The 57,671-nt window shown below is 73.0% G+C and carries 46 protein-coding genes (2 of these 46 only partly in view); 16 read left to right on the plus strand and 30 right to left on the minus strand.

Features of this window, described 5'->3' with window-relative positions:
- The 5 genes from pcaH to LCN96_RS14540 all read left to right on the plus strand — a co-directional run.
- Positions 1–172: the final stretch of a protocatechuate 3,4-dioxygenase subunit beta gene (gene pcaH / locus LCN96_RS14520; RefSeq protein ID WP_225273141.1), read on the plus strand. 569 nt of this gene lie to the left of the window's left edge; 172 of the gene's 741 nt are visible here — the last part of the coding sequence; its start codon lies beyond the left edge, outside the window; the stop codon is at positions 170–172.
- A complete protein-coding gene (gene pcaG, locus LCN96_RS14525; RefSeq protein ID WP_225273142.1) occupies positions 169–693 on the plus strand; it encodes a protocatechuate 3,4-dioxygenase subunit alpha in 525 nt (174 codons plus the stop codon). The genes pcaH and pcaG overlap by 4 nt, the downstream gene beginning before the upstream one ends.
- Positions 680–2,092, plus strand: a complete 1,413-nt coding sequence (gene pcaB / locus LCN96_RS14530; protein ID WP_225273143.1) for a 3-carboxy-cis,cis-muconate cycloisomerase — start codon at positions 680–682, stop codon at positions 2,090–2,092. The genes pcaG and pcaB overlap by 14 nt, the downstream gene beginning before the upstream one ends.
- Complete coding sequence (gene pcaDC, locus LCN96_RS14535) at positions 2,092–3,186, plus strand: bifunctional 3-oxoadipate enol-lactonase/4-carboxymuconolactone decarboxylase PcaDC (protein ID WP_225273144.1); 1,095 nt, start codon at positions 2,092–2,094, stop codon at positions 3,184–3,186. Before pcaB ends, pcaDC begins: the two co-directional genes overlap by 1 nt.
- Before the next feature lie 158 nt (positions 3,187–3,344).
- Complete coding sequence (locus tag LCN96_RS14540) at positions 3,345–4,004, plus strand: TetR/AcrR family transcriptional regulator (RefSeq protein WP_225273145.1); 660 nt, start codon at positions 3,345–3,347, stop codon at positions 4,002–4,004.
- Here the strand turns inward: LCN96_RS14540 and LCN96_RS14545 are convergent.
- Together LCN96_RS14545 and LCN96_RS14550 are read right to left on the minus strand one after the other, a co-directional pair.
- A complete protein-coding gene (locus LCN96_RS14545; RefSeq protein WP_225273146.1) occupies positions 4,001–5,119 on the minus strand; it encodes an acyltransferase family protein in 1,119 nt (372 codons plus the stop codon). The genes LCN96_RS14540 and LCN96_RS14545 overlap by 4 nt on opposite strands.
- Before the next feature lie 43 nt (positions 5,120–5,162).
- A complete protein-coding gene (locus LCN96_RS14550; RefSeq protein WP_225273147.1) occupies positions 5,163–5,735 on the minus strand; it encodes a TetR family transcriptional regulator in 573 nt (190 codons plus the stop codon).
- A gap of 51 nt (positions 5,736–5,786) precedes the next feature.
- Here LCN96_RS14550 and LCN96_RS14555 point away from each other — a divergent pair, with 51 nt between their 5' ends.
- The 4 genes from LCN96_RS14555 (at position 5,787) to LCN96_RS14570 (ending at position 10,012) form a co-directional block, all read left to right on the plus strand.
- Positions 5,787–6,686, plus strand: a complete 900-nt coding sequence (locus LCN96_RS14555; protein WP_225273148.1) for an SDR family NAD(P)-dependent oxidoreductase — start codon at positions 5,787–5,789, stop codon at positions 6,684–6,686.
- Positions 6,687–6,810: 124 nt separating this feature from the next.
- A complete protein-coding gene (locus LCN96_RS14560; RefSeq protein WP_225273149.1) occupies positions 6,811–7,356 on the plus strand; it encodes a hypothetical protein in 546 nt (181 codons plus the stop codon).
- A gap of 88 nt (positions 7,357–7,444) precedes the next feature.
- On the plus strand, positions 7,445–8,275 hold the full coding sequence (locus LCN96_RS14565) for a hypothetical protein (RefSeq protein ID WP_225273150.1): 831 nt from the start codon (positions 7,445–7,447) through the stop codon (positions 8,273–8,275).
- 153 nt (positions 8,276–8,428) lie between these two features.
- Positions 8,429–10,012 carry an ABC-F family ATP-binding cassette domain-containing protein gene (locus LCN96_RS14570; RefSeq protein ID WP_225273151.1) on the plus strand — a complete coding sequence of 528 codons (1,584 nt, stop codon included), beginning with the start codon at positions 8,429–8,431 and terminating at the stop codon, positions 10,010–10,012.
- 9 nt (positions 10,013–10,021) lie between these two features.
- Here LCN96_RS14570 and LCN96_RS14575 read toward each other — a convergent pair whose 3' ends face one another.
- From LCN96_RS14575 to LCN96_RS14620, 10 genes are all read right to left on the minus strand, one after another.
- Positions 10,022–10,897 (minus strand): carbohydrate ABC transporter permease, encoded by an 876-nt coding sequence (locus tag LCN96_RS14575; RefSeq protein ID WP_225273152.1) that lies wholly within the window; start codon positions 10,895–10,897, stop codon positions 10,022–10,024.
- Complete coding sequence (locus LCN96_RS14580; RefSeq protein WP_225273153.1) at positions 10,894–11,820, minus strand: carbohydrate ABC transporter permease; 927 nt, start codon at positions 11,818–11,820, stop codon at positions 10,894–10,896. The genes LCN96_RS14575 and LCN96_RS14580 overlap by 4 nt, the downstream gene beginning before the upstream one ends.
- 54 nt (positions 11,821–11,874) lie before the next feature.
- Complete coding sequence (locus LCN96_RS14585) at positions 11,875–13,182, minus strand: ABC transporter substrate-binding protein (RefSeq protein WP_225273154.1); 1,308 nt, start codon at positions 13,180–13,182, stop codon at positions 11,875–11,877.
- A gap of 18 nt (positions 13,183–13,200) precedes the next feature.
- Complete coding sequence (locus tag LCN96_RS14590) at positions 13,201–15,405, minus strand: glycoside hydrolase family 36 protein (protein ID WP_225273155.1); 2,205 nt, start codon at positions 15,403–15,405, stop codon at positions 13,201–13,203.
- Between the two features lie 304 nt (positions 15,406–15,709).
- Positions 15,710–16,783, minus strand: coding sequence for a LacI family DNA-binding transcriptional regulator (locus LCN96_RS14595; RefSeq protein ID WP_311132289.1), 1,074 nt, complete (start codon positions 16,781–16,783; stop codon positions 15,710–15,712).
- A gap of 29 nt (positions 16,784–16,812) precedes the next feature.
- Positions 16,813–18,330: an acyl-CoA synthetase gene (locus LCN96_RS14600; protein ID WP_225273157.1), complete on the minus strand. Its 1,518-nt coding sequence runs from the start codon at positions 18,328–18,330 to the stop codon at positions 16,813–16,815.
- Between the two features lie 10 nt (positions 18,331–18,340).
- Complete coding sequence (locus tag LCN96_RS14605) at positions 18,341–19,645, minus strand: MFS transporter (RefSeq protein WP_225273158.1); 1,305 nt, start codon at positions 19,643–19,645, stop codon at positions 18,341–18,343.
- Positions 19,646–19,681: 36 nt separating this feature from the next.
- Complete coding sequence (locus tag LCN96_RS14610; protein WP_225273159.1) at positions 19,682–20,140, minus strand: MaoC family dehydratase; 459 nt, start codon at positions 20,138–20,140, stop codon at positions 19,682–19,684.
- Positions 20,137–21,009, minus strand: coding sequence for an amidohydrolase family protein (locus LCN96_RS14615; RefSeq protein WP_225273160.1), 873 nt, complete (start codon positions 21,007–21,009; stop codon positions 20,137–20,139). Before LCN96_RS14615 ends, LCN96_RS14610 begins: the two co-directional genes overlap by 4 nt.
- Positions 21,006–21,890 (minus strand): SDR family oxidoreductase, encoded by an 885-nt coding sequence (locus tag LCN96_RS14620; RefSeq protein WP_318528352.1) that lies wholly within the window; start codon positions 21,888–21,890, stop codon positions 21,006–21,008. The genes LCN96_RS14615 and LCN96_RS14620 overlap by 4 nt, the downstream gene beginning before the upstream one ends.
- A gap of 110 nt (positions 21,891–22,000) precedes the next feature.
- Here LCN96_RS14620 and LCN96_RS14625 point away from each other — a divergent pair, with 110 nt between their 5' ends.
- Both LCN96_RS14625 and LCN96_RS56555 read left to right on the plus strand, forming a co-directional pair.
- Entirely contained in the window at positions 22,001–22,843 is an 843-nt protein-coding gene (locus LCN96_RS14625; RefSeq protein WP_225273162.1) for a PaaX family transcriptional regulator, read from the plus strand.
- Between the two features lie 317 nt (positions 22,844–23,160).
- The gene (locus LCN96_RS56555) at positions 23,161–23,550 is read left to right on the plus strand and encodes a bacterial proteasome activator family protein (protein ID WP_263657481.1); all 390 of its coding nucleotides are present in this window, start codon (positions 23,161–23,163) and stop codon (positions 23,548–23,550) included.
- Between the two features lie 15 nt (positions 23,551–23,565).
- Here the strand turns inward: LCN96_RS56555 and LCN96_RS14635 are convergent, their stop codons facing one another.
- Positions 23,566–24,738: a serine hydrolase domain-containing protein gene (locus tag LCN96_RS14635; protein ID WP_225273164.1), complete on the minus strand. Its 1,173-nt coding sequence runs from the start codon at positions 24,736–24,738 to the stop codon at positions 23,566–23,568.
- Positions 24,739–24,930: 192 nt separating this feature from the next.
- Between LCN96_RS14635 and LCN96_RS14640 the strand changes: the two genes are divergently transcribed.
- Entirely contained in the window at positions 24,931–25,233 is a 303-nt protein-coding gene (locus LCN96_RS14640; protein ID WP_225273165.1) for a substrate-binding domain-containing protein, read from the plus strand.
- On the opposite strand, the gene LCN96_RS14645 is transcribed toward LCN96_RS14640, so the two are convergent.
- The 5 genes from LCN96_RS14645 to LCN96_RS14665 all read right to left on the minus strand — a co-directional run bounded on the left by LCN96_RS14645 (position 25,220) and on the right by LCN96_RS14665 (position 30,493).
- Entirely contained in the window at positions 25,220–25,801 is a 582-nt protein-coding gene (locus LCN96_RS14645; RefSeq protein WP_225273166.1) for a GTP-binding protein, read from the minus strand. The two genes, LCN96_RS14640 and LCN96_RS14645, sit on opposite strands and share 14 nt — an antisense overlap.
- Entirely contained in the window at positions 25,782–26,132 is a 351-nt protein-coding gene (locus LCN96_RS14650; RefSeq protein ID WP_225273167.1) for a DUF742 domain-containing protein, read from the minus strand. Before LCN96_RS14650 ends, LCN96_RS14645 begins: the two co-directional genes overlap by 20 nt.
- Positions 26,129–26,554 (minus strand): roadblock/LC7 domain-containing protein, encoded by a 426-nt coding sequence (locus LCN96_RS14655; RefSeq protein WP_225273168.1) that lies wholly within the window; start codon positions 26,552–26,554, stop codon positions 26,129–26,131. Before LCN96_RS14655 ends, LCN96_RS14650 begins: the two co-directional genes overlap by 4 nt.
- Positions 26,547–29,090 (minus strand): sensor histidine kinase, encoded by a 2,544-nt coding sequence (locus tag LCN96_RS14660; RefSeq protein WP_225273169.1) that lies wholly within the window; start codon positions 29,088–29,090, stop codon positions 26,547–26,549. Before LCN96_RS14660 ends, LCN96_RS14655 begins: the two co-directional genes overlap by 8 nt.
- Positions 29,091–29,317: 227 nt before the next feature.
- The gene (locus tag LCN96_RS14665; RefSeq protein ID WP_225273170.1) at positions 29,318–30,493 is read right to left on the minus strand and encodes an acyl-CoA dehydrogenase family protein; all 1,176 of its coding nucleotides are present in this window, start codon (positions 30,491–30,493) and stop codon (positions 29,318–29,320) included.
- A gap of 115 nt (positions 30,494–30,608) precedes the next feature.
- Here LCN96_RS14665 and LCN96_RS14670 point away from each other — a divergent pair, with 115 nt between their 5' ends.
- Positions 30,609–31,796, plus strand: a complete 1,188-nt coding sequence (locus tag LCN96_RS14670) for an aminotransferase class I/II-fold pyridoxal phosphate-dependent enzyme (RefSeq protein WP_225273171.1) — start codon at positions 30,609–30,611, stop codon at positions 31,794–31,796.
- Here the strand turns inward: LCN96_RS14670 and LCN96_RS14675 are convergent.
- The 11 genes from LCN96_RS14675 to LCN96_RS14725 all read right to left on the minus strand — a co-directional run bounded on the left by LCN96_RS14675 (position 31,793) and on the right by LCN96_RS14725 (position 51,288).
- Positions 31,793–33,586 (minus strand): hypothetical protein, encoded by a 1,794-nt coding sequence (locus tag LCN96_RS14675; protein ID WP_225273172.1) that lies wholly within the window; start codon positions 33,584–33,586, stop codon positions 31,793–31,795. The genes LCN96_RS14670 and LCN96_RS14675 overlap by 4 nt on opposite strands.
- Positions 33,586–34,590, minus strand: a complete 1,005-nt coding sequence (locus LCN96_RS14680; protein WP_225273173.1) for a hypothetical protein — start codon at positions 34,588–34,590, stop codon at positions 33,586–33,588. The genes LCN96_RS14675 and LCN96_RS14680 overlap by 1 nt, the downstream gene beginning before the upstream one ends.
- Positions 34,587–35,567: a protein kinase family protein gene (locus LCN96_RS14685; protein WP_225273174.1), complete on the minus strand. Its 981-nt coding sequence runs from the start codon at positions 35,565–35,567 to the stop codon at positions 34,587–34,589. Before LCN96_RS14685 ends, LCN96_RS14680 begins: the two co-directional genes overlap by 4 nt.
- Positions 35,557–37,392, minus strand: a complete 1,836-nt coding sequence (locus LCN96_RS14690) for a hypothetical protein (RefSeq protein WP_225273175.1) — start codon at positions 37,390–37,392, stop codon at positions 35,557–35,559. The genes LCN96_RS14685 and LCN96_RS14690 overlap by 11 nt, the downstream gene beginning before the upstream one ends.
- A gap of 2 nt (positions 37,393–37,394) precedes the next feature.
- Positions 37,395–40,508: a tubulin-like doman-containing protein gene (locus LCN96_RS14695; RefSeq protein WP_225273176.1), complete on the minus strand. Its 3,114-nt coding sequence runs from the start codon at positions 40,506–40,508 to the stop codon at positions 37,395–37,397.
- 7 nt (positions 40,509–40,515) lie between these two features.
- Positions 40,516–42,696 (minus strand): vWA domain-containing protein, encoded by a 2,181-nt coding sequence (locus LCN96_RS14700; protein WP_225273177.1) that lies wholly within the window; start codon positions 42,694–42,696, stop codon positions 40,516–40,518.
- Positions 42,697–43,001: 305 nt separating this feature from the next.
- Positions 43,002–45,641: an MGH1-like glycoside hydrolase domain-containing protein gene (locus LCN96_RS14705; protein ID WP_225273178.1), complete on the minus strand. Its 2,640-nt coding sequence runs from the start codon at positions 45,639–45,641 to the stop codon at positions 43,002–43,004.
- A 149-nt stretch (positions 45,642–45,790) separates the two neighbouring features.
- Complete coding sequence (locus LCN96_RS14710; protein ID WP_225273179.1) at positions 45,791–47,425, minus strand: glycosyltransferase family 2 protein; 1,635 nt, start codon at positions 47,423–47,425, stop codon at positions 45,791–45,793.
- A 123-nt stretch (positions 47,426–47,548) separates the two neighbouring features.
- Complete coding sequence (locus LCN96_RS14715; protein ID WP_225273180.1) at positions 47,549–48,253, minus strand: TetR/AcrR family transcriptional regulator; 705 nt, start codon at positions 48,251–48,253, stop codon at positions 47,549–47,551.
- 111 nt (positions 48,254–48,364) lie between these two features.
- Complete coding sequence (locus LCN96_RS14720) at positions 48,365–49,312, minus strand: pectate lyase family protein (RefSeq protein ID WP_225273181.1); 948 nt, start codon at positions 49,310–49,312, stop codon at positions 48,365–48,367.
- 287 nt (positions 49,313–49,599) lie between these two features.
- Complete coding sequence (locus LCN96_RS14725; RefSeq protein ID WP_225273182.1) at positions 49,600–51,288, minus strand: HAL/PAL/TAL family ammonia-lyase; 1,689 nt, start codon at positions 51,286–51,288, stop codon at positions 49,600–49,602.
- Between the two features lie 241 nt (positions 51,289–51,529).
- Between LCN96_RS14725 and LCN96_RS14730 the strand changes: the two genes are divergently transcribed.
- Entirely contained in the window at positions 51,530–51,883 is a 354-nt protein-coding gene (locus LCN96_RS14730) for an arsenate reductase family protein (RefSeq protein ID WP_225273183.1), read from the plus strand.
- A gap of 131 nt (positions 51,884–52,014) precedes the next feature.
- On the opposite strand, the gene LCN96_RS14735 is transcribed toward LCN96_RS14730, so the two are convergent.
- On the minus strand, positions 52,015–53,556 hold the full coding sequence (locus LCN96_RS14735) for an MDR family MFS transporter (RefSeq protein WP_225275982.1): 1,542 nt from the start codon (positions 53,554–53,556) through the stop codon (positions 52,015–52,017).
- Between the two features lie 151 nt (positions 53,557–53,707).
- Between LCN96_RS14735 and LCN96_RS14740 the strand changes: the two genes are divergently transcribed.
- Together LCN96_RS14740 and LCN96_RS14745 are read left to right on the plus strand one after the other, a co-directional pair.
- Positions 53,708–54,322 carry a TetR/AcrR family transcriptional regulator gene (locus LCN96_RS14740; RefSeq protein ID WP_225273184.1) on the plus strand — a complete coding sequence of 205 codons (615 nt, stop codon included), beginning with the start codon at positions 53,708–53,710 and terminating at the stop codon, positions 54,320–54,322.
- Between the two features lie 394 nt (positions 54,323–54,716).
- Positions 54,717–57,671, plus strand: the 5' portion of a protein-coding gene (locus LCN96_RS14745; RefSeq protein WP_225273185.1) for an AfsR/SARP family transcriptional regulator. 330 nt of this gene lie beyond the right edge of the window; only the first 2,955 of its 3,285 coding nucleotides appear in the window; its start codon is at positions 54,717–54,719; the stop codon falls past the right edge of the window.

Consider the following 57,671-nt stretch of genomic DNA (forward strand, 5'->3'; position numbering starts at 1 on the left):
CCCGCTGTTCCCGTACGACCCGATCATGCAGTCGGTCACCGACGAGCGCGCCAGGCAGCGGCTGGTCGCCGCCTACGTGCACGACCTGTCCGAGCCCGAGTACTCGCTCGGCTACCAGTGGGACATCGTGCTCGACGGGCCCACCGCGACCTGGATGGAGGAAGGCCGTTGAACCCCACCCCTTCGCAGACCGTCGGCCCGTTCTACGGGTACGCGCTGCCGTTCCCCGGAGGCGGCGACCTCGCGTCCGGCGGGATCGCCGTGCACGGCTACGTCTACGACGGCGCCGGAGAGCCGGTGCCCGACGCGCTGCTGGAGTTCTGGCAGACCGACGCGAACGGCTCCGTCGCCGCGGCGCCCGGCACCATGCGCCGCGACCCGACCAACGGGGCCATCCTCGGGCGCGACGGCGTGCGCTTCACCGGGTTCGGGCGGGTGGCCACCGACTACGACGGGCACTGGGCGCTGCGCACGGTCGTGCCGGGGAACGGGTACATCAGCGTGTGCGTGTTCGCCCGTGGGTTGCTGCACCATCTGTATACGCGCATCTACCTGGGGCAGGACAGCTTCCTCGACTCGCTCCCGCCGGAGCGGCGGCAGACGCTGGTGGCGGTGGAGGAGCGTGAGGGGGTTCATCGGTTCGACATCCATCTGCAGGGTGAGAAGGAGACGGTCTTCCTTGACTTCGGCTGATCCCGGGCCGCGGTCCGGCGGCGCGGCGGCCACCGGCGGCGCGTCGGCCGCTGGTGCGGGTGCCGGGAGCGCGAGGGCCGGCGGCGACCGACCGGCTTCGCGTGCGGAGGCCGATCTCGGGTTGCTGTCGCCGATGCGGGGCGCGGCCGAGGACACCGGTGACGTCGCCGTGCTGCAGGCCATGCTGGACGCCGAGGCCGCCCTGACCCGCGCCCAGGCGGCCCTCGGCCTCGTCCCGGCCGAGGCGGCGCAGGCGGTGTCGGCCGCCGCCCGCGCCGACGCGTTCGACCTGCCCGGCCTGGTGAAGCGGGCCCGCTCGGGCGGCAACCCGGTGATCCCGCTGGTGCAGGACCTGCGCAGGGCGGCCGGGCCGGCGTACGGCGAGTACGTCCACCGGGGCGCCACCAGCCAGGACATCGTGGACACCGCCCTCATGCTGGTCGCCCGCCGCACGCTGGGCCCCGTCCTGGCCGACCTGGACCGGGTGATCACCGGGCTCACGGCGCCGGCCGCACGGCACCGCGACACCCCGATGGCCGCCCGGACACTCACGCAGCAGGCCGTGCCCACGACGTTCGGGCTCAAGGCGGCGGGCTGGCGCCTGCTGGCCACCGACGCCCGCACCCGCCTCGCCGCCGCCCACCACGCCCTCCCGGCCCAGCTCGGCGGCGCCGCCGGCACCCTGGCCGCCTTCCAGCCACCCCCGGACGCGCCTGCCGGGGACGCGCAGGACGGGGGCGTCGCGGTGGCGTTGCGGCTGCCCGGGCGGTTCGCGGCCGAGCTGGGCCTGGCCGAGCCGGTGCTGCCGTGGCACGTCCTGCGTACGCCCATCGCCGACCTCGCCGGAGCGCTGGCGTTCACGGCCGGAGCGCTCGGCAAGGTGGCGGCCGATGTGCTGGTGCTGTCGCGCACCGAGATCGGCGAGCTGTCCGAGGGCGTCGGCGGCGGTTCGTCGTCGATGCCGCACAAGCACAACCCGGTCAGGGCCACGATGATCGCCGCCGCCGCCCGTCAGGTGCCGCAGCTCGCCGCGATCCTGTACGGCTCGCTCGCCGCCGAGGACGAACGCCCGTCCGGCGCCTGGCACGCGGAGTGGCAGCCGCTGCGCGAGGCCCTGCGCCTGGTGGCCGGTGCCGCCCGCGACGCCGCCGAGCTGGTCGCGGACCTGCGCGTGCACCCCGACCGCATGCGCGCCAACCTCGCCGTCACCGGCGACCCAGGCCCCGCCCCTGCCCTCGTGGACCGCGCCCTCACCGCCGCCCCGCCGCAAGCGACCGCCGCGCCCGAAGCGAGCACCCCGCCGCAAGCGACCGCCCAGCCCGAGGGACACGAGCCCGGACCACCACCCCCCACCACCGGTCCGGCTCACCACCAAGACCAAGACGAGGCACCCCACTGATGCTCCTGCACCACCGCCTGGACGGCCCGGAACACGGCGACCCCCTCATCCTCGCCCCCTCCCTGGGCACCTCCACCACCCTCTGGCACGCCCAGCTCCCCGCCCTGGCCCGCACGTTCAGAGTCCTCACCTTCGACCTCCCCGGCCACGGCGACTCACCTACCCCCCAGGTCACCACCATGGACGACCTGGCCACCCTGGTCCTCGACCTGGCCACCGCCCAGGGCTGGGACACCTTCCACTACGCGGGCGTCTCGATCGGCGGCGCGATCGGCGCCACGCTGGCCGTCCGCCACCCCGGCCGCCTGCGGTCGCTGGCCCTGATCTGCTCCAGCGCCAGGTTCGGCGAGCCGGCGTCCTGGCACGAGCGCGCGGAGCTGGTGCGGGCGCAGGGCACCGCGCCGCTGCTGGAGGCCACCGCCCGCCGCTGGTTCGCCGGCGCCCCGCACCAGGCCCTGCTGGACGACCTCGCCGCCACCGACCGGGCCGGGTACGCCGCGTGCTGCGACGCCCTGGCGGCCTACGACCTGCGCGCGGACCTGCCGAAGATCACCGTCCCGACCCTGGTGGTGGCGGGCAGGGAGGACCCCGCGACCCCTCCGGCCCACGCCAGGGAGCTGGCCGACGGCATCCCGGGCGCCACGCTCGTCGAGCTGCCCGGCGCCGCCCACCTGGCCCCCGCCGACCAGCCGGAGCGCGTGACCCAGGCGCTGCTCGCGCACCTGCCCGCCCTGCCCGGCACGCAGGTGCGCCGCGAGGTGCTCGGCGACGCCCACGTGGACCGGGCCATGGCCCGCACCACGCCCTTCACCAGGGACTTCCAGGACCTCATCACCCGCTACGCCTGGGGCGAGATCTGGACGCGCCCGGGCCTCGACCGCCGCACCCGCAGCTGCATCACGCTCACCGCGCTCGTCGCCCACGGGCACCTCGAAGAGCTGGCCATGCACGTACGCGCCGCGCTCCGCAACGGCCTCACCCCGGACGAGATCGGCGAGGTCCTGCTGCAGAGCGCCATCTACTGCGGGGTCCCCGCGGCCAACGCCGCCTTCGCCGTCGCCCAGCGCGTGCTCACCGAGGAGAACCACTCATGACCATCACCCGAGACCTGCTGATCGACGGCAAGTCCGTGCCCGCCCGTTCCGCCGCACCACCGGGGACACCGGCGTGGATCACGCCGGCGGCGCGGCAGGCCCGCCATCCGTTCTGAGCCCGACGTCGTGCGGGCCGCGGGCGCGCCTATGATGAGCCAATGACCTCGCCCCCCGCCACCACCGACCGCCAGCGGGACGCCGACCGTACCAAGGCGGAGATCCTCGAGGTCGCGCAGCGCGAGTTCGCCCGCTACGGCTACGCGGGGGCGCGCGTGGACGAGATCGCGGCCCGCATGCGCACGACCAAGCGCATGATCTACTACTACTTCGGCAGCAAGGAGCGGCTCTACATCGCCGTGCTGGAGAAGGCGTACGCCGAGGTGCGCGAGGTCGAGCGCACGGTCGACGTCGAGCACCTCGCGCCCGTGGCGGCGATCCGCACGCTGGCCGAGCTGACGTTCGACCACCATGACGCGCACCGCGAGTTCATCCAGCTCGTCGCGATCGAGAACATCCATCAGGCCGAGCACATCCGCAAGTCCGAGGTCCTGGGCAACCTCGGCACGCCGGTGCTCGACCTGATCTCGCGCATCCTCGACGCGGGGCAGGAGTCGGGCGACTTCGTCACCGAGGCCGACGCCATCGACGTGCACATGATGATCAGCGCGTTCTGCTTCTTCCGGGTGGCGAACCAGCACACGTTCGGAGCGCTGTTCGGGCGCGACATGACGGCGGCCGAGCACCGGGCCAGGCAGCGCCGGATGGTCGGCGAGATGATCGTCGGCTACCTGTGCGGCAAAGGCGCGCCCGGCGCCTAACGCGGGGTCCGGCTGATCAGGCGCCTGCCCAGCCGCTGGCCCGGCTTCTCGATCAGCTGGTATGTCAGCGCGCTGAGCGGGATCAGGGCCAGGAGGAAGAGCGGCAGGTCCGGCACCAGGTGCAGCAGGATCGGGTGCAGCAGGTAGACGGAGAAGCTGACCAGCCCGAGCCACGGCAGCCAGCGCGGGAACGACCGGCCGCGCAGCGCGTACGCCAGCGCGAACGCGCCGAACGCCGCCACGACCGCCGCCCCCCAGGCCGGGTCGTCCTTGGCGGGGATCCCGCAGACCGCCACCACCGCCGCCGTGGTCCCGGCGGCCCGCCACGAGATCGTGCCCTGCTCCGCGCGGTAGAGCGCCGTCCCGGTGAACATCACGGCCAGGATGATCACCCCTTGCCAGGTGCCGCCCCGGCTGCCCAGCACCACCAGCGCCAGCCCCAGCCCGCCGCCCGCGACCGCCGCCACCGTCCGCGCTCCCTCGGAGGCCAGGACGGTGACCGCGATCGCCGCGACCACCGCCAGCCCCAGTAGCGCGGCCGCCAGGTCGGCCCGGCCGCCGATCGTCGCCCTGGGCAGGAGCAGGCCGAGGGGTACCGCCGCGAGGGCCAGGGTGAGGGCGATGCCCGCCGACCGGTGAGCCTGCCGGGTCGCGAACAGGGCCACGCTGATCAGGTAGAACGCCATCTCGTACGAGAGCGTCCAAGTCACGTTGATCAGCGCGGGCAGGTTGAGCAGCTCCTGCAGCATGCTCACGTTGCCGAGCGCGACCAGCGGCCAGGGGCGCTCGCCGAGGCCCGGCGAGGCGGGCAGCACGCCTGCCGCGGTGAGGAGCAGGGCCAGGCAGGAGGCCGCGAGCAGGAGCGGGAGCAGGCGGAAGGCACGGCCGGTCCAGAACGCGCGCAGGTCGCCGCGGCGCTCCAGGGAGGCGGGGATGATGTAGCCGCTGACCAGGAAGAACACGAGCACGCCCCAGGACCCGAGGTCGATGCGGCGGTCGAGCTCGGCCCAGACGCCCGGGACGAACGTCCAGCCGGCGTGGTGCAGGGTGACGGCCAGCGCTGCCGGTCCCCGCAGGGCGTCCAGCCAGGCCAGCCGGGCGGGGGCCGCGAACATCTGCCGCAGTCTAGGGCATGAAGGACAGATGTCGGCCCGCAGGTCAGCCGGGGGCGACCGCCGGGCGCAGGTGGGCGAAGGCGGTGTCGACCAGCTTCATGTGATCGCCGTCCGCGCCCGTGCGGAGCCACTCCCGGGAGGCGCAGTCGATGGCGGCTCCGGCGGCGGCGGTGAGCAGGTCGGCGGTGAACGCGTCCAGGCCGGTGCGGGCGGCCAGCGCTGCGGCGATGCGCCCGCGTACCTCCTCGCGCCGTTGCTGGGAACGGGCCCGCAGCGAGGGCGTGCGCTCGATCAGCCGCAGCGTGGCCCGGCTCTCGGCGTCGATGCGCGCGACCCACTCCCGCAGCACCGCGTGCAGCGACTCCCACGGCGGCTCGCCCGCAGGCCGGGCGGCGAGCTGCTCGGCGATGTCGTCGCCCATGACCTGGACCCCGCCGAACACGGCATCCTCCTTGGCCGGGAAGTACCGGAAGAAGCTGCGCTTGGACACCCCCGCCGCCCGGGCGATGTCGTCCACCGTCACCTCGTCGAAGCCCCGCTCCGTGAACAGCTCCAGCGCCACCGCCGCCAGCTCCGCCTGCACGGCCCGCCGCGCCCGCTCTCTCAACCCCGCCATGCCCCCGAGTGTATAGCGAGGCATATAGTGTCGTTCATGGCATCGAGTGACATGAATGACAGCGTAGTCCTCATCACGGGCAGCACCGGCGGGATCGGCATGGGAACCGCCCGTGCCCTGGCAGGGCGCGGGGCGTCGGTGATCCTCTCCGGGCTCGACCCGGAGCGCGGGCAACGCGCCGCACGCGACATCAGGAGCAGCGCCGGGCACGACCGGGTGCACGCCGTCGCCGCCGACGTCACGCGGCTCGACGGGATGCGCCGCCTGGCCGCCGCCGTCGCCGGCCGCCACGACCGGCTCGACGTGCTGGTGAACAACGTCGGCGTGAACCGGCCCGCCCGCGAGCTGACCACCGACGGCGTGGAGACGATGTTCGCCGCGCACGTGCTGGCCCCGTTCACGCTCACCCACCTCCTGCTGCCGCTGCTGGAACGCGCCCCCGCCGCCCGCGTGGTCAACCTCACCGGCGGCCTGCCCGGCGGTCCCATCGACCGCGACGACCTCCAGGGCGAACGCCGCTACCTCGGCTGGCTGTTCAGCCACTACAACCACACCAAGACCATGACCATGGCGCTGACCTGCCGCCTGGCGGACCGGCTGCGCGGCTCCGGCGTGACGGCGAACGTGGTCTACCCCGGCCACGGTTACACGCCGCTGAACCGGGCCACGCCGATCCGGGCGTTCCCGATCGCCTACCGGCCGATCGCGCCGCTGGTCCTGAAGGTCGTCGCGCCACTGTTCCTGTCCGACCTCACCCGGTCCGCCCGCTCCAGCGTGTACGCGGCCACGAGCCCCGAGCTGGACGGCGTGAGCGGCGCCTACCTCGACGACCGGTGCCGCCGCAAACCGCTGCCCGCCTCCGCCCTCGACCCGGCGGCTCAGCAGGCCGTCTGGGACCTGTGCGTCAGGCTGAGCGCCCCCGTGCTGCGGGCCCCGGCTCCCGGCGACTAGAGCGCCATCGCCTTGCCTCACTGATCGGGGCCGGCGCCGGTAGCCCTGCGGCATATGAGGTTTCGGACAAGAGTCCCTTTACCCTATCTTTACCGTGACCCTTACGTCGCGAAGGAGATCTTCGGTGAAGAGGCTTCTCGAAGGAACCGCCATGCGCACCGGCGTCGTGGCCGCGGTCGCGCTGGCGGGTGGGCTGCTGACCTCGTCCCCGGCCGGAGCCGCCACCACGGCGTCCGGCACCGTCGCCACGTCGGTGACCCTGACGGCCGAGTCGGCCGCGCTGGCCCGCCCGCGCAACGGCACGATCCTCTACGACCGCATCAGCGGCGGCCAGGGGAGGCTGAAGATCAAGAACGGCCTCTCGCAGGACGGCGTCGTCGCCCTGGTCAGAGGCAAGACCAAGGCCATCAGCATCTACGTGCGCGCCAAGTCCACGGCCACGATCAACGACGTCCGTGACGGCACATACCGGATCTACTTCACCACCGGCACCCGCTTCAACCGGTCGAAGGGCAGGTTCACGCGCAACGCCGTCTACCAGCGCTTCAACGACAAGCTGACCTACCGGACCACTGCCACCAGGATCCCCGGCTGGTCGCTGACCCTCAACCCGGTCAGGGGCGGCAACGCCGGCACCAGCTCGGTCAACCCCAAGGACTTCCCCGCCTGACCTGGTGCCGCAGGCCGGTCCGGCTTGACGGACGATCTTTGATGCACCAGATTGTTCGCGTCTGTCCGGACCGTTCCCAAGGAATTCCATGAAGCGAACCATCGTCGGTGTCGCCGTGGTCGCGGGCGTGGTGCAGCTCACCGCCATGCCCGCGCAGGCCGCATCCGCATCCGACCCGGTCAAGGCGCTCCAGGCCGAGTTAGCGCCGGGCCGAGCCGTCAACCTTCAGGCGACGGCGAAGATCACCTACCCGGGCGACCGGGTCGTCACCTCCGCCGTGGACGGCACGTTCGGGTTCGGCTCGCGCGGCCCGGTGGCCTCCGACCTGGGCCAGACCGTGCAGTACAGCGACAAGCTGCTGCGCGAGATGAAGAGGTCCAGCCCCAAGGAGACCGAGGGCCTGCTGGCGGGCCCCGTCCGGCTGATCTCCTCGGGCACCGTGAGCTACGTCAGCGGCCCCGTGGTCGACCAGCCGCTGATGACCGCGGGCGCCGGCCACGTGCGCTACAGCGGCGTGAAGCAGCCGCCGAGCAACCTGCTCGTCGAGGTGCTCGACCCGGCCACGCTCAAGGCGCTCGTCGCCGCCCGCACGTCCTGGAAGGACGGCATTCTCAAGGGCAGCATCAAGCCGGCCAAGCTCGCCGCCGTCTCCGCCCCGTTCGCCTCCCGCTACGGGACGCGCTTCAAGACGGGCAAGATCTCCTACGTGCTGTACTTCGGCGACGGGGGCCTGGTGCGGCGGGTGTCGGTCAAGGCCACCCTGCCCGTGTCGAAGACCACGGTGCGGGTCGAGTCGGACACCCGGTTCGCGGACTGGGGCCGCGAGGTCACCGTGAACCTGCCGCTGCGCGGCGACACGATCGACCGCTCCGAGGTCAAGGACGACGTGCCCGCCGGCGTTCCCGGCATCTGGAACTGACGACGGTACCGCGCGCCGGCCGACATTAATCGGTGGCAGGCCGGCGCGACGCCCTCCTACACTGGGCCCCATGTCTACGCCCCGGACTTCTTAGCCAGGACACCCGCTTCCACGCCACCCTTGTGTCCTTGAGCTGTTCCGGAGCGTATTCCCATGCTTACCTTCCGCGGCCTCGACCTGCGCGTCGGCGCCCGTCTCCTCCTGTCCGGCGCCACCGCCCACGTCGCCCCCGGCGACCGGATCGGCCTGGTCGGCCGTAACGGCGCAGGCAAGACCACCCTCATGAAGACCCTCGCCGGGCGGCTCCAGCCCGCCGCCGGCGACATCGTCCGCACCGGCTCCGTCGGCTACCTGCCGCAGGACCCGGCCGCCGCCGATCCCGGCCGCGCGGTGCTCGACCGCGTCCTGTCCGCCCGCGGCCTGGACGTGGCGCTGCGCGACCTGCGGGCCGCCGAGACCGCGCTCGCCGAGTCGGGCGACGAGCGGTCCATGAGCCGGTACGCCAGGGCCGAGGCCGAGTTCCAGGCCCGCGGCGGGTACGCGGCAGAGGCGGCGGCCGCCCGCGTCGCCGCCGGGCTCGGCCTGCCCGACCGCGCGCTCGACCAGCCGCTGGGTAACCTGTCCGGCGGGCAGCGGCGGCGCGTGGAGCTGGCCAGGGTGCTGTTCGCCGAGCCGGAGGTCATGCTGCTCGACGAGCCGACCAACCACCTCGACGGCGACTCCGTGGCCTGGCTGCGCTCGTTCCTGCTCGGGCACCCGGGCGGGCTCGTCCTGATCAGCCACGACACCGGGCTGCTCGCCGACGTGGCCAACCGCGTCTGGCACGTCGAGGACGGCGCGCTGGAGGTGCACAACACCGGCTGGCGCACCTACCTGGCCGACCGCGACGCGGACGACCGGCGCAGGGCCAGGCTGCGGGCCGCCGCCGAGCGCAAGGCCGCGGCGCTGCACGCGCAGGCCGACCGCATGCGCTCCCGGGCCTCGACCGCCGTCCGGGCCCGCGACATGGCCCGCCGCGCCGACCGCATGCTCGCCGGCACCCGCCCGGTCCGCCGCACCGGCAAGGTGGCCCGCATCCGGCTGCCCGAGCCCGCCCCCAGCGGGCGCATGCCGCTCGGCGCGATCAGTTTGACCAAGTCCTACGGCGGCCTGCCCGTGCTGACCGGCGTGGACCTGGCCATCGACCGGGGCAGCAGGCTCGTGGTGCTCGGGCTCAACGGCGCGGGCAAGACCACGCTGCTGCGGCTGCTGGCCGGGCACGAGCGGCCCGACTCCGGGCGGGTCGTGCCCGGGCACGGGCTGCGGCTCGGCTACTTCGCCCAGGAGCACGACACCCTCGACCCGGCCACCACCGTCGGCGGGCACCTGGCCGCCGCCGCCCCGCAGCTCACCGACGGCGAGGCCAGGGCGGTGCTCGGGTCGTTCCTGTTCGGTGGCGACGACGTGGACAAGCCGGTCGGGGTGCTGTCCGGCGGGGAGAAGACCAGGCTGGCGCTGGCCGGGCTGGTCAGCTCCCGGGCCAACGTGCTGCTGCTCGACGAGCCGACCAACAACCTCGACCCGGCCTCCAAGGCGGAGGTGCTGGCGGCGGTGGAGGCGTACGAGGGGGCGATGGTCATGGTCACCCACGACCAGGAGGCCGTCGAGGCCCTGCGCCCCGAGCGGGTGCTGCTGCTGCCCGACGGGGTCGAGGACCTGTGGCACGACGGCTACGCCGACCTGGTCACCCTGGCCTGAGGGACGCCCCTATTTCACGGCGCCGCCGGTGATGCCGGAGATGATCCTGCGCTGCGCGACCGCGAAGACGGCGAGCAGCGGCAGGCTCATCAGGATGACGTAGGCGAAGATGAGGTGCCAGTTGTTGAGGTAGAGCCCGGCGTTGGCCACCTGGAACAGGTTCAGCGGCAACGTGTCCAGCCGCCCGCCCACGACGAAGAACGCGTAGAAGACGTCGTTCCACACGTACAGGCAGATGAGGATGGTCGCGGTGGCCAGCACCGGCCGCAGCAGCGGCAGGATCACCGAGAAGAACACCCGCACGGGCCCGGCGCCGTCCATGCGGGCGGCCTCCTCCAGCGACAGCGGCACCGTGCGGACGAAGCCGGTGACGAAGAAGATCACGGTGGACAGGTAGATGCCGACGTAGACGCCGATCATGCCGGCCGGGCTGCCCGCCAGCCCGAGCTGGCGTAGGAGGAGCACGATGGTGACCACCGCGGGCGGCAGCACGATCCCGCTGATGGCCAGCGCGTACAGCACCGCGTTCAGCCGCGAGGCGCGGCGGGCCAGGATCCACGAGGCCATCGAGCCGAACGTGAGCACCAGCAGCACCGACGGCAGCACGACGAGCAGGCTGCCCAGGAACGCCAGGGGCACCTCGCCCTGCTGCCAGACCTGCGCCAGGTTCTCCCACAACCGCCACCGCGCGGGCGGCGACAGGTTCGGCGACAGAGCCTCGCCCTGCGACTTGGCGGCCGTGACGACGACCAGCCACAGCGGCACCCCCATGACGGGGACGACCAGCGCGACGACCGCGAACGGCCGCAGCCGCGCGGCCGGCCCCCGCCCCGCCGGGGACGGCGCCCGGCGGCGGGCGGTGGAACCAAAGGCGGGGACGGTCACAGGATCTCCTCCCTCTTGCGCAGCACGCGGATGACGGGGAAGGCCAGCAGCGCGACCATCAGGAACAACACCAGGCTCATGGCCGTGGCCTGGGCGAACAGCCCCTGGCCGAACGTGCGGTAGATGAAGATGTTGAGGATCTCGGTGCTGCGGGCCGGGCCGCCGCCGGTCAGCGCCTGCACGATGTCGAAGCCGTTCATCGAGCCGAGCAGCGCCGTGGCCACGTTGAAGGTGACGGCCGGGGCCAGCAGCGGGAAGCGGATCGACCAGAACGCCTGCCACGGCGTGGCGCCGTCGATGCGGGCGGCCTCGGTCACGTCCTCGGGGATCGTCTTGAGCCCCGCAAGGTAGATCAGCATCGACAGGCCCATCCACTTCCAGGCGTGGATGACCGCGGCCAGCACCAGCGTCCACGTCGTGCTGCCCAGCCAGGCGATCTCCACCTGCTGCCCGGTCAGCGCCGAGAGCAGGTCGTTGAGGCTGCCGTCCGGCTTGAGCAGGGCCTGGAAGACGTAACCGACGGCCAGCGCGGACATCAGCACCGGGATGAGGAACGCCAGGCGGGCGGCCCGGTTGAGCCAGGTGTCCTTTTCCAGCAGCACGGCCAGGCCGAAGCCGAACACGTTCTGGAACAGGGCCACCAGCGCGGCGTAGATCACCGTGATGCGCAGCGCGCTGAAGAGCGTGCCGTCCGACAGCAGGTAGGTGAAGTTGTCGAAGCCCGCGGGACGAATCTCGCTCTTGAAGCTCGACCAGTCGGTGAAGGCGTAGACGAAGTTGAACAGGGTCGGCAGGAAGAAGAAGACGAACAGGATCGCGAACGCGGGCAGGAGGAACCACATGGGGTGCGTCCGGCCGCGCGCGACGGCGGTGGCGGGCGCCCGCGGGGCGGCTCTCACGGGGCGGGTGAGCGTCTGCTGCACGTGGTGACTCCTCGGGGTGTGCGCCGGAAGCCGGCAGGATTCAGAGGCCGGCGCTCAGAAGCCGGTGGCGCCGGCGGCCTTGGCGAGCTGGGCGAACTGCTTCTGCGTCGCGGCCGCCACCTGCTCGGGCGTCAGGCTGCCGGTGATCATGTCGGCCAGGTTCAGGTACAGGTCCGGGTTGGCCACGGCGAGCGCCTGCATCGACCCGACCGCCTGCCCGAGCGAGGCGTGCACGTCCAGCAGCGCCTGCGGCACGCCGTCAGGCGTCGGCACGTCCGTACGCAGCGACACCGTCTTGCGGTCGGCCACGAAACCGGCGTAACCCGGCCCCATCCAGTACGCCAGGAGCTGCCGGGCGGCCTGCTCCCGCTTGGCGTCGCCGGTGCGGAAGGCCACCAGCGCGTTCGACTGGTCGGGAATGAACGTGCCCACGTTCCCCGACGGCGAGATCGGGAAGAAGCCGATCTTCTCGTCCAGCTCGGCCGTGTCGGCCTTGGCCTGGAGCTGGCCGAAGAACGAGTTCACCTGCATCACCATGGCCGCCTTGCCGGACAGCAGCGCCTCGCCCTGGTCCTCGAACGTCGCCGTCTTGATGTCGGCGTTGAACAGGCCCTCGTCGATCAGCGCCCGGTACTTCCTGATCGCGTCCAGGATGGTCCGGTCCTCGAACGTCTCCTTGCCCGTGTTGACCCGCTCCCACAGGCCGTTCCTGGCGGCGTCGGCGAGCTGGACCTGCACCCACCACTGGGTGGCCCACTTGTCGCCGGCCATCTCGAAGAACGGGGTGACGCCCTTGCCCTTGAGCGCGCGGGCGGTCTCGACCAGCTCGTCGAAGCTCTTCGGCGGCTGCTTGACGTGCTGCTTGTTGTAGTAGACGCCCTCGACCGCCGGGCTGGTGACGAGCGCGGCGTAGCGCGTCCTGTCGAGCAGGCCCGTCATGTCGCGCAGCTCGGGCGACATGCTCTCGATCCAGGGGGCGCCGTCGAGCGGCTGGAGGTTGGCGCGGGCGTTGAGCGCGGTGAGCATGGACGCCGTCGGCTGCCAGAAGGCCAGGTCCGGTTTGTCGCCGGTGGCCACCTTGGTCTGCACGCCCTGCTCGTACGGGTCGGGGATGGTGACGACCTCCACCTTGGCCCCGGTGGCCTGGGTGAACGCGTCGGTCACGCCCTTGGGCACGGTGTTGCTGTTCTGGGCGGCCCAGATGGTGAGCGTCACCCCGTCCAGTCGGGCGGTGGGGGAGGGCCACGCGGCCGGCGAGCCGCCGGTGGCGGGGGCCGCGGCGGGCCCGGCCGCGGGGTCGCTGCACGCCGCGACGGCCAGGACGAGGGCCGACGCGGCGGCGACACGCTGTGCGAGCTTCACGGTTCGGCTTCCTTCGGGTCAGAGAGGACGGAGGTGGAGGATGCGGGCAGTGGGTGCGGGGGTGGTGGCGGTGACGGTGAGCTCGGCGGCCCGCGCGTTCCAGGAGCAGGCCCAGCCCTCCGCCGCCGCCGGGTAGGCGAGTTCCACGGTGAGGTCGCGTCCGGCCAGGTGGGGGAGCCGCAGGACGGCGGTCCCCGAGGCTCCGGGGCGGCGCCAGACCGCCAGCCGGGTCACCTGCCCGGTGCGCAGGCCGAGGGCGAGCCACGGGTCGTCCCAGCCGGGCAGGCCGAGCGGCCAGCACGGGGTGGCGCGCAGCAGGTCGGCGCGCAGGCTCCGGTGCAGCCGCACGCCCTCCGCGACCAGGGCGAGCTGCTCGGGCGCCATTCGAGGCAGGTCGCCCGACAGGTAGAGCCGGCCCAGGATGCCCGTGCACATCGTGAAGGCGATCTCCTCGGCCGTCATCCCGGGCTGCGGGTAGGCCCAGTTGGCGGCCTGCTCGGGCAGCATCGACAACGGCGCGGCGACCGCGATCGGCGGGTAGCGCAGGAAGTCCTGCTGGTCGCTGGTGGACTGCAGTTGCAGGCGCGAGAGCATCGCGTAGTCCATGCGCATCGCGCCCGAGCCGCAGTTCTCCAGCACCAGGCGCGGGTGGCGGTCCAGCACGGACTCCAGCCAGGCCAGGTGCGCCCGGTTGTGCGCCAGCAGCCCGGCGCCGACGCTCGGCGCGTCCACGTCGGTGCCTGCGCCGGGGTTGATGTTGTAGTCCAGCTTGAAGTAGCCCACGCCCAGCTCCTCGACCAGCCGGTCCACCACCTGGTCCAGGTGCGCGACGGCCGCCGGGTGGCGCAGGTCGAGGTGATAGCGGCCGTGCTCGGCCAGCCGCACGCCGCCACGCTGCAGGAACGCCGCGTCCGGCAGCTTGTCGGCCATCGGGCTGCGCACACCGATCACCTCCGGCTCCAGCCACAGGCCGGGGGTCATGCCCGCGCTCGTGATGCGGGTCAGGACCTCTTCCAGGCCGTGCGGGAAGCGGGTCTGGGAGGGGTGCCACTCGCCTACGCTGTCCCACCAGTCGCCGCCGTCGTCGTACCAGCCGGCGTCCACGCAGAACACCTGCGCGCCTGCGGCGGCGGCTGCGTCGATCAGGGGGAGGAGTTTCTCGGTGGTGGGGTCGCCCATGAGGGTGTTCATGTAGTCGTTGAAGATGAGCGGTAGGGCGGGGCGGTCGGGGTGGGGGCGCACCAGCGCGCGCCGGTAGGCGGTCAGCGCCGCCGCCGCGCTCTCCATGCCGTCGATGCCGGCCGCGCCTGCGCCGGCCTCCGGGCCTGCGCTTGCCCCCACGCCGCTTGCCCCCGCGCCGTCACCGGTGACCCTCGCGCCGCCCTCGCGGCTCCCGTCCGAGACGGCGATGGCGACCGGCACGGTGGTGAACGACTCGCCGGGAGCGAGCAGCTCGTTCCACTGGTGGTCGAGGTCGGTGGGGCCGGACAGGGCGACGTACGCGCCGTCCAGCCGCTCGCCCGTCTCCCAGCGCCACGGGCCGTTGTGCTCGATCTGCCACAACCACGTGCGCCCGGTGCGCCGGTCGATCAGGCCGCCCATGGGCACGTGCCGGCCGCTCGACCAGGTGCCCTGGCTGGTCAGGGCGAACGTGCCCTTGCCGTGCTGGCCGTGCGCCCCGAGCCCGAGGTCGGGGACGTGGTCGCCGAGCGGGCGCCTGGTCCAGCGGTTCTCAGCGAGCCACTCGCTGTCGGCGTACAGGAGGTCGAGGCCGCTCGCGTGCTCCGCGGGGAAGGCCGCGGCGAACGAGGTGACCGCCAGCAGCGGCACCGGGTGCTCGCCGGTGTTGGTGACCAGGACCCGCACCTGCACCGCCGAAACGCCGTCGGGGGAGCGCATGATCAGCTCGGCGTCCAGGCCCGATGCCTGGTCGCGCAGCCGGATCCGCAGCTCGTGCCAGCCGTTCGCGCTCGACTGCTCGGAGCCCGCGTACCGCAACCTGCAGCCCACCGCCGTCTCCGACAGCCGCTGGGAAGCCCTGGCCCGGCCCTCGCCCGGCACCAGCACCTCCACCAGCGGCTGGGAGGAGGGGGCTGCCGGTGGGGCGGATCTCGTCCCCGCCGACAGCTCGCGCAACGACACCGGGCGGTCCGGGTGGATCTCCACGACGGCGGTGAGGCCGGTGTGCCCCCAGCGCACGGTCTCGACGACGTCAGCAGGCATCAAGGTCTCGCTTTCGCTTCAGCGCTCATGTGACCGGTCACATTCTTGCGCCTCAGTGTGAGCGGTCACACGCCGACGAGGGAAGCCCTCTTTGCGGGATCGTTACACGCGGGTTTCCGTGGAGTGCGAGGTGCGGCCGGAGCAACGGCGGCGGGGGCACGGGCTGTTCAGCGGCGTTGGGGGGGCACACCGTTCAGCGTGGTCGGCCGCCGGACGAGGCGCGCCTGGGCGCTGGAGCGGCGCTGAGGTGAGCGCGGCAGGGGTGCTCAGGCGGCGGTGGGGGCGAGCGCGGCGGGGTGCCGTTTCAGCGGCGGTGGCGTGGGGGCGCGGTGGATTCGCGGAGCACGAGGGACGGCGGGGTGAGCGCGGGCTCGGGCTGCGGGCCGCCCGTCAGCTCGGCCACGGCCGCGTGGAAGCAGGCCCGGCCCAGACCGGCGAAGTCCATCCGCACGGTGGTCAGCGCGGGCGTCCAGTACGCCGACCCCGGGATGTCGTCGAAGCCCACCAGGCTCACGTCACCGGGCACGTCCTTGCCCGCGTCGTACAGCGCCCTGCGCACCCCCTGCGCGATGTCGTCGTTGCCGCACAGGATCGCGGTGACGTCCGGTGCGGAGGCCAGCCGCTGCCCGGCCGCGTACGCGGAGCGGATGTCCCACCCGCACCCGATCAGCTCGGGGATCTCGGCCCCCGCCGCCCGCAGCGCGTCGCGCCACCCCGCCAGGCGGCCACCGGCCACGGCGCCCTCGCGCCCGCCTTCGGAGGGGATGGCGACGTGGTGCACGGTGTGGTGGCCGAGGCCCAGCAGGTGCTGGGTGGCGTCGGCGGCGGCGCGGCGCTCGTCGAGGGCGATGGCGACCCGCCCCCGGTCGGGCGCGGCCGGCTCGGCGGCGGCCACGGCCGGCACGTGCTCGGGCAGCGCCTCCAGGACCGCGACGCCGAGCGGGTCGAACGCGATCACCACCACCCCGCCCGCGCTGGCGTCGCCGACGTAGTCGACGGTCTGCTTGACTTCGGCGGGCTCGGCCGACTCCACGACCCTGATGCCCATGGCCATGCCCTCGGCCCTGGCGGCCTCCTCCAGGCCCTGGAGCGTGGCCGCGTAGCCGTACAGGACGGTGTTGGAGGTGACGGCGGTGATGCCGCGGGCGCGCCCCAGGCTCAGGGCGCGCGCCGTGCGGCTGGGGCGGAAGCCGAGGCTCTCGATCGCCGCCAGCACCGCCGTGCGGGTCTCCGGCCGCACGCGAGGGGACTCGTTCAGCACACGTGAGACGGTCTGGTACGAGACTCCCGCGGCGGCGGCGACATCCCGGATGCTGGGTGCGGTCGCGCCGCGGGCGGCGGGGCGAGGCGCCCGTCGAGGGGTCGGAGTCACGATCACATCGTAGGGCGGCGAGCGGAAGGCGGAGGTCAGCGGGCGGCCCGGGCGCGGAGGTCGGCTTTGCGGATCTTGCCGGAGCCGGTGCGCGGCAACTCCTCCACCACGTCGAAGTAGCGCGGGATCTTGTACTTGGCCAGCCGCCCCAGCAGAAACCCCCGCAACCCCTCACCCGTGACCACGACGTCACCACGCGGGATCACGAAGGCGTGCCCCACCTCCCCCCAAGTGCCATCCGGCACCCCCACCACCGCCGCCTCCGCCACACCCGGATGCTCGGCCAGCACACCCTCCACCTCAGCCGGATACACGTTCTCACCCCCGGAGATGAACATGTCCTTGGCCCGGTCCACGATGAACAGATGCCCCTCCGGGTCCCGGGTCGCGATGTCCCCGGAGCGGAACCAGCCGCCGTCGGCGAAGGCGGCCCGGGTGGCCGAGGGATTGTTCCAGTAGCCGGGGGTGACGTTCGGCCCCTTGATGAGCACCTCGCCGGGCTCACCGGGAGAGGTGTCGGTGAGGTCGGGGCGGACCACGCGCACGTCGGCGAAGAAGACCGGCACGCCGGCGGAGCCGGCCTTGCGCAGGCTCTGGCTCGGCTCCAGGAAGGTGGCGCCCGGGGAGGTCTCGGTGAGCCCGTACCCCTGGCAGAACACCAGCCCGCGCTCCTGGTAGGTGCGGATGAGCGCAGGCGGCACGGGCGCGCCCCCCGCCATCAGGGTGCGTACGGACGACAGGTCGGCGCCCGCCCAGCGGGGCGAGCGGGCCAGCGCGGCGAACATCGTGGTGACGCCGAACATCCAGGTGACGCGGTGCTCGGCGATGAGGTCGTAGCAGCGGTCCACGTCCCACGAGGGCATGATCACCGAGCGGCCGCCCTTGAGGAACGTGGGCAGCAGCGTCTGGTTCAGCGCGGCCACGTGGAAGAGCGGGGCGCTGACCAGCGTCACCTCGTCGCTGCGCAGGTCCACGCCGACGAGCATGTTGTAGCAGTTCCAGACCAGGTTGCCGTGGGTGAGCACGGCGCCCTTGGGGCGTCCGGTGGTGCCCGAGGTGTAGAGGATCAGGGCCGGGTCGTCGAGGGTCACCGGCACGTCGATGGTGCCGTCCGCGCGGCCCTGCGCGAGCCACTCCTCGTACGCGTGCTCGCCGGGCGCGGGATCGGCGAGCGCCACGACGGTGGCGGGGGTGCCGTCGAGCGCGCGTACGGCGGCGGCGCACTCGGGCGCGTAGACCAGCGCGGTCGCGCCCGAGTCGGCCAGCATGTACGCGACCTCGGGCGCGGCCAGGCGGAAGTTGAGCGGCACGAAGACGGCGCCGAGCAGGTGCGCGGCGAACAGGGTCTCGGGAAAGGCGAGGTGGTTGGGCCCCAGGTAGGCGACCCGGTCCCCGGCCGCCACCCCGGCCCGCCGCAGCCGGTCGGCGAGCCGGGTGGTGCGCTCGTGCACGCCGGCGTAGGTGAGGCTGCGCCCGCCGAAGACGAACGCCGGGTGGTCCGGGGTCATGAGGGCGCGGCGGGCGGGCCAGCCGCCCAGTCCGGCGTTGCGCATGAGGGTGCTCCTAGCGGGTGACGCTGAGATCGGCGGCGGAGCCCAGATCGGTACGGCTCGTCTCGCGCAGCGCCGCCGTGCACACCACGGTCAGCAGGCAGAACCCGGCGATGACGGCGGAGATCAGCCCGGTGCCGCCGCCTCCGGTGGAGGCCTGGATCTGGGCGAACAGCAGCGGGGCCAGACCCGCGCCGAGCCCGGCGATCTGGTAGCCGAGCGAGGCGCCGGTGTAGCGGCTGCGGGTGGCGAACAGCTCGGCGTACAGCGCGGCGAGCGGCCCGTACATCATGGGATGGATGATCGACTGCCCGAGCACGAGCGCGAGCGTGAGCAGTCCGACGCTGCCGGAGTCGGCCAGCGGGAAGATCACGAACGCGTACGCGGCGGCGGCCACCGCGCCGGCCAGCACGATCGGGCGGCGGCCCACCCGGTCCGACAGCGCGGACCAGCCGATGATGCCGACGACGGCCAGCCCCGACGTCAGCGTGAGCCCGTTGAGCACCTGCTGCCGCGCGAACCCGGCCTGCACCCCGTACGAGACGAGGAACGTGGTCAGCGTGCCCTGCAGCACGAACGGCGACAGCCCGACCCCGATGCCGAGCAGCAGCGCCTTGGGGTGGTTGCGCAGCACGTCCAGCAGCGGCGCCGAGCGCGGCCCGGGGCTCGACGACGCGGCGGAGGCGAAGACGGGCGTCTCCTCCACCCGGGACCGCACGAACAGGCCGATCCCCAGCAGCACGATGCTCAGCAGGAACGGGATGCGCCAGCCCCAGCTCAGGAACGCCTGCTCGTCCATGAGCGCGGCACTGCCGTTCAGCGCCGCCGTGGACAGCAGCATGCCGAACGGCGCCCCGGCGTTGGTGAAGCTGGCCCACAGGCCGCGTCGGCCCGACGCGTGCTCGGCCGACATGAGCACCGCGCCGCCCCACTCGCCGCCGACCGCGATGCCCTGCACCACGCGCAGCAGCACGAGCGCGATCGGGGCCAGGACGCCGAGCTGTTCGTACGTCGGCAGCACGCCGATCAGGGTGCTGGCCACGCCCATGAGCGTCATGGTCAGCACCAGCATGCGCTTGCGGCCGAGCCGGTCGCCGAAGTGTCCGAAGATGACGCCGCCGAGAGGCCGCGCCAGGTAGCCGGTCGCGAACGTGCCCAGGCTGGCGACCGTGGCGGCCAGCGGGCTCAGGTTGGAGAAGAAGACCTTGCCGAACACCAGGGCGGAGGCGGTGGCGTACAGGAGGAAGTCGTAGTACTCGATGACGCTGCCGAGGAAGCTGGAGGCCACGGCGCGGCGCAGCTGGGTGGGGTTGGACATGCGTGATCCCGTTCGTGGGGGTGGGGGGAAGGGGAGTCAGGCGTAGTGGCGGTAGATGGCGCGGGCGACGCAGGCGGGCTTGGGCTCGCCCTCGATCTCGACGGTGAAGTCCATGTGCGTCTGGACGCCGCCGCCGGGCACGTCCTCGACCTCGGCGACCCGGCCGGCCAGCCGGATCCTGGCGCCGACCTTGACCGGGGCGGGGAAGCGCACCTTGTCCAGGCCGTAGTTGATGCCCATCTTGACGCCCCGGATCTCCAGCAGCTCGTTGAAGAGCGGGATGACCAGGGCGAGCGTGAGGTAGCCGTGCGCGATCGGGCCGCCGAACGGGCCCTCCTTGGCGCGGACGGCGTCCACGTGGATCCACTGGTGGTCGTCGGTGGCGTCGGCGAAGGTGTTCACCCGGTCCTGGCCGATCTCCAGCCAGCCGGTGTGGCCGAGGTCCCGGCCGGCCAGGGCTTTGATCTCGGTCAGGCCGTTCGCGGTGATGGTCATTGCGCACTCTCCTTGAGTCCGAGCAGGCGGGCGGCGTTGTCCTTGAGGATCTTGGGGCGGACCTCGGGCTTGATGTCGAGGGCGGCGAAGTCCTTGAGCCAGCGGTCCGGGGTGATCACCGGGTAGTCGGAGCCGAACAGCACCTTGTCCTTGAGCAGGGTGTTGGCGTAGCGGACGAGCTGGGGCGGGAAGTACTTCGGCGACCAGCCGGACAGGTCGATGTAGACGGACGGCTTGTGGGTGGCGACGGCCAGGGCCTCGTCCTGCCAGGGGAACGACGGGTGCGCCAGGATGATCTTCAGGTGCGGGAAGTCCACGGCGACGTCGTCGATGAGCATCGGGTTGGAGTGCCGCAGCCGCACCCCGGCCCCGCCCGGCACGCCCGCGCCGATGCCGGTCTGCCCGGTGTGGAACAGCGCGATCGCGCCCAGCTCCTCGATCACCTCGTACAGCGGATGGGCGAGCCGGTCGTTGGGGTCGAAGCCCTGGATGCTGGGGTGGAACTTGAAGCCCTTGACGCCGTGCTCGGTGACCAGGCGGCGCGCCTCGCGAGCGCCCGCGCGGCCCTTGTGCGGGTCGACGCTGGCGAACGGGATCAGCACGTCGGTGTGCTTGGCGCAGTCCTCGGCGATCTCCTCGTTGGGAATGCGCGGATGGCCGGTGGCGTGCTCGGCGTCCACGGTGAACACCACCGCCGCCATCCTCCGCTCGCGGTAGTAGGCGGCGAGCTGGTCGATCGTGGGCTGCTCGTGCGAGCCGAAGTAGTCGGCGGAGGCGCCGAACAGCTCGGGGCTCAGCGACGTGTGCCCGCTCCTGGAGACCTCGGCGTGCGTGTGCACGTCGATGGCGGTGAGCTCGTCGAGGTTCACGGCGCCGGCACCTTGGGCGCGGGGATGCCGTACGTCTCCGGCTCGAACTCGTCCCAGGCCGCCGCGATGGCGTCGGCGCTCCAGCCGCCCTCGGCGTAGGCCACGGTCTTCTCGGCAGGGTGCGACCAGAGGGCCAGCTTGTCGCCGCCGATCCCGATCGCCTGCCCGGTCACCTCCCTGGACGCGTCGGAGGCGAGGTAGACGATCAGCCCTGCCACGTCCTCGACGGTGCCTAGGCCCTCGTCCCTGCGCAGCCAGCCGGGCAGCGGCGCGCCGGTGCGCTCGGCCTCCTCCAGGATGGGCGCGAACGCGGGGATGGTCCTGGTCATCTCGGTGGCTGCGACCGGCACCACCGCGTTCACCGTGACGTTCGCCCTGGCCAGCTCCATCGCCCAGGTGCGGGCCATGGCCACGATGCCGGCCTTGGCGGCGGCGTAGTTGGTCTGGCCGAAGTTGCCGCGCTGCCCCGCGGGGGAGGAGATGAGGATCAGCCGCCCGCCGTCGCCCTGCTCGCGCAGCCGGGTGGCCGCCGCCCTGGCGCAGCTGAACGTGCCGCGCAGGTGCACGTCGACGACCGTGTCGAAGTCCTCGTCCGACATCTTCCACAACACCCGGTCGCGCAGGACGCCGGCGTTGGTCACCAGCACGTCGAGCCGGCCGAACTCCTCGACGGCCGTGCTCACCAGCCGCTCGGCCACCTCCGTGCCGCCGACCGCTCCCGGCGCGGCCACGGCCCTGCCGCCCGCCTCCGCGATCGCCGCGGCCGCCTCTGCCGCCGTGGTGGCGTCCACGTCGTTGACCACCACGGCCGCGCCGGCTGCGGCCAGCGCCTCGGCGTACGCGCGGCCGAGACCGCGACCGGCACCGGTGACCACAGCCACTTTTCCTGACAAATCCATACACGTCACCTCGTGTCGCATCAGACGTTGGGCAAACTTGCGACTTGCGTCAAAGTTTTGCCCAATATCTCGAATCCGTCTACCCTCGGCTTGTGACTTTCCGCGAGGGAGACGACCTGCCTCACGCCCCGTCCACGCGCCCCCAGTCGCTGATGTTCAGCTTCCTCGGCGTCTACGTGCTGGGCCGCGACGTCGCCGTGTACTCGGGCAGCGTCATCGACGTCTTCGCCCGCCTCGGCGTGACCGAGGAGGCGGTGCGCTCCACGCTCACGCGTATGGTCAAGCGGGGGCTGCTGGCGCGGCACCGTTCGGGGCGCAGGACGTACTTCGGGCTCACCGCGCACGCCACGGCCGTCCTGGACGACGGGCGGCGGCGCATGTGGGAGACCGGCGCCGTCAATCGCGACTGGGACGGGGCCTGGACCCTGGTCGGTTTCTCCCTGCCCGACGACCGCCGCGCCACCCGCCACGACCTGCGCTCCCAGCTCAGCTGGGCGGGGTTCGGGCTGCTGCAGAGCGGGATGTGGATCGCTCCCGGCGTCAAGGACGTGCGGGCCATCGTGGCCGAGCTGGGGCTGCGCGAGCACGTCACCGTGCTGACCGCCCGCGCCGCCGGCCCGACCGAGTCGGCCGACCTCGTGCGCAAGGCGTTCGACACCGGGCAGATCGCCGCCCGCTACCACGCCTTCCTCGACCGCTGGGACGTCCCTGACCCGCAGGCCGCGCTGCCCGACGACCTGGCGCGCCAGCTTCTGCTGCACACCGACTGGCTGCAGCTCGTCCGCCAGGACCCGCACCTGCCCGCCGAGCACCTGCCGCCCGACTGGCCCGCCATCCGGGCCGAACAGGTCACCCGCACGCTCGCCGGGGCGTACGAGCAGCCGGCGCGGGAGCTGGCCGCCAAGGTCCTGGACGAGCTGCCGGTGCGGGCCTGATCGGCTCGGGCAGGGCGTGAGCAGGGCGAACGTGGGCAGGGGGCGGTCATGACCGCGCTTTCGAGCGATCCGCGACCGCACAGGACGCCGACATGACACCAGCACCCGGTCCGAACCAGCCGGACGCCCCTCGGGGCCAGGCCGTACCTCCGATTCCGGGCAGGCCCCCCGTGCCGGGCGGCCCGCCGCCGCCTCGCCCGCCGGACGGGCCGCCCGGTGACGGCGTCCCGGCCGCTGGGTCGGCCGGTCGGTCGGCTGCCGGGTCGGCCGCTGGGTCGGCCGCTGGGTCGGCCGCTGGGTCGGACGCTGGGTCGGACGTGGAGGCCGAGATCGGGCGCGTCAAGGAGCCCGCGCGGCTGCTGCGTGTGAGCACCATGGCGCGGTCGCTGCTCGACGAGGCTCGCGGGCTGACGCTGGACGAGCACGCCCGCGACCAGTTGCAGCACATCCACACGCGGGTCGTCGAGGAGATCGGGGACTCCGTGGCGCCCGAGCTCAGGGAGGAGCTGGAGCGGTTGCTCCCCACCTCCTCCGACCTGCCGACCCAGGCCGAGATCCGGATCGCGCAGAGCCAGCTCGTGGGGTGGCTGGAGGGTGTCTTCCAGGGCATCCGGATCGGCCTCACCCTGCAGCAGGCCGCCCCGCCCGAGCTGCCCCGGCCCCCGGGTCCCCGGCCGCCCTCCGGCGGTGCCGGTCCTTACCTCTGACAGGCTGACAGGCTGTCAGGCGCAGGCGGAGCGGTGGGTGGCTTCGATCAGGTTCCTGACCCGGTCGTCGCCGCCCTCGATCAGCTCCGTCATCCGGTTGGGCACGTAGGCGAACCCCAGCTCGTGATCCGGATCGGCATAGGCGAACACCCCCGTGACCCCCGGATGCCCGAAGGCCGTGGGAGAGCAGTCACCCGGCCACATGGGCCCGCCCGGCAGCATGAACCCCCGGCCGTACGACGTGTGGCAGCGCAGCACCAGGTCCATCCCGCACGCCTCCACGGTCCGCGCCCGGTCGGCCGTCTCGGGGCGTAGCAGGCGGATGCCGTCCACCTCGCCGACGAGCGCCGCGTACATGCGGGCCAGCCCCGCCGCGTTGCCCGCCCCGCCGCAGGACGGGATCTCGGCCTGCGGCACGCTGGCGGCGGCCAGGGGGTTGCCCGCGAGGGCCACGCTGCCGAAGGTCGAGCGGTGGAAGAGGGACGCGGGGTCGCAGATGGCCCGGTTGAGGCCGGCCAGCGCGGGGTTGGCGCGGCCCTGGAGGAGCTGCTCGGCGGTGGGCGGCACGAGGTCCGCCAGCCGCCTGTCACGGGCGTCGGGCAGGCCGATGTGCAGGTCCAGGCCCAGCGGGCCGGCGATCTCGGCGGCGAAGTAGCGCTGCACCGACACCCCGGTGACGCGCCGGATGACCTCGCCGACCAGCCAGCCCATGGTCAGGCAGTGGTAGCCGTGCGCCCGTCCCGGCTCCCACGCGGGCACGGCGGCGGCCAGGGCGTCGCTCACCGCCGTGACCCCCTCGATGTCCAGCAGCGTCAGCGGCGGATCGACGGTCACCACCCCGGACCGGTGCCCCAGCACCCACCGCAGCGGGATGTCGCCCTTGCCGCCCGCCGCGAACTCCGGCCAGTACTCCGCGATCGGCGCGTCGAGGTCGAGCAGGCCGCGATCGACGAGCAACATCGCGGCGGCGGCCACCAGCCCCTTGGTGGCCGAGGCGAGGAGGGTGATCGTGTCCTGCTGCCACGCGGCGTCCAGGGCCGCCTGCCCGCCCCACAGGTCGACCACGGCCCGGCCACGCTGGTAGACGGTCACCGAGGCGCCCAGCTCCCGGCCTTCGTCGAAGTTGCGCGAGAACGCCTCGCGCACCGCGCTGAACCTGGGCTCGCACACCCCGTGGATCTCGCTCAAGACCCCCTCCTCACGACCCTCACAGGCTGCAGGCGTGGGGGGTCGCCGAAGGGGGTCGGTGGCTCGGGGCCGCCGACTCCCGACTACCCGGGGCGCCCGGCGGCAAACCGGCTCACGGCCGACCTGCACGGGCAGCGCTGGATCGCCGGTCCAGGCTCCGCCGCGGCCGGGGGAGCGGGCGACAGCACGGGGATGGGCGCCTGGCCCGGCCTGGAGGAGCGGCCCGAGATCGCGCGCTCCGCCCGCGACTGGCTGGCCAAGCTGGCTCTCGTGGCCGCCGGGTGCGGGCCGACCACCGTGCCGGCCGTGCTGGAGGCCGTGCTGGAGGCCGTGGTGCCGCCGGGCGTGCGGGTCCTGCCGGTGCGCGGCGGGCCTCAGGAGCGGCGCCGCCTCCTGCTGGCCAGGATGCCGGGGCCGATGCCCGAGGCCGCCGCCTGCCTGGCGCGGGTGCTCCGCGAGGCCGCGCTGGCTCCCGGTACGGTCACGCCCCCTTGACCGCGTACGTGACGAGCGTCGTGAGCACCTCCTTGACCGACGAGCGCCGCCGCACGTCGCACAGCACGATCGGGATGTGCTCGCTCAGCCCGAGCGCCCGCCGCACCTTGCCCGGCTCGTAGCGGCGGGCGCCGTCGAAGCAGTTCACCGCCACCACGAACGGGATCCCGCGCTGCTCGAAGTAGTCCACCGCCGGGAAGCAGTCCTGCAGCCGGCGGGTGTCGGCGAGCACGACGGCCCCGAGCGCGCCCAGGGCCAGCTCGTCCCACATGAACCAGAAGCGGTCCTGCCCCGGCGTCCCGAACAGGTACAGCCACAGCCCGTCGCGGATGGTGATGCGGCCGAAGTCCAGCGCCACGGTCGTGGTGGTCTTGGACTCCACGCCCGAGATGTCGTCCACCCCGATGCCGCGGTCGCTCAGCAACTCCTCGGTGTGCAGCGGCCGGATCTCGCTGATGGTGCCGACCATGGTGGTCTTGCCGACCCCGAAGCCGCCCGCGATGAGGATCTTGATGGCCAGGGCGGAGGGAGCTCTGGTCGTACCAGGCTCAGAGACTGCGTAGCCCATCCAGCACTTCCCTGTAGATGCGTTCGTCGATGGTCTGCGCGACAGGGCGCGGGCGCTCGATGCTGATCAGGCCGTCCCGCCGCAGATCGCCGAGGATCACGCGGGTGATGTTGATGGGCAGCCTGAGATGCGCCGCGACGTCGGCCACCGGAGTGGGCCTGCGGCACAGCGACAGCACCGCGCGATGCTCGGGGAACAGGTCCGCGGGCTGGGGGAAGTCGCCGGCCGTCATGACGATGGCCACGAGGTCGAACGACTCGCCCTGCGGACGCGCCCGGCCCCCGGTCAGCCCGTAGAGCCGGATCAGCGGCCCGGGATCCTCCCCTGTCATGGTCTCGCGCCGTTCCAGGCAGGTGCCGGTGCCGCTCCCCTCGGATTCGCGGACAGGTGCTCGCCGACCCGCTTGACCATCAGCGCCATCTCGTAGGTGACCATGCCCAGCTCGGCGTCGGCCGTGGCCAGGACCGCCAGCCGAGCCCCCTGCCCCGCGGCGGTGACGAAGAGGAAGCCCTCCTCCAACTCGATGATCGTCTGCCGGACGCCACCCATCCCGAAGTGCCGCCCCGCCCCCAGGGCGAGGCTGTGGCTGCCGGCGGAGATGGCGGACAGGTGCTCGGCGTCCTCCCTGGTCAGGCCGTGGGAGCTGCCCATGGACAGCCCGTCGGCGGACAGCACGATGGCGTGCCGGATGCCGGGCACACGCTGGATGAGGTCGTCGAGCAGCCAGCTCAGTTCGCTTCTGGGGTCAGGCATCGGGTTGGTCGTCCTTTCGATTCCACATGTCGGGCTCCTGCTTCGCCTGCTGGCGACCTTCCTGCCAGCCGCGTTGCATGGACGACATGAGCTGTGCGAGCTCTTCGGGCGAGCGCCCGCCGGCCCCGCGCCGCTCCGGCCGCGCGTCCACGCGCAGCTGGGGGGCGAGGCTGGCCTGCGGGATCCGCATGGGCAGCCCGTCGAGATCCTCGTCCGCCTCCTGGGGCGGCACGGTGACGCTCCAGCCGGTGGGCGGGCCGGAGGTCGTGGCAGGACCGTTCCCGAACCTGATCACCGGATCAGGGTCCGGCAGGTCGCTGCCCGGCGGGAACGCCGTCCCGGACACCGGCGCGGGGCCGTCGTCCTGCACGGGCTCCCGCATGGGCAGCGACGGCGGGAACTCCGGCACGGACGGTGGGAAGTCCGGCACCGGTCCTGAAGGCGGGAAGTCCTGCGGGAAGCCGGGATCGGTCCTGTTCTGGGCGGGGTCGGGTTCGAACCAGGTGCCGCGTACGGGCCGGGTCGCGCGCCCGTTCACGGCACCGGTCACGGAGCCGGTCACGGAGCCCGCCACAGAGCCGGTCACGGAGCCGGTCATGGAGCCGGTCACGGTCCCGGAGCCGGCGGCGGTCCCGGCGGTGAGGGCCAGCGGCTCCGCGTCGGCGAGCAGGGTGGCGGGCAGCAGCACGATCGCGGTGGTCCCGTCGTACGGCGACCGCCGCAGCACGATCTTGATCCCGTGCCGCGCCGCGAGCCGCGCCACCACGAACAGCCCGAGCCGGTCACTGTCGGCCAGGTCGAACTCGGGCACGTCGGCCAGCCGGGCGTTGAGCTCGTTCAGGGTGGCGTCGTTCAGTCCCAGACCGCGGTCCTCGACCTCCAGCGCCATCCCGTTGGCCGCCGTCACGCCGCGCACCTGCACGGTCGTGTTGGGCGGGGAGAACACGGCGGCGTTCTCCACCAGCTCGGCGACCAGGTGGATCACGTCGGTGACGGCGGCGCCGACCAGCAGCGGCGAGCTCGGCATCGGCGCGACCGTCACGCGGGTGTAGTCCTCGACCTCCAGCACCGCCGCGCGCACCACGTCGAACAGCGGCACCGGGTCGCGCCAGCGGCGCGCGGGGGAGGAGCCGGACAGGATGATCAGGTTCTCGGCGTGCCGCCGCATGCGGGTGGTCAGGTGGTCGAGCTTGAACAGGTCCTCCAGGACCTCCGGCTCGTCGGCCCGCCGCTCCATGGTGTCCAGCAGCGCGAGCTGGCGGTGCAGCAGGGCCTGGTTGCGCCGGGCCAGGTTGAGGAAGACCTGGGCGACGCCCTTGCGCAGCGTCGCCTGGCCGACGGCGGCCTCGACCGCCGTGCGGCGTACGGCGGAGAAGGCGTGCACGACGCGGTCCACCTCGGCGGTCTCGGCCCGGTCGAGGCCGGGGGCCTCGGTGGCCGGGTCCACGTCGTCGCCGCGGCGCAGCCGTTCCACCAGCCGGGGCAGCCGCTCCTCGGCCAGCTCCACCGCCGAGCCCTGCAGCCGCCGCAGCTCGGCGATCAGCGACTGGCCGAACCGGTACGACAGCCACAGGGACAGGATCACCAGGGTCAGGCCGAGCAGCAGCACGGCCCCGATCCGCCAGTAGGCGCCGTTCTTCTGCGCCTCGCCCGAGACCGCCGCGCGGACCAGCTCGGTCTGCGTGTCGCGGTTGATCTGGGTCAGCACGGTCTCGGCGTCGCCGCGCCACGTGGTGGCGGACACGGGCGGCGGCCCGCCGGTGTCGTAGGAGAACAGCTCGTCCTCGACCGCCACCACCCGCTTGTAGGCGTCGCTGCTCACCAGCCGGTCGTAGGCCGCGCGCAGCTCGGGGCTGGCGTCCCGCTCGGCGTTGGCCAGCGCGAGCCGCCGGGCGGTCATGGCGGCGACGAACGCCGCGCGGTCGGTCGGGGTCATGTTGCGCTGCACGATCGTGGTGGTGAGCACGGCGTGCTCCCGCCACAGGTACTCGGCCGAGGTGCTGTAGGCCGTCATACCGCGTACGGACTGGTAGGCCGAGGCGTCGCTCATCGCGTCACGGTCGGTGAACTGCTGGTTGGCCACCGCGATGAGGTTGTTGTACGCCTCGACGATCGTCAGCGCGGGCGCCAGCACGCCGCCGTCGGCGGAGGCGCGCAGCGACTGCAGCCCGTCGAGGGCCTGCACCATCGCCTGCACCTGGGCCGGGGTCTCGCCGACCGCGTCCACGTCGAGGGTCGAGATGATCTCGCGCAGCCGCTTGACCTGGTTGTCGGTGACGAGCCGCTGCTCGGTCAGCGGTTTGTAGGTCGCGGTGCCGTCCGGCGCCTGCGCCGAGAGCTGCCGCTCCTTCTGTAACTCCACGATGAGCTGGAGCACCGGGGCGCCGATGGACTCCCACCGGTTCTGGATCTGCGAGACGGTGGTGATCTCATCCACGCTGGAGTAGGCGATGAAGCCCCAGAGGGTCACCATGGAGACCAGCGGAAGCAGGAGGATCCTGAGCAGCTTGGTGCGAAGAGGCGGGGGCGAGCTCATCCGTCAATGTCCAATTCCGCGCGTGGTGTTGCGCCCGGGCAGTCGTGACCTTGCTACCGCCCCCCGAGGTTGCCCGCCACGACTGGGTGCGCCTGTGGTCCGTCCACTATGCCGATGGGGCAGATGGACTTCAAGGTACGGATGCGAAGAAACCTCCCGAAAGTAATGTTGACTCTTTGTCAGCACACGGTTCGTGACCGTGATCACCCCGAGTTCACTATAGGTAGTCAGACAAAGGCGCTCATTCCGGTCACCGCGCGGCCGACGATCAACGTGTTGATCTCCCGGGTGCCCTCATAGGAGTAGATCGCCTCGGCGTCGGCGACGAACCTGGCGATGTCGTACTCCAGGATGATCCCGTTCCCCGCGAGCAGCTCGCGGGCCCAGCCGACGACCTCCCGCATCCGGCTCGTGCAGTACGCCTTGGCCAGCGCCGAGTGCTCGTCCCGGAAGACGTCGTCGTCCTGAAGCTGCGCCAGCCGCACCACCATGCCCAGGCAGGCGGTGGCGTTGCCGAGCATCCTGACCAGCAGGTCCTGCACGAGCTGGAACTCGGCGATGGGCCGGCCGAACTGCTCGCGCTCCTTGGCGTAGCGCAGCGCGATCTCGTACGCGGCGAGCATGATGCCGACCGCCTGCCAGGCCACGCCGCTGCGGGTCCTGCGCAGGATCCTGGCGGTGTCGCGGAAGGAGTCGGCGTTCCGCAGCCGGTTGTCCTCGGGGACCCGGCAGCCGGACAGCGTGATGTCGGCGTTCTGCACGGTGCGCAGCGCCATCTTGTTCTCGATCCGCGTCGCGGTGAAGCCGGGCGTGCCCTTCTCCACCACGAACCCCTTGACGTGCCCGTCCGCCACGTCCCTGGCCCAGACGACGACCAGGTCGGCGAACGTGCCGTTGCCGATCCAGCGCTTGGCTCCGTCCAGCACCCACGTGTCGCCCTCGCGTCTGGCCGTGGTCCGCATCCCGCCCGACACGTCCGAGCCGCCGGTCGGCTCGGTGAGCGCGAACGCCCCGATCTGCTCCATCCTGCTCATCCCGGGCAGCCACCGCTGCCGCTGCTCCACCGAGCCGCAGGCGGCGATGCTGCCCATGGCCAGGCCGGTGTGCACGCCGAAGAACGTCGCCATCGACGGGTCCGCGCGGGCCATCTCCAGCGCCAGGAAGCCGCTCAGCAGCCCGCTCGGCTTCGGCCCCGGGCACTCCGGGTAGGCCAGGCCCGCGATGCCCAGCTCGGCGTACTCCTTCACCAGATCGACGGGGAACTCCGCGCGCACCCAGCACTCGTTGGCGATGGGCACCACCTTCCGCGCGAGGAACTCCCGCACGCGCAGCAACGTCGCGCGCTCCTCCTCGGCGAGCAGGCTCTCGAACGCGTACAGATCTCCGGTCAGCAGCTCAGACATGGCGGGACAGCTACCCGTGGCTTCCCCGATGACACGAAGCACCGTCCGCGTCCCACCCGCCACGGCAGACTTTGGCAGCACATGTCCCGTTATCGAGAAAGGCAGTGACACGCCGATGCTCGACGCGTTCGACAGATGCCGCCTCCATGACGACTTCCAGCCTGTGACCGAGCTGGGCGCCTACCCGTACTACCGCCCGGTCGAGGAGCGGCTGGCCACCGGCGAGGTGCTCGTCGGCGGGCGGGTGCTGGTGTCGGCCGGGTCCAACGACTACCTCGGCCTGTCGGCGGACCCGCGGCTCAAGGACGCGGCCTGCCGGGCCGTCCGGGCGCTCGGCACAGGCACCTCCGGGTCGCGCCTGGTCAACGGGTCGCTCGCGTTGCACGAGACGCTGGAGCACCGGCTCGCGGCGTTCCTCGGCCAGGAGGCCGCCATGGTGACGCCGACGGGCTTCCTGGCCAACCTCACGCTCAGCGCCCTCGCCGGGCCGCGCGACACCGTGCTGGCCGACCAGCTCATCCACGCCTCGCTCATCGACAGCGTCCGCCTGTCCCGCGCCCGCCTGCGCCGCTACCGGCACAACGACCTGGAGCACCTGGCGCGGCTGCTGGCGCAGTGCGATCCCGCCGCCGCCGGGCTGATCGTCACCGAGGGCATGTTCTCCACCACCGGTACGCTCTGCGACCTGCCGGGCATCGCCGGCCTGGCCCGCGGCCACGGCGCCCGCCTGGTCCTGGACGGCGCCCACGACATCGGCCTGCTCGGCCAGGCCGGCCGCGGCGCCGCCGAGCACCACGGGCTCGAACCGGCCGTGGACCTGCACACGATGGCCTTCTCCAAGTGCTTCGGCACGACCGGCGGCGCCGTGGCGGGGCCCGAGCAGATCATCGTCTACCTGCGGCATCACGCCCGGTCGATGGTGTTCTCCGCGGCGCTGTCACCGGCCAGCACGGCGGCGGCGCTGGCCGCCCTGGACATCATCGAGACCGAGCCGGAGCGCCGCCACCGGGCGCTGGCCGCCGCCGTCCGGCTCAGGGACGAGCTGGCGTCGCTGGGGTTCGGGACGGGCGCGTCGCAGACCACGATCATTCCCGTGCACGTGGGGGACGTGGTGCTGTGCTGCCGGTTGTGGCGGGAGCTGTTCGAGGAGGGGGTGTTCGCCACCGCCATGGTGCCGCCCAGCGTGCCCGACGGGCAGGCGCTGATCCGTGTCAGCACCACCGCCCTGCACACCGACGCGCAACTCGACCGCATCGCCGCCGCCTTCGCCGCCGCGGGGCGCCGGCTCGGGCTGATCCCCTAGACCAGCAGGAACAGGGTCACGAACACGAGGATCACCAGGACGGTGAGCAGCGCGACGATCACCAGCCACTGCGGGTCCAGCCACTTCGACCTGCGGGGCTGGGTGGTGGCGTCGGGGTCGAGGAGGGCGCGCAGGAACGGGTTGACCTGGCCGTCGGGGAGCTGCCGCTCCAGGACGGGGATCAGGCGCGGGAGGTGCGAGCGGACCTCGGCCGGTTGCCGTCTGGCCGCCAGGGCGCGCATCTCCTGGAGGATCGCGCTGAGGTCCCGGGGGGTGGTGGCCTGGTCGAGGTCGGTGCAGAGCATCTCGAACGCGTCCTGCTCCGCGTACTGCCGCTCGACGAGCGCACCGGCCGGCGCGCCGGGGGAGTGCGCCTCCGGGCCCGGCCCGAGCCCGGGGGAGTGCGCCTCCGGGCCCGGCCCGGGGTCGCCTGGCGTGGTGCCGGGGTGCTGCTCCGGTGCCGCTGCGGCACGTGGTCCCGGCGCGGGGGATGGCGGGCCCTCCTGGCCGCGCCCCTCCTGCGTGAGCGGCCCGGCGCTCCAGCCCGCCTCGCCCTGCGGCGCGCGCCCGCCTGGCATGCGCCCCGGCCCCTGACTGGCCGCCCGCGCCTGGGGCGCGCCCTGCGCCTGCACGGCCCGGCCCGCCGCCTGCGGCCGTTGCAGCTCGGTGGTCTGCCCCGCCTGCGCGGCTGCCTGGGCGGACGCCGCCTGGGCGGACGCTGCCTCCGTGCCTGCCTGGGCGCCTGCCTGGGCGAACCCCGCCTGCGCGTATCCCGCCTGGGCGGACCCGGCCTGCGAGGGCTGCGTCGCGTGCCCAGGCGTCGCCTCCTGCGAGACCGGCGCACCACCGTACGGCGATTCGCCAGGAGCGGCGGCCGGGTGGGAGCGGGCGGGCGGCTGCGGCGACCAGACCAGCTCGTCCCCGCTCTCCCCGGAACCCCCCCGCCCCCCGGCCGCCCCCCGCGCGACGGACCCGAGCCGCCGCAACCGCTCCTCCATCGGCGTCTGATCACTGATCCGCAACCGCTTGACCAACCCCACGAGCTGATCCCGCGCATAGGCGTCCACCAGCATCGCAGCGATCTCCGAGCACCGATCCTCCTGCCCAGGCGACCGCGGATCGACCCGCGTCCGGTTGGAGCTCTGCGACGACACCCCCGGCCACTTGCGCAGGAAGACGATCTCGGCCCCGAGGTTGAAGTCATCGCTCTCGTACGTCGAGAACGTCTCCGGATGCTGCCCCAGCGCCACATCCAGCACATCCACCAGCCCCCACAACTGCACGATCGCATTCCCGCCCGACGCCACCGAGAGCGGCGCCCCCGGCCGGCGCAGGTACTCGGACACGATCGGCGCGAGCGCCGCCGCCACCGCCCGGGACTCCCGGTCGAGCGCGGCGCGCGCGCCCTCGTACGAGCTGATCAGTTTGCCCAGGTCGAGCGGCACGTCCTCGGCGGGCAGCCGCGCGCCCCAGCCGGCGGCCAGGGCGAGGGTCTGGCGCACGTTCGGCATGGCCATCGGCAGGGAGGTGGAGCCGCCCAGGTACGCCTGGACGCGGATGGTGCGCCGGCTGTCGGCGCCGCCGGTCCGCGTGCGGGCGAGCACCACCACGCGGCCGTCCACGAGCAGCCGGCAGAGGCTGACGCCCGGCTCAGGCCCGGGGTCGAGCCAGGGGCCGAGCTGGTGGTACCAGCTCGCGGTCTGCTCCAGGGAGGTGCGCACGGGACCGAGGCCGGTCCGCTGCTCGTCCCACTCGAACTGGATCCAATCGACGCTGGCGTAACGTCCCATCAGATCCCCACCTCCGGATAGCCGCGCAGGACGCCGGTCATGGCGAAGAGCGAGATCAGCGGTTCGAGGACGCGGCGCGGCCGGACGCCCCGCCGGTAGCGCCCCTCGGTGGCGGCGGCGCCCGTCGCCGAGACGAAGTGCAGGGTGCACCTGCGGCACTTGTCGTAGGGGCTCAGCCACGCCTGGGCGCCGCGCCGGTGCAGGTAGGCGTAGACGTCGCGGCTCTCCCGCAGGACCGACGCCGGGTCCAGGCCGTCGGGCTCGGCGTACAGCCACGTGTCGACCGGCGCCTGGAAGCGGACCGCGTCGCTCTTGGTGACCGCGATGGCCGCCGGGATGTCCAGCCGCCCGCCGGTCTTGGGCAGCCGGTCCAGCACGGCGCGGAACGACTCGTCGCCCATCCTGGCCGACTTGGTGGCGGCGTCGATCACGAACAGCAGCCCGCCGAGGGCCGGCACGAACCTGGTGGCCTCGTGGGTGGCGCTGCGCAGCAGCTCGCCGGCGATGTCGAAGAAGGCCACCGCGGTGGTGTGCCGGCCGTCGTTGACGAGCAGCGCGTCCACCGGCTCGGCGGTGGCCCGGTGGGTGGTGCGGTTGAGCGCGACCCGCTCGACCAGCAGCGGGCGCACGTAGGAGTTGACGTACTCGGCGTGCCGCTCGATGTCGACCGCGTCGGTGGTCAGCCCGTACGGCCGCAGCCCGCCCTGCTCGATGGCGCCGATCATGGCGGCCAGCAGGTGCGTCTTGCCCGTCTCCGGCCCGCCGACCAGGCCGATCACCAGGGGACGGCCGTGCCGTACGTAGGTGTAGGGCAGGTGGTGCTCCAGGCCGGGGTCCGACAGAGGAGCCGGGCAGCGGACGTGCGCGGCCCGCAGCAGGTCCTCCCGGCGCGGCCCGCTCACATGCTCCAGCGACAGCGGCTGGTACTGGCCGGCGGGGGTGCGCTCGTAGAGCTCGTCCTCGCTCCAGGCGAACTCGTGCAGGCAGATGGGGCAGAGGATCACCGGGTCACCACCCAGAGGACGACGAGCAGGGCGAGCAGGACGGCCAGCGGCAGCCAGCGCGCCCACCGGGGCATCGGCCTGCTCTCCTGCTCGAAAACGGGCTCGGCCCTGGTGGGATGCTCAGGGACGGGGACGGCCTCGCGCCTGGCCTCGCGCGCCCGGTCGAAGGCGGCGCGGCCCTCCTCCAGCCCGAGGTCGCGCTCGACGGCGACGGACTGCATCGGGTCGGGCATGCGCAGCCGGGCCAGCACCTCCTGCGCCGTCGGTGGCGAGCCGGAGAAGACGTCCTTGAGCGGTTGCAGGGCCGGGGTGGCCGTCAGGTCGGGCACGTCGACGATCTCGCGGCCGGTGACCGTCCGGTAGATCACCATGCCCGCGCTCCACAGGTCGTCGGCCGGGGCGGCGAGGCCCTCGCCCGTGCGCTGGGCGGGGCAGGCGTAGGGGGCCTCGCCCATCCGCAGCCGGCGCGAGCCGGCCAGCGTGGCGTGGCTGAGGTCGGTGAGCTGCACGGTGGCGCCGTCCCAGCGCACGGTGGCGGGCTCGATGCGCCGGTGCACGATGTCGCAGGCCGACAGGATGCGCACGGCGCGGAAGAGGCTCGCCTGCAGCGTGCGCTGCTCGCTGATCAGCAGCGCGCCGAAGTAGCGGCTGACCGGCTCGCCCCGGTAGTCATAGTGCAGGACGAACGGCTCCTCCTCGTCGAGGCTGTAGCCGATCAGGCGGGGCAGCTCGGGCGGGTAGGCGCGGCGCAGCCGGGAGAGCAGCCTGGCGCCCATGCGGGCCTCGTTCTCCAGCAGGTCGTAGAGGTACTCGCGGTCGCGGCCCTCCGCGCGCGGCACCCGCCGCTGCACGAGCTTGGTGCCGGAGGCCAGGTGGGTGACCCGGCGCTCGAACGGGTCCTGCCAGGGCTCGGCCTCCACCTCCCAGCTCACCGGATCGCCTTCGGGGGAGTTGAAGTCCAGCGGTTCAGGCTCCATCACCACTCCAGTTCTCCTCCACCGTCCCGGGACGCAGCGGCACCAGGCGAAGGGTGCCGGCGTACTGGCCCGACCGGGTCCACACGACTCCGGGCGGGTTGCCCTGGCCCCGTACGGCCCTGGGCGCGAAGCGCACCGCGTACGCCTGCCGCAGCAGCAGCGACAGGTCACGGTCGCCGCACAGCTGCAGCATCTGCCCGCCGGGCGGGGCCTGCAGGGCCCGCACGACCTGCTGCGACTGCCGCCACACGGCGTCCACCAGGTCCTGGCGGCCCGCGTCGGTGGTGCCGAACTCGGGCTTCTCCTGCACGCCCCGGTGCGCCAGGTGGTAGCGGTACTGCCGGAGCGTCTCGTCCACCCGCCGCTCCAGGCCCGCCTGCACGTCGCGGTAGTCGCCGTGCTCCAGGGCCGGCCAGGCGGCGTCCAGCCACACCGTCACCGCGTCGAGCAGGTCGCCGGTGATGACCTCGCGCAGTTGGCCGCCGCGGTCGCGCAGCCGCACGGTGACCTCCTCGTCCAGGGCGGGGCTGGCGGCGGCCTGCCCGGCCTCGGCCCTGCTCCAGTCGGACAGCGTGGCCGACACCTGCGTGCAGATTTCGGACAGCGCCGCCGCGACCGTGCGGGCCGCGTCGGAGGTGTGCATGCGGGCCTCGCCCAGCGCCCACTCGCTGGCGGCGACCTGTTCGAGCAGCGAGCGCAGCTCGTCGAGGGCGACTCTGGCGTCGCCGAGCGCGAGCTGGTCGCGCCACCTGGCCCGCGAGCGCCGCCAGAAGACGAAGCGGTTCAGCAGGCCACGGGGGAACTCGGCGGGCGCGTGCAGGTCGTTGAGCAGCCCGTCGGGGCACCGGCGGCGGCAGCCGGGGACGAAGGCGGCGCTGCCGATGGGCGCGCTCTGGTCGGCCAGCGTGCGCAGCCGCGAGACCAGCCGCATCAGGCTCTTGCGCTCCGCCAGGGCGGCCGACACGTCGGCACGCAGCTCGGCGGCGATCTCCGCGTGCCCCATGCCCGCCGGGGCGGCGGACCTGACGCCGTTGGCGGCCAGCGTGTCGGCGGCGTCCTCGTCGCTGTGGTCCACCTCGGCGAACAGCCGCTCGACGGCGTCGCGGAACTCGGCCAGCGCCCGGCCCGCGGCGATCACCTCGTCCACCACGGCCGCCCTGGCCAGGACGGTGCTGAGGTAGCCGAGGTCGTCCAGGGCGCGGCCCGCGCGGGCGAGCCGGTCGCGGGCCTGCCGGTAGAGCCGCTCCATCCGCCCGTCGGGGACCAGCGCGTCGAGCAGGTCGGCGGGCAGGTCCGCGGTGCCGCTGAGCACGGGCAGCGCGGTGGCCAGCGGCGAGGCGAAGACCGCGGTGTCGTGCTGGATCGGCCCGGCGAACCGGTCGGCCACGTCGGTGAAGGCCTGCGCCAGCACCTCCGGGTCGATGCGGCCCGCCACGATGCGCCAGCCGGGCGAGGCGGTGCCGTACGGGATCTCCCCCAGCTCGCCGACCACCTGGTCGAAGACCTCCGGCTGGGACAGCAGGTCGATGAGGATGGCCTCGGAGCTGACCTCCGGCCCGTGCGCCGCCTCCCCGGTGTCGGCGTTCCACAGGATGCCGCAGGGGTCGCCCACCCACAGCACCCTGCGGCTCTCGCCGGTGAGCGCCGGGGGCAGGCGCGGCTCGGGCCCCAGCGCCACCACGAGCACCGACCTGACCAGGCGCGAGCTGAGCACGCCCTGCAGCACCTGCTGCCCGGCGGCCAGCCGCTCGGTGTCGGTCACCACCAGCACCCGCTGGCCGAGCCTGGTCACCTCCTCCTTGCGGAGGTCGAGCACCACGACCATGCTCACTCCCCGGTGAGCGCGTCCAGGTCGCGCAGGTTGTAGGCGACGGCCTCGGCGACCCGTTCGAACGGCATGTCCAGCGCGGCGGGCAGGGTGGCGGACCAGAACGCGACGAGCTGGTCAGCCCGGTTGCGCGCGCCCGACGGCAGCTTCGGCATCATGATCTCCAGCAGGCCGAGCTGGTCGGCGGCCATGCCGGTGACCTGGTGGTAGAGCGGGTCGGGCGTGCCCGGCGTGCCCGACAGCCCGCGCGGCAGGGCGTTCATCAGCTGCTCGCTCACCAGGCTGCGGAACTCCTCGTCGCCGGCGATCACCCACTGCTCGTAGGCCCGCAGGATGCTCGGCCACGAGGACGCCCTGCCGTAGCCGGTCAGCGGCAGCGTCATCGAGCCGCCCTCGACGTCGATCCTGATCCGCGACGGCGAGCCGGGCTCGCCCTCGACCACGCTGACCTGCCCGTTCCAGAGCAGGCAGAGCAGCCGGTGCAGGATGCGGACCCGGTGCTCCTCGGTGGTGGCCAGGTAGCCGAAGTCGTAGCCGAGCCGCTGGCGCCACTTCAGGTGGTCCTGCGGCCGCTCGTGCTGCAGGGCGTCGGCCCAGCTGTGCAGCACCTCGCGCAGCTCGCGGACCTGGGTGACGCTCATCGAGGTACGCACCTGCACGACCGTCACCGAGTCGGCGTCGATGTTGCGGAAGTCGGGCACCCCCGGCAGGTCGATCCGCTCCTTGAGGAACCGCTCCAGCTCCGTCTCCTTGGCCGGCGCCGGGTAGGAGACGAGCACCTTCAGGTCGCCCGTGCCGTCGGGCGTGAAGCCGCCCGGCACCAGGTCGGCCAGCTTGAGCTGGAACTGCCGCACGTGCGGGTCGTCGCCGCCGCCCGTCGCGGCCTGGGCGAGGATGTCGGCCAGCGAGGGCAGCAGCGGCTGCTCGCCCAGCACGGCGGCCTCGTCGCGGTCCTTGAACAGCTTCTTGACCTCCAGCTTGAGCCGCTCGCGCACCCAGGCCAGCGCGTCGACCGGCTTGCCCGTGCGCCAGGCCAGGTCGTAGGCGTGCTGCCAGCCCCCCGGCCCGATCAGCGCGTCGACCACGCCGGCCTCGCCGTCGGTCGGCCGCAGGAGCTGCCGGGCCACGAACACGTCCACGAAGCGGCGCACCACCGCGTCGTAGAACGCCTCGGCGCCCGTCGGCGGCAGCAGGTGGTAGACGCCGACACGGGTCTCGTACAGCTCGCCCGCCCGGCGCGCGAACCGCTCGGGGTCGGCGTCGGCGTGCTCGGCGAACACCTCGGTGAAGTCGCGCACCTCGCGGATGAGCTGCTTGCGCAGCGGCTCCCAGCGCGGCATCTGGTCCGCCCACGCCCGGTGCCAGAGCCCCTGGCTGCGCCACAGGTACCAGGTGTCCTGGTCGTGCAGCGACGCCTGCACCTCCGGGTCGCTCCACTGCACCTTGCGGAACAGCCGGTCGCGCATCGGCCGCGGCTGCGGCGGCGCCTCCGTCATGGTCTCGTACGGCTTGCGCGGCTGCGCCCTGCGCTGGTCGAGCAGCCCGGCGAAGCCCAGCTTGTCGGCCTCGTGCACGTCGCCGGGCAGGCCCATCACGACCCGCCGCAGCCGGAACGGATCGACGTGGCCGAGCCCCTCCATCGCGCCGCGCCGCACGTCCATGTCCTTGGCCATGGCCGGCACGACGCGGCTGAGCTGCCGTTCCAGCGAGGCCAGGTTGTCCTCCATCGCGCGCATCCGGTTGGCCAGCGACTTCTGGATCTCCGCCGCGCCGGTCGCGGCGCGGGCCTCGGGCAGCGGCAGCGGCTCGCGGGTGTTGAGCTGCTCCAGGTTGGTGGTGAGGAACATGCGGCGGATCTCGTCCACGTTGCTCTCCGCCGCGCCCGGCGGCGCGGCGGAGAGCTGCGTCACCGCGCGGGCCAGCAGCCGCGAGCTGACCAGGTCGGCCAGCTCCTCCACCGGCACGGTCATCGAGGAGACGAACGCCGTGGACACGCCCCGGTTGCCGATGCCGGAGGCGGCGGGCACCTCGCGCTCCACGGCCCGGTTGATGAAGTCGTCGGCGAAGGAGGACTCGCCGCGGTCCTCCATGCCGCCGACGGCCTCCCCCGCGGTGCTCGGCCGGGTGCCGGCCAGGGAGACGACCAGCGAGGCGATCGAGCGGTGCAGGTCCTCGCGCTCGACGCCGGGCGGCATGGTGAACAGGAACGCGGTCTGCACGGTGCCGGTGGCCAGGCGGACCTCGCCCCTGCCCGGGTAGCGCACGCCCAGCTCGCCGACGATGCCCTGCTCGTCCACCTGCGTGCCCGCGTGCGGCGCGTTCTGGTCGTCGACCAGCCGGAACAGGTCGAGCAGGCTGGCTCCGGCGTTGAGCCTGGCCCGCCGCCCGCCGCCCTTGCCCTCCACGAACGCCGACGGCATGACCACCAGCGGGTGGATGCGCGCCCTGATGTGGTTGCGGGCGAAGGCGTCGCCGATCAGGTGCAGGTAGTCGTAGAAGATGCCGCTGCCGGTGCCGCCCGCCACGGAGAAGGCCACGAACACGTCGCAGGTGCGCCGCAGCCGCCCGCCCAGCGCGGCCAGCTCGCTGCCGGAGTTGCTGATCGCGCCGATGGCGTCCTCGAGGCCCTGCACGACGGGGCCGGGGCCGTGCCGCATGCGCTCGAACAGCGCCGCCCTGGCCACCGTCGGGAGCTGCCCCGCGCCCCGCATCAGCGGCGCGACCAGCGGCTCCTGCTCGCGCGGCGGCAGCCAGTCCTTGACGTGGTCGCCCAGCGTGGCCCGCAGGCTGCGCGCCACCTCCGGGTAGGAGTCGAACTTGGGCACCACGTCGTGGATCAGGTGCGCGGTACGGCCCGCCGCCGGCAGCTCCCGCTCGGTCGGCACCACGCGGCGCCGGGTGCGGTTCAGCTCGTCCTCGTTGAGGTCCACGTAGACGAACTGCAGGCAGGAGGGCAGCTCGTAGGGCAGGTAGTTCTGCCACCTGAAGTTCCTGATCAGGTCCATGCCGTCAGGACCGCACAGCTCGTCGCGCAGCCAGCGCTCCAGCTCCACCCCGACCCGGCAGCCGGTGCCGCCGAGCCCCACGAACATCATCGGATCGAAGATCCTCATGCATCCCTCACAACAGGTCGTCGCCTGGCATCGGTCGGTGGGTCGTCCTGCTCTGGTACGGCTCGGCCGCGCCGTAGGCGGGCTGCTCGGCGCCCGCGCCCCTGGACCGGCCGTCGTCCACGCCGAGCCACATGCCGTTCGGCAGGGCGATCGGCTGCCCGGGGAAGAGCGGGTCGAGCTCCTGCCCGGACGGGTCGCGGACCAGCACGGTGCGGCCCTGGCCCCGGCGTACGGAGTAGCCGGTCCCGTACGTACGGACAAGGCGGCCGTCGCTGACCTCGAAGGTGAACTCAGGCCCCTCGCCCAGCGGCGCCTGGAGCCGGCTGATGTACGGCTCGCCCGGCCGGTCGAACAGGTGCAGGGTCAGCTCGCTCGGATCGGCCGCCCGCCGCCGCGCCCGCCGCCTGGCCAGCAGGAACGGCAGCGCCACCGCGAGGACCACGAGGATGATCAGCAGGGCCTGCAGCGCCCGCTGCCACAGCGGCGTCGGCGGCTGCACGGCCACGTCCACGAACTCCTCGGCCACGACCTGCCCGGCCGGGTCGAGCACCTGGACCACGCCGCTCACCTCGCCCTCGCCCGCGTCGGCGCCGACGCGCAGCTCGAAGCCCTGCTCGGAGCTGCCCGTGGGCGCCTGGACCTGCTGGGCCGACAGGCTCACGGTGCCGGGCACGTCCACGAGCCGCAGGCCGAGCTGGACGGGCTCGGCCTCGTTGGTGATCCGGACGGCGCCGGCCAGCGTGCCGCCCGGCTCGACGGTGGCCGGCTCCAGCTGGACCTGGGCCCGCAGCCGGTCGGCAGGCCCGGCGATGCTGGTGGAGTACGGCCGCTCGTCGCCGGCCACGCCGGGCCCCGTCACCTTGCCGAGGAAGGTCAGCGCGCCGGTGGCCGTGGCCGGGATGACCACCTGGCCGGTGTACTCGCCGTCGCCCTGGGCCCGGTCGGCCCCCTCACCCGTGTCGCCCAGCTCGACGGGGGCCTCCGGGAAGCCGTCGCCGGACATCCTGGCGCTGAAGCGCAGGTCCTCCAGCGCGGCCGGGTCGGTGATCGTGCCCGTCCTGGTCTGCAGCCGCAGCCGCACGTTGACCTGCTCGCCGGGGCGTGGGCGCGGGTTGCTGAGCGAGATCGAGGCACGCAGCGCGCCCTGCCAGACGACGGTGGCGCTGACGTCCTGACGGCTGACGTTCGGCGGCGAGGTGAGCCGGATGATCCACTCGCCGGGCAGCGGGTTGCGGATGCGCAGCGACTCCACCGGGCCCGCCTCGCCGGCCGCCTGGAAGGTGGACTCCTTCAGCTCGCCCTGCTTGGGCACCTGCGTGCCCTCGGGGTCGAAGTAGCTGACCTGGATGCGCTTGTCACGCTTGACCACCACGATCGAGCCGTCGGTGGCGATGATCGGGATGTTGACCTTCAGATCGATGGTGGCGCCCGCGTCGAGCGAGTCGGTCACCGACTCCTCGATGCCCGCGCACCGGGCGTAGGCGAAGGCCTCCAGCAGCGAGCGTTCCACGTCGGCCGAGGTGGCGACGACGCGGGCGGTCGGCGTGGCCGTCTTCTGCTCGCCGCAGGGCTGGACCCAGCCGCCCGCCGCGAACGCGTCCAGCGCCGACTTGTCGGCGGCGCCGAAGCCCAGCGGCCAGATCTGCACCTGACCCTGCCTGGCGTCGTCCAGGCTGCGGGTGATCTGCGCCTGGGCGTTGGCGTTGCGGGCCTGCTCGTCGGCGCCATACTGCGGGCTGTTGCGCACGTCGAGGACGCCGTCGGTGAGCAGGAACACGATCTTCGAGCGCTGCTGGTCGTCGGGCCTGCCCATGATGTCGAGCGCCTGCTCCAGGGCGGCGGCGTGATCGGTGTCGTTGCCCTCCTCGGAGGTACGCAGCCGCAGCTTCTCCACGCACCGGCTCAGCGACTCGCGATCCTGCGCGGTCTGCACCCCGGTCAGCGGGCACACGATGTCCACGGCCGACTGGCCGGGCCCGTTGGAGCTGCCGAACCCCACCACGGCCACCTGTGACTGCGGTGAGAGCTCGCTGAGCGCGATGAGCTGGGCGGCGGCCCGCTCCCGCTTGACGTCCTGGTCCTTCAGGCTGCCCGACTCGTCGACCAGGATGACGACGCGGACGGGCTTGACGTCGGAGGGCGGAGCGGCCTGCGCTGCCGACGGGAGGAGGGCCACGGCAGTGGTCACGGTCAGCGCGAACAGAAATCTGAGGGATGAAGTGACGAGCACATTTCCTCGCAGTCGCCGTTTTCTTATCCGCAGAACGGAGAGAAGCCCCGAGAAGTTTCAGCCCTGGTTTTGGTCATGCACTTTGTCGAATTGTGTATGTCGCTAATCGTCGCCGTCTACCCCGCATACAGGGATTCTATGGGGAAGGTCACGGCTGTGGGGCTGGTGAGTCAAGAGTTCAGTAAAGACGGATTTATGCCCATTTATCGGTCATTAACTGCCTCCGCCCCGGTTTTCGGCCGGGGCGGAGGAAAACGACCGCGCTAGAAGTCGGTCGCGGAAAGGCGGCCGTACACGATCATGAGCACCGCCACCAGCGCCGTCCACCCCGTCTGGTGCGCCGCACCCAGCCCGGCCCCGTCGTCGCCGTGGAAGTACTCGTGGAACTGGATCAGGTCCCGCCAGTGCGGGTCTTCCTGGAAGACGCGCTGCCCGCCGTACACCGGCCGCCGCCCGTCCTGACCGCGCAGGAACGTGCGGACGAGCCGGTCCGAGATCTCCTTGCTCACCTCGAACAGCGTCATCCGGTTGCCTGAGCCCGTCGGGCACTCCACGGTGAAGTCGTCGCCGTAGAACGCGTACAGGTGCAGCAGCGCCCGGATCAGCAGCACGTTGGTGGGGAACCACACCGGGCCGCGCCAGTTGGAGTTGCCGCCGAACATCCGGCTGTCGGACTCGGCGGGCAGGTAGGCCACCTTGTACTCGCGGCCCTCCACGGTGAACGTGTACGGGTGCTCGGCGTGGTGCCGCGACAGCGAGCGGATGCCGTACGGGCCGAGGAACTCGTCCTCGTCGAGCATGCGGGCCAGCAGGCGCCGCAGCTTGCGCTCGTCCAGCAGCGACAACATCCGCCGCCCCGCCACGCCGGGCCGCTCGGCCGCGGACATGCCCCCGGCCAGATCGGGATGCCGGCTCGCGAACGCCCTGACCCGGTTGTACAGCCGTGCCTCCGACTCGTCGGCGCGCGGCGTGAAGACGGTCGTGGCGCACAGCGGCAGCAGCCCCACCAGGGAGCGCACCTTGAGGCGCATGGCCTCACCGTTCGGCAGCCGCAGCACGTCGTAGAAGAAGCCGTCGGCCTCGTCCCACATCTCCTCCTTCAGGTCGCCGACCCGGTCGGTGGAGGCGGAGATGCGCAGGAAGGCCTGGGCGAAGCGCACGGCGAGATCCTCGTACGCGGGCGCCCGGTCCGACAGCTCGGCGGCCATCTGCAACATCGTCTGCGTGTAGAACGCCATCCACGCCGTGCCGTCGGCCTGGTCCAGTGAGCCGCCGGTGGGCAGCGAGGCGCTGCGGTCGAAGACGCCGATGTTGTCCAGGCCGAGGAAGCCGCCCTGGAACACGTTGCGCCCCTCGGGGTCCTTGCGGTTGACCCACCAGGTGAAGTTGACCAGCAGCTTCTGGAAGACCCGCTCGATGAAGTCCAGGTCGCTGTGGCCGTCGAGCCTCCTGTCCAGGCTGTTGACGAACCGGGCCGCCCACGCCTGCACGGGCGGGTTGACGTCGCCGAAGTTCCACTCGTAGGCGGGCACCTGGCCGCCGGCGTGCAGGTACCGCTCGCCCAGCAGCACCTCGATCTGGTGCTTGGCCAGGTCGAGGTCCACCACGGAGAGCGCGACGGCGTGGAAGGCCAGGTCCCAGGCGGCGAACCAGGGATACTCCCACTTGTCCGGCATGACCAGCACGTCGTCGGCCGTCATGTCGAACCAGGCGTGGTTGCGCTGCCCGGTGCGCGTCCACGGGTCGGCGCCGTGCTCGGCCAGCCAGGTCTCGACGTCGAAGTAGTAGTACTGCTTGCTCCACAGCAGGCCCGACAGCGCCTGCCTGAGCACCATCGCCTCGTCCTGGCCGGTGTCCGGCGGGGTGAGCGCGGCGTAGAAGGCGTCGGACTCGGCCCGCCGCCGCCGCAGCACCTCCTCGAAGCCCGGCCCGAGCGGGTCGGGGCCCACGTCGCCCGCGGCCAGCCGGACCCGCACCGTCACCTCGCCGCCCGCCGGGACGGTGAGCGTGTGGTGCACGGCGGCCTTGGTGCCCGTGCGCTGCGGGTTCACCGCGCCGCTGTCGCCGTGCACGACGTGGCGGTCGATGCCGTCCTTGACGTACGGGCCGGCGTTCCTGCCGCCGAACAGGCGCTCGTGGTTCGTCTCGTTCTCGGTGAACAGCAGCGGCGCGTCCGCCTCGCAGTACAGCCGGTACGTTCCCAGCTCCGGATGGTCGGCCTGGATCACCCCCGGCTCCGCGGCCCGCAGCGCCGGCTTGGCCGAGCCGGTGCCCCACGACCAGGTGTTGCGGAACCACAGCGTCGGCAGCACGTGCAGCGTGGCCGCCTCCGGGCCCCGGTTGGCGACGGTGATCAGCATGAGCAGGTCGTCAGGCGACGCCTTGGCGTACTCGGCGAACACGTCGAAATAGCGGCCCTCGTCGAAGACGCCGGTTTCGAGCAGCTCGAACTCGAAGGCGTGCGCGTCCCTGGCCGCGCTCGTGGTGACCAGCGTGTCGTAGGGGAAGGGCGCCTGCGGGTACTTGTAGAGGTAGCGCAGGTAGGAGTGGGTGGGCGTGCTGTCGAGGTAGAAGTAGTACTCCTTGACGTCCTCGCCGTGGTTGCCCTCGCCGTTCGTGAGCCCGAACGGGCGCTCCTTGAGGATCGGGTCCCTGCCGTTCCACAGCGCCATCGACAGGCAGAGCCGCTGCTTGTCGTCGCTGACGCCACCGAGCCCGTCCTCACCCCATCGGTAGGCGCGTGAACGGGCGTGGTCGTGCGGGAAGTAGTTCCACGCGTCGCCGTTCACGCTGTAGTCCTCGCGGACCGTGCCCCATTGCCGCTCGCTCAGGTACGGCCCCCACCGTCGCCATGGCGCGTCCGGAGCGGCCGACTGCCCTAGTCGTTCTCGTTCGGCATCCATGGGCGCAGCATCCTCCGATGCCCGCCCGCTGCCTCCTTCCCGGGAAGTGAGGTTTGTCAGCCGCCTCCCGCCGTTCCTCGGCCGCGCGCCCGCCTGGATCTTCGGCCGCGCGCCCGCCTGGATCTTCGGCCGCGCGCCCGCCTGGATCCTCAGCCGCGCGTCCGCTTGGTCAGGACCCGCTTCATCCGGCGGGCCAGGACCGCGCGCACGCCGTCCTGGCCGCGCCTGGCCGCGTGCAGGTCGCGGCGCAGCGTGCCGACCTCGCGCCGCAGCTCCACGGTGCTCCTGCGCCAGCGGGCCGCCTCCTCCCGCCACTTGGCGACCTGGGCGCGCAGCCGCTCGGCCTCCCTCTCGAGCCGCGCCGCCTCCGCCTCGGCCTGCTTCCTGGCCCGGTACGCGGCCCGCCGCCCGAGGATCTCACCCGGTTCCGACGCGAACCCGTACTCCTCCCCGACGACCCACCGGACCCCCGACACGTCCTCCACGGCGTCGTCGAGCGGCTCGCCGGGGCGGGCCACGATCCGGGCGCGGGCCAGCGCCGAGACCCGTTCCAGCCGCGCCGTCACCACCTCGCCGGGCGTCTCCGCCAGCAGCACCCGCACCAGGCCGAGGCCCTCGGCGCGGGCCAGGGCCAGCAGCCTGGCCACACTGTCCTCGCCGGGCACCCAGCCCGCCGGCAGGCGCAGCACGAACGGCACGGACGGGTCCACCTGCTCCGCCGTCGCCAGCAGCACCCGGCTCTCGTGCTCGTAGTGGCCGTGCACCAGCACCAGGTCGAGGTGCGGGTCGTCGAGCGGGGCGCGGCGGTCGCGGTCCAGGGTGTCCCAGGGGCCGACCAGCACCACGGACAGGTCCGCCACGGTCGAGGCGAGCAGCGCGTCCACGGTGGCGCGGACGGCCTCGTACCCGGCGGTGCCGTCCAGGACGGCGGTCACGTTCGGCACCTTCCAGCGCCGGGCCGGATGCGTGCGCAGCCACTGGTAGGCGGGGATGCGGTCGGCCACGAAGGCGTGGCTGACCCGGTCGATGCGCTCCTGGGCGCGCATGCGCATGGTGGGCCCGAGATGGTAGGCGCGGGCCAGCGGCTCGGGCACGAACACCGCCCCCGCCTGGTGGAGCCGGTAGCCCATCTCGGTGTCCTGGCCGAGGATCAGGTCGTCGTCCATGGGCCCGGCGGCCTCGACGAGGCGGGCGCTGACGGAGGTGGCGCCGCCGACGTGCAGGCTGAACGGCCGCACCGGGTTGTTCGTCAGCCCGTCCGTCCGCTCCACCAGGCCGACCAGCCAGGCGTGCGGCTCGGCCGGCTCGAACGCGGCCTCCAGGTCGTCCGGCAGGACGGCGGGCAGCGGGGCGGTGGTGAAGCGGAGGTATCCGGTGACGGACAGGTAGGGCGCGGCGTGGTGCCAGCGCATGTGCGCCTCGATCGCGCCGGGCGTGAGCACCACGTCGGAGTCCAGCCAGTGGATGACGTCCCCCGTGGCCAGCGCCAGCCCGGCGTTGCGGGCGGCGGCCCGTCCCGGCCGCTCGCAGACCACCAGCCTGGCGGCCGTGCCCTCGGGCAGCCGCAGCGGCGGCGAGCTGCCGTTGTCCACCACGATGATCTCGGTCAGCCCCGCCGGGTACGTCTGCCGCGCCAGCCCCTGCAGCACCAGGTCCAGCTTGTCCTGCGCCCCGTAGGCCGGGACGATCACGCTGACCCGCAGCTCCGGCGTGAAGTGCTCCGGCGGTCGCAGCACCCGGTAGTCGTTGCCGCGCACCCGCCGCGTCGTCCCCCTGACGGACATGCCGCGCTACCCCCTGAAGATCGGCCCGGGATCCACGAGGGGCTCAATGTAGGCGCTCTACCTGGGAGAAAGCTGTGTCCTCACTGGGAAATCGACATTTCCGCAGCTCAGGCTTGACAGGGTTCACCCAGGAAGTGCCCTGACGGTGACGGGTGCCAGCCAGAGCCCGGCCAGCGCGTCGATGAGGCCGACGGCGGTGGCCTCCCAGCCCGTGCGCGCCGCGGGCCCGCCTTCGTGCAGCGCCCGCTCGCGTTCGGCCAGCGTGTGCACCACCAGCAGGCGGCTCATGTCCGCCCGCTCCCTGTGCACCTCCTCCGGCAGGTCGGGCAGCAGCCGGAACATGCCCTCCAGCGTGCGCCCCATCGACGGCGCCGCCACCGACTCGTCGACCACGATCTGCCGCAGGGCCGGCACCGTGTCGAACTGCGCCAGGCACCTGGCCCGCCAGCTCGGCACGCCCAGCGCGTCGAGCTGGCCGGTCGCGGGGCGTACCAGGCAGGCGATCCAGGCGCGCGGGTCGTCCGGCTCGCCGATCTCCGCCAGCATCCGCAGGCGGCGCTCCTCCGTCACGGCGGTGTGGCGGCGCACGATCGCCCGCACCAGGTCGGCCTTGGTGCCGAAGTGGTAGCCGACGGCGAAGTTGTTCGCCTGCCCGGCCGCCTGGCCGATCTGCCGGTTGGACACCTCGCCCACCCCCTGCTCGGCGAAGAGCCGCTCGGCGGCGTCGAGGATCGCCTCACGGGTGTCGCGGGCCCGCTCCGCCCCGCCGCGGGTCACTCGCCGCGCGGCCCTGACGGAGCCCGCGCGCCCGGTCTTGGTGGAGGACATGCCCACCACCGTACGGAACCCCGGCCCGATCCGCCCTCCCGGGCGGGCGATCAGGGGCGGTGAGCGCGGTGGCCGGCCACGCTCACCGCCCGCATGCTCGCCTCAGCCGTCCTAGAGGGAGATACGGCCCGCGCCCGCGCCCGCCGTCACGATCGACTTGACGCTGGAGGCGCTGTCGAGCGAGTACGAGTACGGGATCGACCGGACACTGCCGCCGCTCTGACCGCTGCCCGAGTTGACGAAGTGGTTGTTGCGGGCCACCAGGGTGCCGGCGGGGGAGCTGCCCTCACCCAGGTGGAACGGGTCGTCGGTGTTCTCGAAGTAGTTGCCCTCGACCAGCACGCCGCCCTCCATGGTGGAGGCGACGCCGTAGCTGCCGACGCTGCCGTAGTAGTTGTTGAACACGTGCACCGGGTTGCCGAACCGCACGCGCGGGTGGCGCTGGTTGGTGCCGTCGAACCAGTTGTGGTGGTACGTCACGCGCAGGCGCCCCCGGTCCTCGGAGGCGTTGCTGTCGCTGTGGCCCAGCAGCATGGTCTTGTCGTGGTCGAAGAACCTGTTCCAGGACACCGTGATGTAGTCGCTGGACCGCTTGATGTCCAGGGCGCCGTCGCCGCCGTTGCTGAAGGTGTTGTGGTCGATGTAGACGCGGGTGGAGTACTGGACGTTGATGCCGTCGTCGCCCCAGTTCCTGAAGGTCAGGTTGCGGATGATGACGTTCGACGCCTGAGAGACGTTGAAGCCGCATCCGGAGATGGTCGCGCCCGAGTTGCCGATGACGGTCTTGTTCGAGGCGACGCGGAGCATGCCGGAGCAGGAGATGGTGCCGGAGACCCTGATCACGGCGGCGGAGCCGGACGACAGGGCGCTCGTCAGCGCGGAGGCGGAGGAGACGGTCGTGGTGGCCGCGCTGCCGCCGCCGGTGGTGCCGCCGCCCTGCGTGGCCCAGCCGACCAGCGGGGTGTCGGCCGCGGCCGGCGCCGCGGTCGCCGCCGTGAGCCCCGCCGCCGCGGCGGCCAGGCTGGTGACGAGCGTGAGGACACGTCGTGCTGTGCTCATGAGTGTGCTCCTACCTACTGCGGGTGGTCTGTAGGTGCTGCCTGTTCACATATGTGAACGCGTGGCATGTGAGTGAACGAGAGCGAGAGTAGGAAAGCGCTTTCCAGTCGTCAATGAAGTCGCCGCGGCCCTTCGTGGCGGAGTAGGAGTCGTGGCCGGTCAGGGCATAACACCGCGTTTTTACCGCTGTGAAACTTTCATGTCGGAGCCCTGGCTACGGCGTGCCCACGTGACCCTGCCGCCGGCGTCCAGCAGCATGCGGGACGAAGCATGCAAGATCACGACATTTACCGCTGCTGTGGGACGGTGACGATGGCGGTGGCGGTGGCGGGCGGCGGCACCAGCCGCCGGTCGCGAACCAGTTGGATGACGCGCTCCAGGTCGGGCGTCTGGTAGCGGTCGTCGCCCAGCGCCGCGACGTGCCGCCTGAGCTCCGCCAGCATGGTACGGGTGCCGGCGCCCAGCGGCAGGCCCGCCATCTCACCGGCGATGAGGTCGATGCCCTGGGCCGCCATCAGGTACTGGACGGCCAGCACGATCTCCAGCCGGTCCAGGTTCTCGTGCAGGTCGCGGGCCGAGGCCATGGCCATCGTGTTGTGGTCCTCCTGCCCGTCCTTGACCGGGCGTGACAGGGTGCCCGCCGGGGTGGCCCTGACCTGCATCTCGGGGACCAGCGCGGCGGCCACCGTCTGCACCTGCACCAGGCCGGAGTTCAGGCCGACCGGCGGGCCGGCCAGGTTCGCCGGCAGGCCGTAGCTCCACCGGGGCGACAGCAGCCGTCCCGACAGCTCCTGCGACAGCACGCCGACGTCGGCGATCTCCGCGTTCAGGGTGTCGGCGAGGTGGCCCATGACGGAGCCGTCCCAGTTGCCGCCCATCACGAACTCATACCCCCGGCCCCGCTCCCGCCTGAAGACCAGCGGGTTGACGGTGGAGGAGTTGGCCTCCCTGATCAGCGTCCGGCGGGCGTCGGCGAGGGTGTGCCGCAGCCCGGCGAGGATGTGCGGCGCCGCCCGTACCGAGACCGCGTCCTGGATGCGCGGCTCGGGGCTGAGGCGGCGGCGGCCCTCGTCCGTCATCCAGCGCGAGCCCGCGACCATCGCGCGCAGCCGCGCGGCGACCGCGTTCTGCTCGGGGATGTGGCGTTCCGCATGCGTACGGGCGTCCAGCGAGCTCCGCTCGGCCCTGGTCGCCTCCATGAACAGGGCGAACGCCCCCTCCGCCTGGTCGGCGAGCACGGTGGCGCGGTGCACGGCGTGCGCCAGCGTGGCGGTGAGCACGGTGCTGCCGCTGACGATCGGCAGCGCCTCCCCGGCGAGGAGGGTGAAATCCCTGGTCAGCCCGGCCCGGGGCAGCAGCTCCGAGGCCGGGCCCTCCTGTCCCCGGTAACGCACCGGCGCGTCCTCGCCGATCGCCGCCAGCCCGGCCGCGGCCTGGGGCTGCAGGTCGCCGGTGCCCAGGGAGCCGATCTGCGGCATGCGCGGCACGACCCCGGCGTTGACCAGGTCCAGCAGCCGCTGGGGCACCTCGGGGCGGACGCCGGCGCGGCCCCTGGCGAGCTGGTTCGCCTTGAGGATCAGGGCCAGCCTGACCACGTCGTCCGGCAGCGGGTCGCCGACGCCCGCGGCGTGGGAGCGCAGGATGTTGCGCTGGAACCGCTCCTGCTCCGCCGCCGAGAGCGGGCGGTCCTTGAGCGGCCCGAGCGCCTGGTTCCAGCCGTAGACGCGCTGGCCCTCCAGGGCCGCCAGCGCGCCGGCGCGGGTCCTGGCCATGGTGGCGCGGGCGGAAGGCGCGAGCCGTGCGGAGACGGGACGGCCGTCGAGGATCGCGAACGCGTCCCTCAGCGAGAAGGAGTCGCCGTCCAGCACCAGGCTCAGCGGGCGCGGCGCCGGGGGAGCCGCGGGCTCGGCGACCGCCTGCCCCGGCACGCACAGGGCGGTGACCAGGCCGAGACCGGTGATGATGCGCCGGGTCATGGCGACTCCCTCCACGAAGATCGATGCCGCACCCGTCATCGTGGCCGGGCGGGCGGGCGGCGGGTCGGACGACGACCGTTATAGTCCGGCGAGCGGCCTGCGCGGGCGACGACCCGGCCTCGGCGGGGAGAGTGCTGACCCGATCTCGACCCTTTCCATGGCAAGCCTCCCAGCGCGGGCGAATCCGGCCTGAGCTGCGGGGGTGGGGGTACGGGCGAACGGGCCGATACGGTCTACTGCCATGGAGATCTGGATCAACCCCGCGTGCTCGAAGTGCCGCTCCGCGCTTTCCGTCCTGGACGCCGAGTCGGCGCAGTACACCGTGCGCCGCTACCTGGAGGACCCGCCGAGCGAGCCCGAGCTGCGCGAGGTGCTGTCCAGACTCGGGCTGGAGCCGTGGGACATCACGCGGACCGGTGAGGCGCGGGCGGCCGAGCTGGGGCTGGACGGCTGGCCGCGCGACGCGTCCGCGCGTGACCGGTGGATCAGGGCGCTGGCGCAGAACCCGATCCTGATCCAGCGCCCGATCATCACGGCCGACGACGGGTCGGCGGTGATCGGCCGGTCGGAGGACGCCGTGCGTTCGGTGCTCTGAGCCGCTCACGGCAGGAGGAACGCCGCGAGCCGCCCACGGCAGGAGGAAGGCGCTGCATCACAAACAGCGAGAGGAAGGCCGCGTCCCCCGCGGGCGATACGGGGAACGCGGCCTTCCTGGTCCGGCGGGGATCAGGCCCCGGCGACGGCCTCCTCCTTGGCCGCCGGCGACGGCAGGTCGAGGCTGTCGCGGAGCCTGGCGGGCTTGAGGAAGGCGGCGGCGACCAGGCCGACGGCGGCGATGGCGGCCGAGATGAGGAAGATGTGGCCGGTGGCGTCGCCGTACGCGGCCCTGACGATCTCCTTGATCGGCTCGGGCAGGGCGGCGAGGTTCAGGCTGCCGCCGGCCGCGGCGGCGTCACCGCCGACCGGGATCCCGGCCTTGACCAGCCCTTCCGCGATGCTGGTCGCGACCTGGTCGGCCAGCACCGCGCCGAGCACCGACACGCCGACGGTGCCGCCGAGCGAGCGGAAGAACGTGACCGCGCCGCTGGCCGCGCCGATCTCGCTGAGCGGGACCGTGTTCTGGATGACCAGGACGAGGTTCTGCATGGACATGCCGACGCCGATGCCCACGGCGAGCATGTAGAGGGAGATCAGCACCAGCGAGGTCTGGTGGTCGATGGTCGCCAGGCCGCCGAAGCCGGCCAGCAGGACGATCAGGCCGACCAGGATGTACGGCTTCGTCCGCCCGGTGTTGGAGACCATCCGGCCGCTGATCGTGGACGACAGCAGCACGCCCGCCATCATGGGGATGGTCAGCAGGCCCGCCTCGGTGGGGCTGAACCCGCGGCCGATCTGGAAGTACTGCCCGAGGAAGACCGAGCCGCCGAACATGGCCATGCCCACCGCGAGGCTGGCCAGGATGGCCAGCGCGGGCGTGCGCCGCCGGATGACGTGCAGCGGCACGACCGGCTCCTTGACGGCCGACTCGACCCAGGTGGCCAGCGCGAGCAGCACCACACCGCCACCGGCCAGGGCCGCGGTCTGCCAGGACAGCCAGTCGAACTCGTTGCCGACGAAGGTGACCCAGATGAGCAGGATGCTGACGCCTGCGGCGATGAGGGTGGCGCCCCAGTAGTCGATGCTCACGTTCGACCGCCGCACGGTCGGGATGTGCAGCGTCTTGGCCAGCAGCGCGAAGGCGGCGATGGTGAACGGCACGGCGATGAAGAAGCACCAGCGCCAGCCGAGCCAGGAGGTGTCGGCGATGAGACCGCCGAGCAGCGGGCCGCCGACCGTGGCCACGGCCATGACGGCGCCGAGGTAACCGTTGTAACGGCCGCGCTCCTTCGGCGAGATCATGGCGGCGATCACGACCTGCGCGAGGATCTGCAGCGCGCCCATGCCCAGGCCCTGCACCGCGCGGAACGCGATGAGCTGGCCGGTGTTCTGCGCGAACCCGCAGGCCAGCGAGCTGACCATGAAGATCACGATGGCGATCTGGAGCAGCAGCTTCTTGTTGAACAGGTCGGCCAGCTTGCCCCAGATGGGCGTCGAGGCGGTCGAGGCCAGCAGCGACGCTGTGACGACCCAGGTGTACTGCGACTGGGTGCCGTCCAGCGCGCCGATGATCTGGGGCAGCGCCACCGACACGATGGTCCCGCTGAGCATGGCGACGAACAGGACCAGCAGCAGGCCGCTGAGAGCTTCGAGGATCTGGCGGTGGGTCATCGGCTCCGCCGCGGACGGCGCTGCCGGCTGTGCACTCACGCGCAACCTCCGTTTCTCGTACGTCAAAGAGATCAACCCGGACACCTTACATGCACATGGGGCAACTTTGCGCATTGAGCATTTATTCCCGTTGGGTAAGCTGTGCGTCATCATGGGCAACACACCGGGCCTGCGGGAGCGCAAGAAGGCCCAGACACGGCAGGCGGTGCACGAGGCCGCGCTGCGGCTGACCGTCGAGCACGGGCTGGACAACGTCACCGTCGAGGCCATCGCCGATGCCGCCAACATCTCGCGGCGCACGTTCTCCAACTACTTCGACGGCAAGGAGGACGCGCTGCTCTACGGCGACGAGCAGCGCCTGGACAGCCTGGTGCTGCGCGTACGCGAGCAGCCGGCCGGCCGGACCGCCTGGCAGGCGCTGCGCGGGGCGCTGCAGAGCCTCTACGCCGAGACCGGCGGGCCCGACCGCGCATGGCACCTGCGCGCCCGCCTGGCCATGGGCCATCCCTCCCTGCAGGCCAGGCAGCTCGCCGGCCGCGTCCGGCTGGAGCGCGCGCTGAGCCAGGCGGTGGCCGAGCGGGCGCAGCCGTGCGACGTCGGGCCGGAGATGCTCACGGCCGCGTTCCTGGCGGCGATGCGCATCGCCACCCAGCGGTGGTGCGCCGAGTCGGAGACCCGGCCGCTGCACGAGCTGACGGTGCTGGCGCTGGACGAGATCGCCCGTCCCTTCGAGGACGTGGCCCAGCCCCTGTCCGTCCGGGGGTGAGGGAGGACCGGGCGGGCAGGGGCCGGGCGGCTCACGGTTCCGCGCGCGGGCCGAGGTGGCCCGGTCCCGCGTCGCGATGACGGGACCGGGCCCGTCGCAGGCGCGTCCGACCCACCGGCACCGGCGTCGCCGCAGCCGGGGAGGACTCCAGCTCGAACCTGTCACCAACCCCGCCGAACGCCGCCGCCGCGGGCCCGGGCCCCCGCGCTGCTGACGAGGGGAATGCTAGGAGGGCACCCTTCCGGAATCCTTATCCGCGACCTTGCCGCGGATCACCCGGACGCCCGCCCTCGTCATCCGCCGCCGCGCCGGGCGCGAAGACCCGACGGGAGAGACGCCCGGACGGGGGCAGGACGTCCGGCCGGCTTCACGCATGCGCCTGGGGAGTGTGACGGTGGAGTTTCGGATCTTGGGCACGGTGGGGGCGGTGCACGAGGGGGCCGCGATCGTGGTGGGCGGGCCGCGGCATCGCCGGTTGCTCGCGGTCCTGCTGCTGCGCGCGGGGCAGGTCGTGCCCGTGCCGGCGCTGACCGACGCCCTGTGGGGGGAGCGGCCGCCGCGCAGCGCGGGGGCGATGATTCACGTACGGGTCTCCGAGCTGCGGACCGCGTTGCGTGTCACGGGGAGCAGGGTGCTGACCCGTGACGGGGGCTACCTGCTGAAGGTCGGGCCTGACGAGCTGGACGCCGTCCGCTTCGAGCGGCTCGCCGCGGCCGGGGCCGCCGCCCTCGCCGCCGGCGACCCGGTGCGGGCCCGCGCCGATCTGGTGGCGGGGCTGGCGTTGTGGCGGGGGCCGGCGTTGGGGGAGTTCGCCGACGAGGCGTTCGCCCGGGCCGATGCCATCCGCCTGGGGGAGCTGCGGCTGCAGGCGGTGGAGCAGCGCATCGCGGCCGATCTCGAATTGGGGCGGCACGACTCGGTGGTGGCGGAGCTGCGCAAGCTCGTGCACGACCAGCCGTTGCGCGAGCGCTTCTGGGGGCAGCTCATGCTCGCCCTGTATCGGGGTGGGCGGCAGGGGGAGGCGCTGGAGGCGTACCGGTCGGCTCGTGATCACCTCACGGACCAGCTCGGTCTCGAACCGGGCGACGCGCTCCGGTCCCTGCACCACGCGATCCTGACCGCCGACCCGAGCCTGCGGGCGCCGGGGCGGGCGGTGGTGGTGCCGTCGCCTGACCCGGCGGACGCGCGTGTGGGGACGGGCAAGCTGGGGACGCGGCCTGATGCGGGGCCGGCGCTGCGGACGGCCGAGACCGGGACACAGCCCGGCGCGGGGCCAGGGCTGCAGCCGGGCACGGCGGGGACGTGGCCCGGCGCTGGAGCGGGGCTCGGTGCCGGAGTGCGGCCCGGCGGTCGCGTGCGGCAGGGGACCGCCGTCCCGGCGCAGCTGCCCGCCGACGTGTCCGCCTTCACCGGCCGCGCCGACCAGTTGCGCGAGCTGGACGAGCTGCTCGGCCACGACGCCACCGCCCGGCCGCCGGACGTCCCCGTCGCCGTGCTGTCCGGCACCGCGGGGGTCGGCAAGACGGCGCTCGCCGTGCACTGGGCGCACCGCTCCCGCGACCGGTTCCCCGACGGGCACCTGTACGTGGACCTGCGCGGCTACGACCCCGGCCGGCCCATGCAGGCCACCGACGCCCTGGCCCGCTTCCTGACCGCACTCGGCGTCCCCGGCTCGGAGGTCCCGCTGGAGACCGACGAGCGCGCGGCCCGGTTCCGGACCGAGCTGGCGGGCCGGCGCATGCTCGTCATCCTCGACAACGCCTCCTCGGTCGAGCAGGTCCGCCCGCTGCTGCCCGGCACCGGCCCCGGCGGCGTGCTGGTGACCAGCAGGGACAGCCTGGCGGGGCTGGTCGCGCGGGACGGCGCCCGGCGCGTCGAGCTCGACCTGCTCCCGCCCGCCGACGCCCGCGCCCTGCTGCGCCGCCTGATCGGCGCGCGGGCGGCCGCCGACCCGGCCACCGTGTCCGCCCTCGCCGACCGCTGCGCTCGGCTGCCGCTGGCCCTGCGCATCGCCGCCGAGCTGGCGCTCTCCCGCCGGACGATGCCGCTCCGCGACCTCGCCGCCGAACTGGCCGAGCCGCCCGGACCGGCCGGACCGACCGAACCGCCCGAGCCGCTCGAACCGCCCGAGCCGACTGGCCTGACGGGGCGCCGCCTCGACCTGCTCGACGCCGGTGGCGACCCGCGTACCGCGGTGGCCTCGGTGTTCTCCTGGTCGATCCGGCACCTCCCACCCACCACCGCACGCACGTTCCGACTGCTGGGCCTGCACCCGGGCACCGACCACGACGCCCACGCCGCCGCCGCGCTGACGGGCAGGGACGTCGAGGCGGCGCGGCGGGACGTCGAGGCGCTCGCCCGCGCCCACCTCCTGCACGAGACCACCCCCGCCAGATACGCCATGCACGACCTGCTGCGCGCCTACGCCGTCCGCCTGGCGACGAAGACGAAGGAGGAGCCGGGCCCCGCCCTCACCCGCCTGTCCGACTACTACGTAGCAGCCGCCGCAGCCGCCATGGACGGCCTCTACCCGGCGGAGACCCACCGCCGCCCGCACGTCGGCCCCCCGCCCACCCCGCTGCCCGAGCTGGCCGGCACCGAAGCGGCCCGCCGGTGGCTGGACGCCGAGCGGGCGAACCTGGTCGGGATCGCCGCGCGCGACCCCAGGCTGTCCGCGATCATGTATCGCTACCTCGGCGCCGGCCACACCACCGACGCCCTGGCCCTGCACGCCCGCACCCACCGGACGGCCAGGGCGGCCGGCGACACGGAGGGCGAGGGCTGGGCGCTGCTGGGGCTGGGCGAGGCCCATCTGGAGATGGGCCACCACGGCCGGGCGGCCGGGCACTTCGAGCGGGCGCTGGCCCTGTTCGACGGGACAGGGCAGGAGATCGGCGCGGGCATCGCGGCGACCAGCCTCGGCAGGGTGGAGCTGCGGCAGGGCAACCTGGACGCGGCACACGACCACCTCGTCAGGGCTCTCGGCAGGTGCAGGAGCGCGGCCGACCCCACAGGGGAGGCCAGGGTGCTGAACATCCTCGGCATCGCGGAGGAGCGCCTCGGCCGCACGGACCGGGCCATCGGCCGCTACCTGCAGGCGCTGACCCTGTTCAGGAGCACGGGCGACCTGTCAGGCGAGGCGGCGATCCTCAACAACCTGAGCCTCGCCGAGCAGCACGCCGGGCGGCCGGAGCGGGCGGTCGGCTACTGCGAGGGGGCGCTGGCCCTGTTCAGGCGGCTCGGTGACGTGTCGGGCGAGGCCAGCACGCTGGACAACCTGGCAGGCGCCCACGCCCGCCTCGGCCGCCACGCCAGCGCCGCCGGGCACTTCGAGCGGGCGTACACGCTC

The organism is Nonomuraea gerenzanensis (assembly GCF_020215645.1).
Taxonomy (GTDB): domain Bacteria; phylum Actinomycetota; class Actinomycetes; order Streptosporangiales; family Streptosporangiaceae; genus Nonomuraea; species Nonomuraea gerenzanensis.

Excerpts from the sequence above, each read along its gene's own strand:
- pcaDC (WP_225273144.1), top strand. The coding sequence starts at position 2,092 with ATGCTCCTGCACCACCGCCTGGACGGCCCGGAACACGGCGACCCCCTC.
- LCN96_RS14540 (WP_225273145.1), top strand. The coding sequence starts at position 3,345 with ATGACCTCGCCCCCCGCCACCACCGACCGCCAGCGGGACGCCGACCGT.
- LCN96_RS14545 (WP_225273146.1), bottom strand. The coding sequence starts at position 5,119 with ATGTTCGCGGCCCCCGCCCGGCTGGCCTGGCTGGACGCCCTGCGGGGA.
- LCN96_RS14550 (WP_225273147.1), bottom strand. The coding sequence starts at position 5,735 with ATGGCGGGGTTGAGAGAGCGGGCGCGGCGGGCCGTGCAGGCGGAGCTG.
- LCN96_RS14555 (WP_225273148.1), top strand. The coding sequence starts at position 5,787 with ATGAATGACAGCGTAGTCCTCATCACGGGCAGCACCGGCGGGATCGGC.
- LCN96_RS14565 (WP_225273150.1), top strand. The coding sequence starts at position 7,445 with ATGAAGCGAACCATCGTCGGTGTCGCCGTGGTCGCGGGCGTGGTGCAG.
- LCN96_RS14570 (WP_225273151.1), top strand. The coding sequence starts at position 8,429 with ATGCTTACCTTCCGCGGCCTCGACCTGCGCGTCGGCGCCCGTCTCCTC.
- LCN96_RS14590 (WP_225273155.1), bottom strand. The coding sequence starts at position 15,405 with ATGCCTGCTGACGTCGTCGAGACCGTGCGCTGGGGGCACACCGGCCTC.
- LCN96_RS14600 (WP_225273157.1), bottom strand. The coding sequence starts at position 18,330 with ATGCGCAACGCCGGACTGGGCGGCTGGCCCGCCCGCCGCGCCCTCATG.
- LCN96_RS14605 (WP_225273158.1), bottom strand. The coding sequence starts at position 19,645 with ATGTCCAACCCCACCCAGCTGCGCCGCGCCGTGGCCTCCAGCTTCCTC.
- LCN96_RS14610 (WP_225273159.1), bottom strand. The coding sequence starts at position 20,140 with ATGACCATCACCGCGAACGGCCTGACCGAGATCAAAGCCCTGGCCGGC.
- LCN96_RS14640 (WP_225273165.1), top strand. The coding sequence starts at position 24,931 with ATGGGCGCCTGGCCCGGCCTGGAGGAGCGGCCCGAGATCGCGCGCTCC.
- LCN96_RS14645 (WP_225273166.1), bottom strand. The coding sequence starts at position 25,801 with ATGGGCTACGCAGTCTCTGAGCCTGGTACGACCAGAGCTCCCTCCGCC.
- LCN96_RS14650 (WP_225273167.1), bottom strand. The coding sequence starts at position 26,132 with ATGACAGGGGAGGATCCCGGGCCGCTGATCCGGCTCTACGGGCTGACC.
- LCN96_RS14655 (WP_225273168.1), bottom strand. The coding sequence starts at position 26,554 with ATGCCTGACCCCAGAAGCGAACTGAGCTGGCTGCTCGACGACCTCATC.
- LCN96_RS14660 (WP_225273169.1), bottom strand. The coding sequence starts at position 29,090 with ATGAGCTCGCCCCCGCCTCTTCGCACCAAGCTGCTCAGGATCCTCCTG.
- LCN96_RS14665 (WP_225273170.1), bottom strand. The coding sequence starts at position 30,493 with ATGTCTGAGCTGCTGACCGGAGATCTGTACGCGTTCGAGAGCCTGCTC.
- LCN96_RS14670 (WP_225273171.1), top strand. The coding sequence starts at position 30,609 with ATGCTCGACGCGTTCGACAGATGCCGCCTCCATGACGACTTCCAGCCT.
- LCN96_RS14675 (WP_225273172.1), bottom strand. The coding sequence starts at position 33,586 with ATGGGACGTTACGCCAGCGTCGATTGGATCCAGTTCGAGTGGGACGAG.
- LCN96_RS14685 (WP_225273174.1), bottom strand. The coding sequence starts at position 35,567 with ATGGAGCCTGAACCGCTGGACTTCAACTCCCCCGAAGGCGATCCGGTG.
- LCN96_RS14690 (WP_225273175.1), bottom strand. The coding sequence starts at position 37,392 with ATGGTCGTGGTGCTCGACCTCCGCAAGGAGGAGGTGACCAGGCTCGGC.
- LCN96_RS14695 (WP_225273176.1), bottom strand. The coding sequence starts at position 40,508 with ATGAGGATCTTCGATCCGATGATGTTCGTGGGGCTCGGCGGCACCGGC.
- LCN96_RS14705 (WP_225273178.1), bottom strand. The coding sequence starts at position 45,641 with ATGGATGCCGAACGAGAACGACTAGGGCAGTCGGCCGCTCCGGACGCG.
- LCN96_RS14710 (WP_225273179.1), bottom strand. The coding sequence starts at position 47,425 with ATGTCCGTCAGGGGGACGACGCGGCGGGTGCGCGGCAACGACTACCGG.
- LCN96_RS14715 (WP_225273180.1), bottom strand. The coding sequence starts at position 48,253 with ATGTCCTCCACCAAGACCGGGCGCGCGGGCTCCGTCAGGGCCGCGCGG.
- LCN96_RS14720 (WP_225273181.1), bottom strand. The coding sequence starts at position 49,312 with ATGAGCACAGCACGACGTGTCCTCACGCTCGTCACCAGCCTGGCCGCC.
- LCN96_RS14725 (WP_225273182.1), bottom strand. The coding sequence starts at position 51,288 with ATGACCCGGCGCATCATCACCGGTCTCGGCCTGGTCACCGCCCTGTGC.
- LCN96_RS14730 (WP_225273183.1), top strand. The coding sequence starts at position 51,530 with ATGGAGATCTGGATCAACCCCGCGTGCTCGAAGTGCCGCTCCGCGCTT.
- LCN96_RS14735 (WP_225275982.1), bottom strand. The coding sequence starts at position 53,556 with ATGACCCACCGCCAGATCCTCGAAGCTCTCAGCGGCCTGCTGCTGGTC.
- LCN96_RS14740 (WP_225273184.1), top strand. The coding sequence starts at position 53,708 with ATGGGCAACACACCGGGCCTGCGGGAGCGCAAGAAGGCCCAGACACGG.